The organism is Sorangium sp. So ce124 (assembly GCF_051525235.1).
Classification (GTDB): domain Bacteria; phylum Myxococcota_A; class Polyangia; order Polyangiales; family Polyangiaceae; genus Sorangium; species Sorangium atrum.
The window spans coordinates 13,026,732-13,084,402 of sequence record NZ_CP150312.1 but is presented as its reverse complement, the minus strand read 5'-3'; the positions used below and the strand labels follow the sequence as shown (position 1 = coordinate 13,084,402).

The window sequence follows — 57,671 nt, the reverse complement described above, 5'->3', positions numbered from 1 at the left end:
AGATCCTGGGCGCGACGTGGGTGGCTGCACCTGCCCACCACCATGGCACCGACGGTGGACACGGCCAGCGCGGGACCGGAACAGCCGGGCCGGACGACGCCCCGGCGAATGCGCCGGCCAATGACGAAGTCCGAGCGCCACGCGCGCTGGCGCGACGACCATCTCCTTTCCGATTGCACGCGTGAGTTGGCGACGCAGCGCCTCCGGCGCTCGACGTTCGGCAGTGGACATCGAACGCTCCAAAACGGTACGCTGCGCCTCCAGGGAGAGGCAGGGGAGATGGAGTCAACCGGCAATTGGGAGCTCTTCGACGGGCAAGAACAGCACGGACCGTTCACCGAGGAGGCGGTGATCGAGGCGATCGGGCGCGGGATGAAACCCACGACGAAGGTGCGACCAGTGGGTAAAGAGCAATGGAAGCTGATCGGGTCCCATGGGCCGTTCGCGGAGGCGCTCGCGCGCGTGCCCGCGAACGCCGGCCAGGTAGCTGCAACGGGGGTCGCGTCCGGCGCACCTCGCACCAGCGCGATCGCGATCGTGGGCGTCATTCTGCTAGCTGTCTTGACGATCGAGATTCCAGTGATCTTCGCGGTGTTGAGCAAGCGGGACTCGGAGCGAGAACTGGCCCGACTCGCCCAGCAAGAACGCCGAGATAAGGCGGAAGCAGACCGAAGGGCAGAAGATCTAGCTCGCGCAGAACCACGGCGAGTGTCGCTGAAAAAAACCAGGCATGAGTGCAACGCCACGAACAGCGAGACGACCTGCTACGTCACGAACTTCGAGGACTCCACGATCGTCGCGTGCATGCAAGGGCTGCTGCTCAATAAGGAGGCGGCCGGCATCCGTCTGTACTCGATGCCAATGTGCACCGGTCCAGTGAAGTCGAATGAGACTCGAGTCGTGACGGCGCCGTGGGACGGGGGTCGTGCGGTCAACATATGCAAGTCTTCGGCTGGATACCTGGATTTTGAGAAATGCGACTTCACGGTCATCGATTATGCGCACAAGCCTTAATCGAGCCGTGGCAGCCCCCTTCTTGACGGCGCTCTTTCTGATCTCTGGATGCGGGGCAGCAGACCATGCGCCAAGACATACTTGGAATTCGTCCGAGTACACATTCGTCTTAGACGTCAACACGGACGCCTGTGCACCGGAAGCGGCGGGGACGGCCGAGATGGCCAAGCGGCTCGCCATCGACATCCTCAAGGAATCTGGCTACAGGATTGTCGACGAAACAGGCGATGCTTCGATAAATTTAACGCTGGCCATCAATAAGTGGTCTGGGGTGTTTCAGTGGGTGAGGAACGGGAAAGTCCTAGGGGGCTACACCGTGAGAGCGAGGCTGGACGTCAGCCTAGACGAGCAGCTTGTTGACAGCGTGCGGGACGAGTTTCGGGTAACTCTGGATGAAATCCAGCGAGACCAGTTGGTCCCGCTGATAGAGTCACTGAACGGTTCGCAGAAGATGAAGCCGTTTGGTCAGCTGGTATCCAGGCACAGAGCCAAACTTGCCAGCATTGCCGCAGCAAAACAGAAGGCCGAAGAGAAGGCCGCCTTCGAGAAATGGCACTCAACGTACGCCAGTCCTTGCCGCAAGGCGACAAGCGCGTCGGACTGCGACCGTTTGGTCGAATGGCTTTCGGACGAAACGAATGACAAAGATCCGCTAATAGCGGAGGGGAAGCGCATCTTAGCCGACGCCGAACCTCGCTTGGCAGAGTTGCGCGACGACGATGCATGGCGTCGCGCGTCAAGCGAATCGTGTCTAGAACTGGCTATCGAGCGCGAGTGCGACCGGGTGCGTAGCTACATTAGCAACTTTCCCGATGGACGTCATCGACACGAAGCATTAGCTGCAATCAAAAATCTTGACGACAAGATTGCGCAGCGCGTGGCAGAGCGTGAAGCTGAAGAGAGGCGAGCTGAAATAGAGGAATCGCGCCGCCAGCGAGAAGACGCGGTCAGGGCTCGTGAGGCGATGGATCGAGCGGCGGCGGAACAGGAGCGACAGCGGAAGGATGCCGCACGCAGGCAATGCCGTGTGGCATGCTCCAGCAAGTGCGGAGCCGTGTTGGAGCAAAATGCGTTCAAGGGGTGCATGTCTTCGTGCGTCGGTGGATGCCAATGAATGAGACTCGTTGACGCTAGATGTCAGACGTGTCGATGGTGCACCAGCCGGCCACAACGCTACCGACACGCGCACACGCCGTGATGATGCGAGTGCGTCAGTAAACAAACGACAGGCGCTTCCCACGGCGTCGCCTGCGGGAAGCTGACAAGCTCCGATAGGGTTCACGCATCGATCTGGGCCTTGGCGACGTCGCTCGTCGGATGGGCAGCGGCGATGGCCTGCCTTAGGATCGCGACGAGCACCTTGCGCGGGCTGCTCGCGGGAGGTTTGGTCGGGTTTGCTTCGGGTCGGGGAGGGGCGGCCAGCGTTGTCTCACATCTTTGCGCCGAGGGCACCGCCAGAAGTGTCACGGAATCGTCCGGCTGACCAAAGTATCGCGGGGGCGGCGCCCACAATCGCGACATCGACATCGGCCTCGACCCGCTCGAAAACCGTTGAAACCCGCCCACTCGCATCATCCGATCAACACATCATCCCTGCATCGAAGGGCCCGCCTCCACTCCACGACCTGCGGCGCTCCCCTCCCCCCGCGGTTCATCCCCTGATGGTCGCGCCGTGGATATGCGCCGCGAGATCGGCATACTTCATCCGAAACCGCCCACACCCCTCCGGCAGCGGCGCTCGGGGCGGGACGCCCTGGCAGCTGTCCGCCCCCGCAGGATTGCGCAGAATGACCGATGCAGGCGACCCGTCCGCCCCACGCTCGATCTTCTCGCCCGCGACCCAGTGGTAGCCACCTTCCCATTTCAGCAGAACCGGCACCTTCTCCCCGCGCCCCAGCGCCCCGGCGACATCTTCAGCGACAGACGCCCCGCTGCGCAGCAGCGCCGAGACGCTCGTGTAGCTGCCGCCCATGATGTCCTGGAACAGGCTCGTGAAATTGCCGAGCGGGACGCGCGAGTCGCCCCCCAGAGCAGCCCAGAACGAGTCGTTGTCCTCGGGGTTGTCGTAATCGAAGATCCAGCTCATCAAGGTCGCGTGGTTCATCAGCGCCGACTGGAACATCCGGTCGATGTCGATGCGGCCCGAGGCGTCGCGCGAGATCGCGTTGCGCGGCATCCTGAGCACGCGGCCGGAGCGGAGCGTCACTTCGCCCGCCTCCCGCGTGATCCCGTCGAGGATCCGCGTGAACTCGGCCGGATCGGCGCGCAGCAGGACGTACTCCATCGTTCCCGCGCCGCAGGTGCCGTGGCGCGCCCCCTGCTTGACGCGCAGCGGGTTGTCCACGTGCCGGATCGCCTGCGCGAGCACGAGGTGCGGATCGATGCCGCCCTCGAGCACGAGCCTGCCATCGCGCCGGACGCCCGCCATGGTCGCGAGGTTCGGCAGCAGCGCCCCCGCGTGCAGCCGGCCCGCGGCGAGCAGCCTGTCGAGCGCGGCCAGCGCGCGCGCGTCGCCCCGTAACGCGCGCCGGACCTCGTCGAGGCGCGCGCTCCGATCGGCGGCGAGCGCGCCGGCAGCGGCGGTCGCGGGCCTTTCGTCGACCGAGTCCACGGCGGGCGGCGGCGTGTCCGGGTCCGGCTCGGCCCCGGGCACGACGCGCGGGAGCCTGCTCGCGTCCGTGAAATAGCCCTGATCGGTACGCGAGGCCGCGGCGACCGCCTGGACCGCGGACGGCTTGCGGCCGAGCGCCGCCGCCTCCTCCGGGCTGAGCCCCGCGGCCCTGGCCATGGCCTCTTCGAGCGACGGCGCACGCCGGGCCGCCATGCGCCTGTCGAGGGCGGCGATCGTCGCGGCGTCCACGATGCCCGTCTGCGGCAAACCCTCCGCGGCTTGCAGCGCGACGATGGCGGCGTGCGTCTTCGGCCCGAACGAGCCGTCGGCCTTCATCGCGTCGCCGAGCGCGCCGAGCGCCTCCTGCAGGGCGCGCACGCCGTCGCCGTGCGCCCCCTGCGCGAGCGTCGCGGCGCCCGCCGCGACCGCTCTCAACACCTCGTTCGACGCGAGCTCGGGGGCGCCGAGCCCTGTGTTCCCGCTGTCCCCCATGGGTCCCCTCCTGCAATCACCAGGCGCGCTGGGTTCGTCCCAGGATACAGCAGCGCCTGACCGCCCCGGTGCTCATGCCGGCGACGCGAGCCAGCCCGACGGCTGTCGGGCTGGCGCCGCGAGGTGCGACGCGGACGTTGGCACCAGGGAACCGAGACGTCCTGGCCAAAACAAGACAAACCCCGACGAAATCTAGAAAAACATCTCAGATTTCCGAGTAAGCGCAAGCCACATCCAGAGAATCAGCTCTCGTACCTGGACTGTCGAAAGCCACATCCAGAGAATCTGCTTTGGCAACCAGACCATCCGAAGCCACATCCAGAGAATCAGCTCAAAGAACCAGATAAAATCACCCGGAATCCAGAGAAACCGCTCAGGAATCCAGCAAACAGGACCGGCCCGCCTGTGCTCGCTCGGCGAAGACACGCCCCGGCTCCCCTTCCGAGAGCCGGCGTAGCTGGTTGCCCGTTCCAGGCGGCCGATGGAAACGAGCAGAACGCCTCACGCCCAGCCTTGGGCCGGCCGCGCGTCCGCTGGCAGCCGCATCGTGAACGTCGTGCCGCGACCGGGAGCGCTGTCCACATGGACGCTGCCGCCGTGGGCTTCGGCGCAGGCGCGTACCAGCATCAGACCGAGGCCCCATCCGTGCGCGCGGTGCTCGCCTGCGGCGCGCATGAACGGATCGAACAGCGTCGCTTGCGCCTCCGGCGGGATCGGCGCGCCCTCGTTGTGCACGCTCACCTCGACGCCGTCCCGCTGCTTCGCGACGGCGACGGTGATCGGCGCGTCCTTCGCGCCGTACTTCAGCGCGTTCGAAATCAGGTTCCAGAGCGCGCGGCGCAGCTCCGAGGCACCCCAGATCCCTCGGACGCCCTCGTCCGCATGCAGCACGATGCGGCCAGGGTGATCGGCCGCGATTTCATCGACGAGCTCGCGGCCGATCTCGCTCAGGTTGCACTCCTCGAGCGTGACCGAGAGACGCCGGCCGGCGTGAATCCGATCGGCGTCGAGCAGATCGGTCACCATGCGGTCCGCCCGATCCAGGTTGCGGACGACGACCTCGACCCGCTTCGCGATGCCCGGCCCGGTCGCGTCCGGCTGCGCGGCGAGCAGCGTCGCAGCCATCCTCGCGGCCGACAGCGGACCGCGGAGATCGTGCGCCAGGACCGAGACGAACTGGTTTCGTACCTCGCGCGCGACGCGCAGGGCACCGAGCTGATCGAGCAGCTCCGTGTAGAGTCTGGCGTTATCGAGGTGGAGCGCGAGCCGCTCGCCGACCGCCGCGATACGCCGCGTCTCACGGGCGGTGAACGTCCGCTTTTCACGGAGGCCGATGTACAGGACACCCATGAGAGAACGCTGCGGCGGGAGACGGATGCCGAGCAGCGAGTGGATGCCGCTGTGCCGGAGTCTATCCGGCACGTCGAGCAACGTGGTCTCCACGTCGCGCATCGACATCGCATAGTCCTGCAAGGCGACGGCGCCTGCGAAGGACGAAGCGTCGACGGCTCGCACGTACTCGACGAACGGCTCATCGGCCAGGCCCACCGAGGCGACCATCTCCAGCTTCCCGGTCCTGACGTCGTGCAACAGCAGCGCAGCCGTATCGGCGTCCATCGACTCCATGACGACCTCGAGGACCTTCCTCAAACGCCCCGACGACAGGGGCGCCTCTCCGCCGAAAGGCTGCAAGAACGGGTCATGGAGCAGCCGCAGGTAGCGCTTCTCGGCTTGCTCGTCCTCCTGGAGGTGTTGCCGGAACGCTTGCGCTATGAACACGGAACGGGCGTGGATCTCGGCGAAGAGGCGATCGATCTCCTCCAGGCTCGGCTGCTCTTCGGCGCCTACGATCGCCCAGGTGCGCACGATCGCACGCCCGAGGATGGCGAACTCTTCCAGCGCCTCCTCGAGGCTGAAGCCAGCACGCAAGCGTGAGGACAGATGGCTCTCGATGAGCTCGTCTCGCTCGCGGCGCACTTCCTCCCCGTCCCATCCGCGCGCGAGCGTCCGCACGTACTTGGGCATCATGTTCGTCAGCTCGGGGCTCGCCAGCCCCCGCGCCGCCGCTGCCCTGTTCGCTTCGCTGGCCCACGTTTCGACGATCTCTGATGCGTGCGCCGCGATGATCTGTTTGATCGCCTGCATCGACACCCTCACATCCTTGTCGAGATGATTCTTAAGAGGCTCGACGGGGCGCGTGCCAGTGCGCGTCACCGAGGCTCTGGATCGTACCACCTGAGCGCTTGGACGCATTCCCAGATCTCCCGGTCAGCGAAGCCCGCACGCACTCGGGCTCGCCTTGGTGATCGCGGTCGTGGCCCTGCCCCGGTCACCGCCCCGACCGGCAGGCTGGCGCATCCTTGTCGAACCCGAGCTCCACTTCCCCGATCCGGACGCGCCGGGGGAGGTCGACGTGCTCGTGCCCGACCTCGCCGGCATGGCGCGCCGAGCGCATGCCCGAGCTACACAAGAATGTTGACGGCGTCCTGACGAATCCCCTCATTCCATTGGCATTTTTAGCAAAAAGAAAAGAACAGGGAGACGGGGCGATTGGTGGGATTGCACTCCCCGTCTCCCTGTGAATTTTCGCGAAGATTCGAAAGGATGCTTCAGGTCGGCGTCGCGAGAGGCAGCGCTCGCGCCTCGCCCTGCACGAGCGGCGCTCCCTGGACGGATCGGCGAGTCCTCCGGCCACTCACGGACGGCGCCGTCCGGGGCGCCTTGACGGCGCCTGCCTCGGTAGGTACGTGTGATCACGTAGGCTGACCATGAAAACCCGCCTCGTCCGCATCGGCAACTCCACGGGAGTCCGGCTCCCGAAGCCCCTCATCGAGCAAGCAGGCTTGACAGAGGAGGTCGAGCTCCGGGTGCGTGGCAATACCATCATCATCGCCGCACAAAAGTCCCGTCGAAGCGGCTGGGCCGAAGCCGCTCAGCGGTTGCGCACCGAGGATGTCGACCCGACGCTCAACGCGCCGACGCCGACGCGCTTCGACGAGACCGAATGGCAGTAGCAGGCATGAAGCGACCCTCACGCGCACCCTGGCCGTCCTTCAGGAAATGTTCCTCCCGTGCGAGGGGAAACGCGCACCGCCGAACAGCATGAAGTTATTCTTAATTCGAAGTTTCAGCACAGGATGAGCCCGGCACCGCGCACGCCCATGAGCACCCCCTCGACCCCCGCCTCCGACGAGGCCGTCCTCCGCGTCCGCAACCTCCACAAGTCCCACGCGCTCGGCGCGACGCCCATCGAGGTGCTCCGCGGCGTCGACCTCGACATCCACGCCGGAGAGATGTGCGCGATCATGGGCCCCTCCGGCGTCGGCAAGAGCACGCTGCTCTCGTGCGTCGCGGGCCTCGAGTCGCCCGACAGCGGCGAGATCCGCGTGCTCGGCGAGGACATGGCCGCCCTCGACGAGCACGGGCGGACCCTCCTGCGCCGCCGCCGCGTCGGGATCGTCTACCAGTTCTTCAACCTCGTCCCGACCCTCACCGGCTACGAGAACATCATCCTCCCCTACCTCATCGACGGCGCCGCGCCCGACCACGACGCCGCGTCGCGCATGCTCGATCGCGTCGGCATGCGCGCCCGCGCCGAGCACCTGCCCTCGCAGATGTCCGGCGGCGAGATGCAGCTCATCTCCATCGCCCGCGCCCTCGTCCGCCGCCCCGCGCTCGTGCTCGCCGACGAGCCGACAGGCAACGTCAACGTCGCGACAGGCCGCCGCATCATGGCGCTGCTCGCCGACGCCCTCCGCGACGCCGGCAGCGCCATGCTCCTCGTCACGCACAACGCCGAGGACGCCGCCCGCGCCCACCGCGTCGTCTTCATGCGCGACGGCCTGCTCCTTCACGACGCCGCCCTCGCGGGCCCCGCCGTCACCTCGGCCGCCGTCCACGATCGGCTGAAAGAGCTCGGCATCTGAATGCTGCTCCTCCTCCGCGCCCTCTTCCAGCCGCTCGTCCGGATCCTCGCCCTGCGCAACCTGCGCGCCGATCGCTTCGGCGCCATGGCCGCCGTGCTCGGCGTCGCCCTCGGCACGGCCACCGTCAACGTCGTCCTCATCCTCGACGTCGGGACGCGCGCCGTCGAGGCGAGGAGCGCCGTCACCAACCCCGACCTCCCCGTCTTCACCGATCAGACCATCACCCTGCGCGGCTTCCGCCCGGACGGGCAGCCCATCGACGCCGAGGACGCCCAGGAGGAGACCCACGAGGACTACGAGATCATGCGGTCCGCGATCCGCCTCGGCTCGCTCTCCGCGTTCCTCGTCGGCGCCCTCATCGTCTTCTTCACCTTCAACGTCGCCGTCGAGCGCCGCCGCCGCGAGATCGCCCTCCTGCGCAGCGCCGGCGCGCTGCCGCCGCAGGTCGCGGCGGTCTTCGTCCTCGAGGCGCTGCTGCTCGGCGTGGGCGGCGCGGCGCTCGGCCTGCTCGGGTCGATCCCGCTCGCGTACCTCGCCGCGAAGGCGGGCATCACGACGACGGGCCGCGCGCGCATCCCGCTCGACGCCATCGTCCTGCCCTGGGGCGCGATGCTGCTCGTCTCCGGCACCGGCGCCCTGACCGCGCTGCTCGGCGTGCTGCGCCCGGTGCGCGACGCGCTCCGCCTCGACATCGCGCGCGCCCTGCGCCCGCGCTTCGTCGAGGGCGGGGCCGAGCAGCGGCGGCGCATGCGCGGCGTCACGCTGCTCGCGCTGCCGTTCATGGTGCTCGTCTACGGCCTGCTGCGCCCGTTCTTCCGGGAGTCCGTCCCGCTGTTCGCCTTCTTCGTGCTCGAGGCGGGCCTCGCGTGCGCGGCGTTCCTCGCCGCCATCGTCTTCGTCCCGGACCTCGTCGCGCGCCTCGGCGCGCTCGCCGTGCGCCTCGCGCCGCGCCGCTGGGCCGCCGAGCGGCTGCTCTTGCGGCGCCGGGTCGAGCACAGCGGCCACGAGCTCGCCTGGAGCGTCGGCGGCGTGATGATGGTGTTCGCCCTCCTGCTCGCGCTGCACATCGCCACGTCGGCGCTCAAGCAGGAGGTCTCGGCCTGGGCCGGCCGCGCCCTCGCGCCCTACGCGTTCCTCTACCCGGACGAGCCGCTCGGCCACGCCGAGCGCCTGCTCCGACGCCTGCCGAAGCGCCTCGTCGCGGCGCGCTTCTCGAGCCGCACCCCGTGGCCGAACGTCGCCTACGCCGTCCCCGCCGACGAGCTCCTCGCGCTCGCCGAGGCCACGGGCCGCGCCGAGTCGATCGCGCTCGCCCGCCGCTTCGGCCCGGGCAAGGCGCTCGTCTCCACGATGATGGCCCGCCGCTTCGGCGTCGGCCCCGGCGACCTGCTCGAGGTGGGCGGCCGCGCCGGCACGCGCCGCCTCGAGATCGTCGGCATCACGGACGAGCTCGGCTACGTCCACGCGGCCGGCGCGTACCGCAACCTGCGCACGTACGCGGTCATCGACGCGTCCGACTTCCCGGTCATCTCCCCGTACGCGACCGCGATCGGCCACACGGTGGCGATCGCCGATCCGGTGACGGGCGCCGCTGCGGCGCGGGGCGGGCCTGCGACGCCGCCCTGGGCCGAGCTCCTCGCCGACGTGCCGCGCGCGCGCGACGTCCGGATGCAGACGGGGGCCGAGATCGAGGCCGTCCGCCGGAAAGCGACGGGCCGCGACTTCGTGATCTTCGACATGATCCTCGGCTTCACGACCGTGCTCGCGGCGATCGGCGTGGCGAACCAGATGGTCCTGGCGCTGCACGCGCGGCGCCGGGAGCTCGCGCTGCACCGCGTGCTCGGCATGACGGCGGGGCAGGTCCGCCGGATGGTCCTGATGGAGGGCGCGCTGGTGGGCGCGCTCGGCGGCGCGCTGGCCGTGCTGCTCGGGATCCCTCTCGGCTCCGCGGCGCTCGGCGCGCTGCGCACGGTGTCGACCTTCGAGGTCGAGCTCAGCATCCCGCCGGAGTACGGCCTGTTCACGGCGCTCGGCGCGACGGCGGTGGCGCTCTTCGCGTCGCTCTATCCCGCGCGGAGCGCGGGGCGGAACAACGCGGCGGAGTCGGTCCACTACGAGTGACAACGCGCAGGGGCGCGCGCCCGTCCTTCACGAAACTCGCCCGGCCGTCGCGGGCTCTCCTCCCCCGATCGCCCTCGGCGGGACGCCGCGAAGCGCTCGGACACGGCGCTTGCGCAGAGGCGTTCAGCACGACAAGTCACATGGCATATCGTGGGCGCGACCACATCCCCGCGGGCATGTGCGACGGTGCCTTCGGCGCGTTCAGCGCGACGGGCAATTCGCTCTCGAAAGTAACTGTCACGGACAGCCTCGCTAGAACACTGATCACGTTGATCGAGCGAGAAGTGAGCCGCCAAGGCGCCAAGGACGCCAAGAACAGAACACTCTCCTGGCGTCCTTGGCGCCTTGGCGGTTTGAAATCCTGCTCTTTGCTGGCGATTTCAACCCGTTTGCCGCTCTAGCCGTCGACCGCGAGCCAGCGCGCCCCGGCCCCGAGCGTCCCTGGCGTTGACGTGCCCTCTCCGCGCGCGCCAGGGCGGGCCGCTGCGCCGCGCGCGGCGCAGCGGCCCGCTCATCAAGATCGCTCAGGCCGGACGCGGAGGAACGTCTGTGTGCTCGCGTCGCGCCTACCCCGGAGAGGTGAGCCTCTCCCTGGCACAGCGGTGCTCCGCTCGACTTCTGCGCTCGCTCCTTGCTCCTGGTGGTGACTGACAGCGACGGATCGACCCTCGTCCGAGAGGAGGTATGTGTGGTATTGGATCAGCGGTTTGTGCAGATCTGGATCGGAGTCCTGCTCGCGCTCGCCTCCGCTCCAGCCGGAGCGGCGCCGCCCGCGGAAAGCACCGCCCGCTCCGAGGCGGGCTGGGGATATTACCCTCCTCCGGAGGAGCGCGCCGTGTCCTCCCAGGGGTTCTGCAGCCTCGATCTGCCCTACACCGAGCCGCCCTTCCTCGCAGACCAGACGACCGGCATCGCTTGCCCCGGTTACGCCACGCAATCGCCGCTCTGCACGGGGCCTTTCTGCCCCGAAAGCCGCGTTTGCCCGGGGACGAGGACGCTGCACGAGGACCTGAATGCTTGCGACGGGGCAGGCTGCTGCCTGCCAGGCTCCGTCGACCCGGACGGCGTGGTCGACGTCCTGCCCTACCTGGCGAGGCCGGCGGAATGGCCCTTCTCCGCCGACGCGTCCGTCGACCGCAGCACGAACGTCGACGACAGCCCGGGCATCGCGACGGCCATCGAGTGCGCGGCGTCGCTGAGCGCCAGCAGGCGCACCGTGGCCTCCGCTGCCGGCCGTTACGTGCTGCGCACCCCGCTGCGGCCCCACCATGACGCGCTCACCCTGGAGGGACCGGAGCTCTCTCCCGAGGCCCCCCCGGGCGATCCCAACACCGCGACCCTCGTGGCGATCCCCTGCAATCCGGAGCAGTACCCCGGGGCCATCCAGGTCACCAGGGTCGTCAAGCCGGACGGGACCATCATCAGCGCGGTCCAGGGGCTCTGGATCCGCAATCTGCAGATCGCGATCACGGAGGGGCCACGCACGAAGGCGAACAGCGGCATCCAGCTGAACACCTGCTCGGACTGCAAGGTGGAGAACGTCATCCTGCGGTACTCGCCCCTCGTTCCCCAGCTACCTTCCTGCAAGCCGAGCAACCTGGAGGGCATCGGCTTCACCTGGGGCTCCGGGGGCGTCATCCGCAACGTGCTCGTGGATGGCTTCTCGAAGAGCGGCATCTACCTGTCCTCCATCGCCGGGTACCACGACACGCCGCCCATCCTCGTGGAGAACTGCGAGATCAGGAACATCGACGGCCCGGTCAGCGCCAGCGGGATCAAGATCGTCACCGCCAACGTGACCGTGCGCAATTGCCACGTGCACCACAACATGATCCATCCCGGCGACGGCTCCACCACGGTCAGCGGCGGGCATGGCCTCTGGATCTCCACCCAGATCTCCCCTGGGCCCGGGATCCCGAGCCCGGTGCCGTACAACGTCGTGGTCAAGGACAGCTACTTTCATCACAATGGCGGCTCCGGCGTCGTGCTCGCGAGCCCCCTCGAGAACGAGCGTCCGAAGGGGATCCTGATCAAGAGGGTCAAGTTCGCTTACAACGGGGGCCATGGCGTCCACCTGCAGGCTGGCGCCGGCGTGGAGTTCTTGGACGTCTGGTCCTGGGGCAACGCGCTCTACGGCGTGCTCGTGAGCTCGCGGACGACGCTGCCCGCGACCTCGACGCGGGTAGAGGATGTGACCCTGGAGAACCTGCTCGTCTTCGACAATGCCCTGCGCTTCACGTCGGGCGCCTATCCCGGTATCAGGATAGAGGCCAGCGACGTCACGATCCACGGCGGTGCGGTGGCCCGCTGCGAGCCCTGGCGCGGGATGCAGTCGCGATCCATCCAGCAGCAATGCTGGCTGTCGGGTCCGGCCGGCGCCCAGGTGCTCTCCCATCCGGAAGAGAACGTCATCTCGGACGTGCGCACCGATGGCCTGAGCGCGCCGGAGGTGCTGGCGTGCCCCTATTGACGAGCGGCGAGGGCGCGCTGCGCCGGCTCAGGTCCCCCGCCTGCGCCGCCGGGGGGCCGGCCGGCGGCGCGTCGTCGCCTCGGCGGCGAACGGCCTGTCGCCGAGGCGCAGCGCGTTCCGCTGCTCCGGGTCGAGCCGCTTCACCGCCGCCCGGAAGTCCTCCCGGGCCAGCCGTAGCCGGTTCTGCCCCGTGTTCTCGTTGATCTGGAGCTCCCGGGCGATGTCCACGACCGGGATCTCCAGCATGTCGTGCATCACCAGCATGACCCGCCGCTGCGGGTCGAGGCTGGCGAGCAGCGCGTCGATCACCTCGGCCCGCTCCATCGCCTCCAGCCGCTGCTCCAGAGGGGACCGGCGGTCGACGCCGGCAGAGATGATGGCGATGAGCCGCAGGCCGTCCGGGATCTCGCGGCGCCGATACGCCCGGTCGCGGTAGTGGCTGACCTGCCGCCACGCGATCCCGTAGAGCCACCGGTAGAGCGAGTCCCAGACCCGCCGCGGCTGCGGCTGCCCCTCCCCGATCCACGGGAGCACCTCGCTGAGCGGCACCGGCTCATGGTCCTCGTCCTCGAAGTCGTCCTCGAAGAAGTCGTCCTCGTCGCGCCGCCCCTGCAACGCGCGCAGCAGGCGGCTCGCGTCGAAGGTCTCCAGGTTGCGGTAAGCGGCGAGGAGGACGTCGTGCACCACGTCCTCGCGATCGTTCGCCCCCACGCCGAAGCCCTGGAGCAGCCCCCGAAGGAAGGGAACGCCCACCTCGTGCACCACAGCGAAGCTGAGATGTTTGGCGCGGAGGGCATCATCTGATCGTGATTCCACATATTATTTTTACGAACCCTCTTTCCGGGTCGTTTTGGAACCCTCCCCCGCGCGCCAAAACCCCTTGTTTTGAAGCGTTTTTTGACGACCTCGCCAGCGGCTGACGCCGAGTGGAGCGCGCGGCTCCCCGCGGGGGTGCGCGCAGCCCTCATGTCGCGTCCGGAGATCCGGTGCGCCGGTGAGCAGAAGCCGTGACCTGCTGGCCGGGTATCGTGCAATTTGTGCGTTTCTCCGGGGAAAACGCGGGCTGCGCCCTCCCGCCGGCCCCCCGCGCGCCGGCCTCGGCCGCGGCCCCGCGGGGCTTCCCGGCGCCGTCACGCCGTCACGCCGTCCCCCTCGCCCCCCTCGCCCCCCGCCGGGGCCGCCCCCTTGCCGCCCGCTCTTCCGGCCCGTAGGGTGACGGCGCCGTGCCCCTCACCCAGCTCCGCCGAAGCGCCGGCGCCGCCCCCCGGGACCTGACCGCCTTCCTGCCGACGACCCGGGAGGAGATGCGCGCCCGGGGCTGGGACGCGCTCGACATCCTGCTCGTCAACGGCGACGCCTACGTCGACCACCCGGCGTTCGGCGCCGCGATCATCGGCCGCTTCCTCGAGGGGCGCGGCTTCCGGGTCGGCATCGTCTCGCAGCCCGGCTACCAGGACACGAGCGACCTCCTGCGGATGGGGGTGCCCCGGCTCATGGTCGGGGTCACCGCCGGCAACCTCGACTCGATGCTGAACAAGCTCACCGCGCAGAAGAAGGTGCGCAGCGAGGACCAGTACTCGCCGGGCGGGCAGGTGGGCCTCCGCCCCAACCGGGCCTCGATCGTCTACGCGAACCTCTGCCGGCAGGCGTTCCCCGGCGTCCCCATCGTCCTCGGCGGCATCGAGGCGTCGCTCCGGCGCATCGCCCACTACGACTACTGGTCCGACCAGGTCCGCCGCTCGGTCCTGCTCGACGCCAAGGCCGACATGCTCATCTTCGGCATGGGCGAGAAGGCCGTCTGGGAGGTCGCCGATCGCCTCCGGCGCGGCGAGCCCGTCCGGTCGATCCGCGACGTCAGGGGCACCGCCGTCCCCCTGCGCAAGGGCGAGTGGGAGCAGATCGAGGGCTCCCGCTACGTCGCCGACGGCAAGGCGGTGATCCTCCCGAGCTACGAGCAGGTCGCCGCGGACAAGGGCGCCTTCGCGGAGATGTCACGCGCCTTCCAGTTCGAGACGAACCCCGGCAACGCCCGCCCGCTGCTCCAGGCGCACGGCGCCGAGGCGGTGTACTTCAACCCGCCCGCGTTCCCGCTGGAGACGGGCCAGATGGACGCGCTCTACGACCTGCCGTTCACGCGGGTGCCGCACTGGTCGTACGACGCGCCCATCCCCGCGTACGAGACGGTGAAGCACTCGGTCGTCACGATGCGCGGCTGCTTCGGCGGCTGCACGTTCTGCTCGATCACCGAGCACGAGGGCCGGGTGATCCAGTCGCGCTCGGCCGACAGCATCCTGCGCGAGGTGCGGGCGCTGCGGCGCATGGACGGCTTCCGCGGCGTGCTCAGCGACCTCGGCGGGCCGACGGCGAACATGTACCAGATGCGGTGCAAGGACGAGGCGATCGAGAACGCCTGCCGGCGGCTCTCGTGCGTCTTCCCGGAGGTCTGCGAGAACCTGAACACCGACCACGGCCCGCTGCTCAAGCTGATGAAGGCGGTGCGCGAGGAGCAGGGGATCAAGAAGGTCTTCATCGCCTCGGGCGTGCGCTACGACCTCGCGGAGCGGTCGCCCGAGTTCATCGAGGAGCTCGCCGCGCACCACACGGGCGGCCAGCTCTCGGTCGCCCCGGAGCACAACAAGAAGGACGTGCTCGACAAGATGAAGAAGCCGGGCATCGAGAGCTACGAGCGCTTCGCCGAGCAGTTCCGGTGCGCGAGCGAGGAGGCCGGCAAGAACCAGTTCCTCGTGCCCTACTTCATCTCGGGGCACCCCGGCTCGACGCTGCGGGACATGGTCGATCTCGCGATCTACCTGAAGAAGAGCGGCATGAGGCCGCGCCAGGTGCAGGACTTCATCCCGACGCCGATGTCGATGGCGGCCTGCATGTACCACACGGGGATCGACCCGCTCACGCGGGAGCCTGTGTACACGGCGAAGGACCTGCGCGAGAAGAAGCTCCAGAAGGCGCTGCTCCTCTACTGGGACCCGGCGCACCACGACGAGGCGCGGGAGGCCTTGATCAAGGCGGGCCGCGGGGATCTCATCGGCACGAAGCCGCACTGCCTCGTGCCGCCGGCGGCCGGGAAGGGGGCGCCGCCGCGCTACCTCGCCAAGGTCCGCGGGGAGCGCCGGGGGAAGCCAGCCGATGCGACACACCGCCGAAATCGATAGGGATCGGGCGTTCACCGCGAAGCTCGGCGATCGCGGGCTGTTCCCTCACCTCGCGCCGCTCGTCTACGTGAACCACGCGGGGATCTCGCCGCCGTCGCGGCCGGTGCGCCTCGCGATGACGGCGCTGCTCGACGACTACGCCGCGCAGGGGGCGGCCGCGTACCCCGCGTGGCACGCGCAGCGGCTCCGCCTGCGGGAGAAGCTCGGCCGGCTCATCGGCGCCGCGACGGCAGGTGACGACATCGCGCTGGTCCAGAGCACGACGCGCGGGCTCACGGACATCGCGCTGTGCTTCCCCTGGCAGCCGCGCGACCGGGTGATCCTCTTCGAGGGGGAGTTCCCGGCCAACGTGACGCCGTGGCAGCGCGCGGCCGAGATGTTCGGCCTGGAGGTCGTCTTCCTGCCGCTCGGCGGCTTCGCGGACGGCAGCGGCTCGGGCCTCGCGCGGCTGGAGGGCGAGCTCGAGCGCGGGGCGCGGCTCGTCGCGGTGAGCGCTGTGCAGTTCCAGACGGGGCTCAGGATGCCGCTCGCGGAGATCGGCGCGCTCTGCCGCGCGCGCGGCGCCGAGCTCTGCGTGGACGCCGTGCAGGCGATCGGCGCGACGCCGGTGGACGTCGAGGCGGCCGGGGTCGATTACCTCGCGTGCGGCGGCCACAAGTGGCTGATGGGGCTGGAGGGCACGGGCTTCCTGTACATCCGCCGCGAGCGCCTGCCGTCGCTGCGGCCCGCTGTGGCGGGCTGGCTGAGCCACGAGGACGCCGTGAGCTTCCTGCTCCAGGGCCCGGGCAAGCTCCGGTACGACCGGCCGATCCGGCAGCGCGCCGACTTCGTCGAGGGCGGCAACCTCAACGCCGCGGGCTTCGCGGGGCTGGAGGCGGCGGTGGACCTGATCCTGCAGATCGGGGTCGAGCGGATCCACGAGCACGCGAACCGGTTCCTCGACCCGCTCGAGGAGGCGCTCCGGGAGCGCGGTTGGGAGAGCCTCCGGCCGGCAGATCCGGCGCTGCGGGGCTGCTCGCTCGGGGTGAGGCCGCCGGGCGGCGCCTCGGTGGTCGAGCTGTACCGCGAGCTCACCCGCCTCGGGATCGCCTGCGCGATCCCGGACGGCGTGCTGCGCTTCTCGCCGCACTGGCCCAACGCGCTGGACGAGTGGGAGCAGGTGCTGCTGTCGGCCGACGAGGCGCTCGGGCGGATCGCGACCGGGTGAGCCGGCGTCGCGCGCGGCGCGTCGCCCAATGCCGTCGGGATGAAACCTGAGAGAGCCGCGCGCGGAGGCGCCGCAGCGCATGGCCTTCTGCGGCTCCACTGCGATGAGCGCGATCAAGACATCCTCGACCGCATTCCGTGCCGCAGCTGTCTGACATCCACGCATTGAAGGACCCACCTTCACACCACGACCTATCGATACAGCGCCCCGACTCAACGTCATCGAGGCTCGCCCTCCTTGACACGCGCGAAACCGAAGAGGACGATGACAACGGCGAATAAGGACGAGACCGTCCTTCGCGTGACCTAACGATCCGCGTGTGCTCGTGCGCTGGCGCGCTCCGCAAGGCGCTCGACGGCAGCGAGCCGCTGTGGACCGCCTTCCAATCCAATTTCGGGTCATTGGCTCCGGCGCCGCACACGCCGCCGGTCCGTCAGGGTCTATCACCGACAGGGAGAGCCACATGCCGCGTCATCGAACATCCATTCATGCACTCTTGTTTTGCATCACCGCCGTCACGTCGTGCAGCGCGGAGGTCGATCCAGCGAGCACGGACAGCGCCGAGGAAGCAGGGCCTCACGAGCAGCAGGGACCGGACGCCGCGTCCGCAGAGCACCGCGCGGCGTTCATCGCGAGCATTCAGAGACAGGCGCCTTCTGACTACAATGTAAACCTCGACGCGTCGGCCGTGCGCGCTGGGGTGAGCGCTCTGAATCCGGCGCACGGCTTCATCTCCGAGTTCACCTCGGCCGGCGTCGCCGTGACCCGGGAGAGCTCGGAGAGGGCGGGGCGACTCACGATGAAGCTCGCGCGTTATGGCTGCGAGGGGGCGCTCGTCCCCCTGGACGTCGCGGCCGAACCACGCGGGACGAACAACCGCGTCGAGCTACGGCATCGAGCCCGGTCCGCGGGCCTGAGCGTCACGGAGTGGTACCTGAACGGCCCCCTCGGGCTGGAGCAGGGCTTCTCCCTGGACTCGGCGCCTCCATGCCGCCGCGAGGGCGAGGGCAAGGTGGAGCTCGAGATCGCGCTCGGGGGCGATCTCTCGCCGGAACTATCGGCGGACGGCCAGTCGGTGGCGCTGGTGGACGAGTCCGGCGCGGCCGTGCTGCGGTACGCCGATCTCGTCGTCCAGGACGCGCGCGGGAGCGTGCTTCCGGCAGAGATCAAGCTGAGCGACGCGAAGCTCTCGATCGTGGTGGACGACACAGGCGCGACCTATCCGCTGGAGGTCGACCCGCTCATCGCCACGGAGCAACAAGCGCTCTACGCCAGCGACGCCTCGAGCGACGACTATTTCGGGTCGTCCGTGGCCATCTCGGGGAACACGGCGGTGGTCGGCGCCATGGGCGCGGAAGCAGCTTACGTGTTCGTGCGCGACGGCGCGTCGTGGTCCCAGGCGGCCGTGCTCACACCCAGCGACGGCCAGCAGGGAGATTTCTTCGGCGTTTCCGTGGCCATCGATGGAGATACGATCGTCGTCGGAAACAGCACTCGTTCAATGGATCGCCGCGCCGTGTACGTGTTCGCGCGCAGCGGCGGCGCCTGGCACGAGCAGCAAAAGCTCGCCTCACAGGACGACGGAGGCGGCGACGTTCGGTTCGGATATGCCGTCGCCATATCGGGCAACACGATCATGGTCGGGGCCCCCGACCGTTATGGTCCAGGCGGCGCGTCCATCTTCGTCCGGAGCGGCGCCGCGTGGGCACAGCAGGCCAAGCTCGCGCCCAGCCACAACACCCGGAACCAAGGCTACGCCGTCGCCCTGCACGGCGACACCGCGGTCATGGGCAGCGACTGCGACGACGGTCCAGCGAGACCATCGTGTCGAGTCTACGTGTTTACCCGCGCCGGCGACACCTGGTCCGAACAGGCCGTTCTCTACCCGCCGGTCGGAGCGACACCGCACTACAGGTTCGGCGGCTCGCTCTCGTTGAGCTCGGAGACGCTGGCGGTGGGCACCATCGTCTACAATGAGTATGGCCCTGACAGGCTGGCCGCCGTGGTCTTCGCGCGCAGCGAGGGCGCGTGGACCCAGCAAGCCATGCTGTACTCCAGCGATGTCGATGCTCCTGGCTGGGGGGGCTGGTTTCGCAACACCAGCGTCGCCGTGTCCGGGGACAGGTTGATCCTCGGAAGTGACGACGGCGAACAGGGACCGAGGGTCTTCGCCAGGATCGGCGGCGCATGGACGCCGCAGGCCACGGTCGATAGTTCCACATGGAGCAGGTGGGAGGTTCGTGTGGCGCTCTCGGGAGACACGCTGATTGCCGGCACGTGGGCCGACGGCGTTCGCGGCAACAGCGCCGGCGCTGCGCATGTCATCAAGCTGCAAGAGGGTCCGCCTGCTCACCTCGTGGGAGCCCGCGCTTTCGTCGAACATGCCGCCGACGTGCCGTTCGTGCTCGACAGCGTCGACACCAACAGGTTCGGGACGCCGAGCAGCATCGATTGGGCGAGCTTCACGGGGACCACGCAGGGCGCGTCGCTGTTCACCCTGTCCCTCTTGCATGAGGATCCCACGCTGACGACCTCGATCCTCCGCGGCTGGTGGGGCTCCACGAGCCCGACCTCCACGAACCTGTACGGTCAGGTCGTGGCCGGGAACCACTTCAAGCGGATCTCGAAGATCAGCGACATCCTGCCTGGCGATCTGCTGGTCATCAACTACACGGACGGCGGCTCGGGGCACACGGCGATCGTCGACGCGTCCCCGACCGCCATCGCGGCCGTCGAGCCCGTCGTCCCCGGCACGACCCAGTATTCGCTCCGGGTCATCGACTCGACGAGCACCGCCCACGGGTGCACCACGGACACGAGCACGGGAGACACGCGATGGGTGCCGGCCGATCCGACAAGGCCCTGCCGCGGCGGGAGCACGGACGGCGGGGCGGGCAGGGGCACCATGCGTCTTTACGCCGTCTCCCCGGGCCGGGCGAACGCCGGGGACCTCACCGGGTACAGCTGGAGCCTCACGTCGGGCTCCGCGTACTTCCCGCAATCCGGCGCGCGGCCCCACGCGATCGGCCGGCTCGTCCGCTGACCCCCTCACCGCCCGCGCTCGTAATCGAGCGCTGCCTTCTCCACGACGTCCCAGTCCCGCGCGGCCCGCTCGGCCTCGGCCACGAGGTCCGCGGTGAACAGCGTGAGCCCCCAGATGCCGTTGTCGCGCCGCCGGAACGGGTACCGCGTGCCGCGCGCCGTCTCGACGGTGGCCCGCTCGCCCGTCACCTCCACCTTCCCGATGCCGGACAGGTCGCGACGGAGGCGCGCGATGAAGCCCTGCTTCGTGGCCATGTCGACCCACACGTCCGCCCCGTCCTCGGCCATCGCGTGCGCGCGGTACTGCTCCAGCAGGCGCGCGCGCTCCGGCTCCGGGTAGCTCGCCTCGATCCGCTCGCTCGCCTTCCGCCGGTAGTCGCGGATGGTGTACGCCGCGTGCTGCGCCCGGTCCTCGAGGTACGGGAAGCACGCGCGCGTATCGCTGACGCCGATGTTGTACGCGATGCGGAGGTAGGCGCCCTCGGGCGTCGTGTCCGGCGGGAACTGGTTGAGCTTGCGCCAGACGAGCACGAGGGCCAGCAGGGCGACGGCGGCGGCGCCCCAGGCGATGGCGCGGCGACGGGTCATGTCCGGCTCATCTCTCGCTCTCTCGAACCGCGCGGCGCACTAGTCGATGTGCCCGCCGAACTGCAGATAGAGGGACGCGACCCGGTCCCTGTCGAACGCGGGCCCGAGCGGCTCGTCCAGCGCGAGGAGCAGGCCGGCCCGCATGAAGAAGGTCTTCTGGCTGTCGTACACGAAGTACGGCAGCAGCGAGACCTGCCCCCGGTCGTTGTAGATCGACGACGGCACCCACACCGTCTGGAGCGCGACGCCGCCGCCGAAGCCGGAGCGGCTCTGGAGCTCGGGCTCGACCTTCGCCTGGAACACCGCCTCGAGATCGTCGGAGTCGTCGATGAAGCCGCGCCGGACGCCGTCCCCCACCGGGACGAAGAACGTGAGATCCCCGCCCGCCCGGAGCACGAACGACCTTCCGAAGCGGTACTCGATGCCGCCCAGGCCGCCGATCGGGAGCGAGTTCGCCGACCAGAGGTGCAGGTCGTACCAGGCCATCGCCATCGCGCTGTAGCCCCTGGCCACATGCCAGTCGAGGCCGTCGATCGCGCCGAGCGGCAGCCCGGCGCGGCCGCCCGCGTACCAGGTGAGCTTGCGGCCCGCGTCCGAATAGTAGAGCGTGAACGTCGGGTTGCCGAGCGCGGCGCGCGACTGGCGGTCGAGATCTTCGGCGTCCCCCGGGCCGTCGAACGAGAGCGCCAGCGGGAACTTCAGGTTGATGAACAGGTTCGGCGTCGGCTCGAACTGCACGAAGGGGACGGCGGCGAGCGACGTGCCGTAGAAGCGGGCGCTCCACAGGTAGAGATCCACGCCGGCGTCCGAGCGGTGCACCACCGGATCCCAGGCGTGCGCCGCCGTGGGGGCGGCGAGGAGCGGAGCAGCGGCGGAGACCGCCAGGGCGAATGCGCGAAGCCATCGGTGCGTGCTCATCTCGAGAACTGCCTACCGAGATCCGCGCCGCGCCGTCAACCGCGTCGCGCCCCCCCTTCCTGAGAAGCCGGAGCGCCCCTACGATGCGACCCATGTCCCGCACGAGACCAGAGGCCCCGTTCCTCGACGCTCTCCGGCGTTCGACCCTCGTGTTCGACGGCGCCATGGGCTCGCTGCTCTACGAGCGCGGGGTGTTCGTCACCCAGAACTTCGAGCAGCTCAACGTCGCGCGCCCCGATCTCGTGAAGAAGATCCACGCCGAGTACGTCGCGGCGGGCGCGAACGTCATCGAGACGAACACCTTCGGCGCGAACAGGTTCCGGCTCGAGCGGTACGGGCTCGTCAACGAGGTGCGCAACTTCAACCTCGCGGGCGCGCGCCTCGCGCGCGAGATCGCGGGCGGCGACGCGTACGTCGCCGGCTCGATCGGCCCGACGGGGCTCGTGCCCGGCGTCGCCACGCGCGACGACCTCGCCGCCGCGGCCGCCACGTTCGCCGAGCAGGCCGGCGCGCTCGCCGAGGGCGGCGCGGACCTCCTGATCCTTGAAACATTTCGCCACCTTGACGAGATCAAGCTCGCCATCGACGCGGCGCGGGCGGCGGCGCCGGGGCTCCCGGTCCTCGCGTCGATGACGTTCGACACGAGCGGCGTCGCGGCGGACGGCAGCGAGCCGGAGCGCGTCGCGCGGACGCTGCGGGACTGGGGGGTCGACCTGCTCGGCGTCAACTGCGGCGACGGCCCGCAGCTGTCGCTCGCGATGGCGGAGCGGATGGCGACCGCGGGGCTCCCGCTCTGCGTGCAGCCGAACGCGGGCCTGCCGCGCACGGTCGACGGCCGCCAGCTCTACATGGCGACGCCCGAGTACTTCGACGTCTTCGCCCGCCGCATGATCCAGGCCGGCGCGGCGATGATCGGCGGCTGCTGCGGGACCACGCCGGAGCACGTCCGGTGGATGGCCAAGTCGGCCCGCATGCTCCGGGGCGGCGCCGCGCCCGAGGCCGCCGCGCGCCCGCAGATCACGATGGACGCGCCCACGGGGCTCGAGCCCACGCCGCTCGGCGAGCGCAGCCCCCTCGCGGCGAAGATCGCCGCCGGCAAGTTCGTGGTCTCCGTCGAGGTGAACCCGGCGCCTGGCCTGAACCCCGAGAGCGCGCTGAGCGCCGCGAAGATGCTCATCGACAGCGGCGTCGACGTCGTGAACGTCGCCGACGGCCCGCGCGCCACGGCGCGGATGACGAACCTCGCATTCTGCTCGCTCCTGGTCCAGCGCTACGGCATCGAGCCGATCCTGCACGTCTGCGGCCGCGACCGGAACCTCATCGGCCAGATGGCGCACCTGCTCGGCGCCCACGCGATCGGCATCAAGAACCTCGTCATCATCACGGGCGATCCGCCGAAGGTCGGCGACTACCCGGAGGCGACCGCCGTCTACGATCTCGACTCCATCGGGCTGCTCCACATGGCGAGCACGATGAACCGCGGCCTCGACCCGGCCGGCAAGCCGATCCCGGGCGGCAAGACGTCGTTCCTGCTCGCCACGGGGCTCGAGCCCGGCGCCCAGGACCTCGACAAGGAGATCGCGCGTCTGGAACGAAAGCGCGCGGCGGGGGCCGACATCATCATGACCCAGCCGATCTTCCACCAGGATCTGCTCGAGAAGGTGCTGCGGCGCATCGAGCACCTGGGGATGCCGGTGCTCGTCGGCGTGCTGCCGCTGGTCAGCCACAAGAACGCCGAGTTCCTCCACAACGAGGTGCCCGGCATGCAGATCCCGGAGGAGATCCGCGAGCGCATGCGCAAGGTGCCGGCCGGCCCCGAGGCGCGCAAGGAGGGGGTGAAGATCGCCCGCGAGATGCTCTTCTCGGTGCGCGACCGGGTGCAGGGGGCCTACCTGATGCCGCCCCTCGGCAAGTACGAGCTGGCGCTCGAGGTGCTCGACGGCCTCAAGACGGGCTGATCCGGCCGGCGGCCCGCCCCCGCGCACGAGTTCTTGCTTGCAGCGCCGGGCGCCGCGCGGGGAAACTCCGCGGAGATGTCCCTAGAGTACCGGCTCCACTCGCGCTGCGCCTGCGGCTCCGTGCTGTCGTCGTCCGAGTTCGCGGCCGCGTCCCGCCCCTTCACGCTGGCCGGGACGAGGCGCGTCTACGAGCGCTCGCGCCCCTTCACGATCCGGCACATCGCCCTCGATCTCGCGCTCGACGTCGAGTCGCGCTCGATCCGCGGCACGGCGCGGCTCGACGCGGTCCGCGTCGACCCCGGCGCGCGCGAGATCGCGCTCGACGCCATCGGCTTCGACCTCGAGGCGGTCGAGATCAGCGCCGGGGCCGGGCGCGCCGCGAAGCCCAGGCGCGGCGCGGGCAAGGCGGCGGGCGGCGCGTTCCACCCGGCCGAGCACACGTACGACGGCGAGACGCTCCGCGTCGTCGTGCCGCTCGACGAGGCCGAGGCGTCGATCCTGGTCCGGTACCGGGCGACGCCGCGGCGGGGGATCTACTTCCTCCAGCCGGACGAGCACGTCCCCGATCGCCCGCGCCAGGTCTGGACGCAGTGTCAGGACGAGGACGCGCGCCACATCTTCCCGTGCATCGACAAGCCCCACATCAAGCAGACGACCGAGCTCCGCGCGCAGGTGCCGCCGGGCTGGTACTGCCTGTCGAACGGCGAGCTCGAGGGCGACGCGAGATCGCAGAAGGAGGGCGTCTATCACTACCGGCTGGACGAGCCTCACCCGAGCTACCTGTTCACGCTCGTGGCGGGCGAGTTCGCCCGCATCGACGGCGCGGCGCTCGACGTCCCGCTCGCGTACTTCGTGCCGAAGGGGCGCGAGGAGGACGGCCGCCGCACGTTCGCGCGCACGCCGGACATGATCCGCCACTTCAGCGAGAAGCTCGGCGTCAAATATCCTTTCCGCCGCTACGCGCAGGTGGTGGTGAGCGACTTCATCTTCGGAGGGATGGAGAACACGACCGCCACCACGATGTACGAGCACATCCTGCTCGACGAGCGGGCGGCGCTCGACATCTCGTCGGACGATCTCATCGCCCACGAGCTCGCGCACCAGTGGTTCGGCGATCTCGTGACCTGCCGCGACTGGTCGCACGGCTGGCTCAACGAGGGATTCGCGACGTTCATGGAGCACGTCTATCGGGAGCACCACCTCGGCGCCGACGAGTACGATCACGGCCTGAAGGCCGATCTCGACTCGTACCTTGGCGAGGCGCGCGGGCGGTACCGGCGGCCCATCGTCTGTCAGGACTACGACGCGCCGCTCGACGTCTTCGATCGACACCTCTACGAGAAGGGCGGGCTCGTGCTCCACCTGCTCCGCCGGGAGCTCGGGGACGAGCTCTTCTGGCGCGGGGTGAGCACCTACCTGACGCGCCACGCGCGGGGGGTCGTGGAGACACGGGATCTCGCCCGCGCGCTCGAGGACGTGAGCGGCAAATCGCTGGAGCGCTTCTTCGAGCAGTGGGTCTTCCGCGCCGGGCACCCCGAGCTCGACGTGAAGATCGAGATCGAGGGCGACCAGTGCACCGTGACGGTGAAGCAGGCGCAGGCGGCCGGGCAGCCCAGCCGGGAGCACGCGCTCCAGCCGGACGCCTCGACGCCGCCCGCCTTCGCGTTCGACCTGGTGCTCGATTTCGGCTTCACGGAGGGCAAGGGCTCGATCACGCGGCGCGAGGTACGGCGCGTGGATCAGGCGGCGCACACGTTCGTCATCCCGCTCCCGCGGCGGCCTCGCTTCGTGGTGGTGGATCCGGACCTCAGGATCCTGGGCGAGGTCAGGGTCGACGCGCCCGGCGATCTCCTGCGGGCGCAGCTCGCCCACGCGCCCACGGCGCGCGGCCGCATGCTCGCCGCGAAGCCGCTCTCGCGGCGCGACGACCCACCGACGGCGCGGGCGCTCGGGCAGTCGCTCTCCGACGCAAACGAGTTCTGGGGGGTGCGCGCCGCCGCCGCGGCCGCGCTCGGCGCGCTCCAGTCGAGCGCGGCGTTCGCGCTGCTCGAGGGCAGCGCGGGCGTGGAGCACCCGAAGGTGCGCCGGGCGGTCGCGAGCGCGCTCGGCAACTTCAGGTCGGCGAAGGCGGCCGAGGTCCTCGGCAAGCTCGCTTTGCGCGACGCGAGCTACCTGGTGCAGGCCGAGGCGGCGCGGGCGCTCGGGGCCACGCGGCAGAGCTCGGGGTTCGAGACGCTCGTCGATCTCCTGGATCGTCCCTCGTGGGGCGAGGTCATCCGCTGCGGCGTGATCGACGGGCTGGCCAACCTGCGGGACGAGCGCGCGGTGCCGCACCTGACGGCCCGCACGCGCTACGGCGTCCCGACGCGGGGGCGGCGGGCTGCGATCATGGCGTTGCCGAAGCTCTCCAGCGATCGGCGGACGCGCGAGCTCCTCGAGGAGCTCCTCGATCAGCCGGATCCGTACCTCCGGGTCGACGTCGCGCGCGCGCTGGGCGATCTCGGCGACGGCCGGTCGCGGGGCGCGCTCCAGCGGCAGCTCGACCGCGATCTCGACGGCCGGGTGCGGCGCCGGATCCGCGAGGTCCTGCGCGATCTCGGCGGGGCGGGCAAGCGCGAGCTGGATCGGCTGCGGGACGAGCTCGAGACGCTGCGGCGCGACAACGCGGAGATCAGGGCGCGGCTGGGCAAGCTCGAGGCGGCGAGCACCAAGGCCAAAAAGGCGGCCGACGCCAAGTGAGCGAGCCCCTTTGCCGCGCCGCCGCGGTCGGCTAGGCAAGCTCCATGTCGGAAGCCCCTCCCGTGAAGCTCGACCGGCGCGGCGCGGTCGCGGTGCTCACCATCGATCGGGCGGATCGCCGCAACGCGCTCTCCCGGGACGCGCTGCTCACCTTCGGCCGCCTCGGGCGCGAGCTCGTGGACGACCCGGAGGTGCGCGCGATCGTGATCACGGGCGCCGGGGACAAGGCGTTCTGCGCCGGCGCCGACCTCAAGGAGCGGCAGGGCATGCGCCCCGACGACGTCCGGCGCCAGGTGGGCCTGTACCGGACGGAGCTCGGGGTGCTCGCGCGGAGCCCCAAGCCGGTGATCGCGGCCATCAACGGCGTCGCCTTCGGCGGCGGGCTGGAGCTCGCGTTGATCTGCGATCTCCGGGTGGCGGCGCCGCACGCCGAGCTCGCGCTGCCGGAGACGTCGCTCGGCATCATCCCGGGCGCGGGCGGCACGCAGCGGCTGCCGCGGGTCGTCGGCGAGGCGCGGGCGAAGGAGATGATCCTGCTCGGCAGGAAGCTCACCGCGCCCGAGGCGCTCGCCTGGGGCCTCGTGAACCGGGTGTCGCCCGGAGGGACGCCGGTGGTCGACGACGCGATCGCGTGGATCGAGCCGATCGCGAGCGGCGCGCCCATCGCGCAGGCCGCGGCGCTCGGGGCGATCGACGACGGCTATGACGTGCCGCTCTCGCTCGGGCTCGAGATCGAGCGGGTCCACTACGACGAGACGCTGCGCAGCGAGGATCGGCTGGAGGCGCTGCGCGCGTTCGCCGAGAAGCGGAAGCCGGTCTACAAGGGGCGGTGAGGGCAGCGAGCGGCGGTGACGGCGCGCCGCTGGGAGCGGCCCTGCGGCGCGCGCTGGCCCGGGGGCGAAGCTCGTGTGACAGCCTTCGTGCTAGCCTTGTCCGCATGGATCCCAAGCCGACCGGTGCCGCGCTCCTGCTCGCCCCGGCCGACCGGGGCGGCGCGGCGGTGAGGCTCCCGCCTGCGGAGCCGCGGCGGGCGCATTTCCCGTCCGTCGATGAGCACCTCGTGGCGCCCGAGGTGACGCGCGACGAGTTGATCCGCGGGCGCAAGGTCGTCGCGGCGCCGGCGCTCGAGCCGCACGCGGAGCAGCAGGTGCGGCTGGATTTCCTGATCGCGCCGCACCTTCGCCCCGGCTACATCGGCGCGGCCGATCTCATCACCCGCGTCGCCGAGGGCTCGGATTTCGCCACCGACCTCTCCATCCGCAGGGCGGGGCTCGATCCGGCGACGGGACGCCGGTATCTGGAGGAGCTCTCGTTCGAGATCGTCAACGAGCAGTCGATGCAGGACGCGCGCGAGAAGGCCGAGGATCTCGTCGCCCGAGGCGTGCGCCGCGTCTTCGTCATCTTCGTCAAGCGTGACGAGGTCGCCGAGTGGTCGGCGGCTGAGGGGCGGTTCGTTCTGCTCGCGCCTGACGCGACCATCGAGGATCCGTGCTTGGTCCGTCCGGTCCCCGTCCGCGCGTTGCTCGACGGCGCGGCGGCCGAGCGCGAGGTCGTCCGCGCGCTGGAGCGCAAGGGCAACCCTGAAATCGAGGCCATCAAGGCCCGCGAGCGAAAGGCGGCGCTCGACGAGGGGCGGCGCGCGGGGCTCGACGAGGGCCAGCGAGCCGTGCTGCTGCGTCAGCTCCGGGCGCGGTTCGGAGAAGTGCCCGAGGCGAGGCGGGAGCAGGTCCTCGCTGCGTCCGGGGAGCGGCTCGCGGTATGGGCCGAGCGGATCCTCGCTGCCAGGACGCTGGAAGAGCTCTTCGAAGGCTGAAACGCCGCACATCGCGGGCGGCGCCTGCGCCTGAGCCCGCGCGCGTGGATCAACCGAGCGCGTCGATCTTGCGGGCGAGCAGCGGGAGGCGCAGCCCGAGCCCGTGCCGCTCGAGGCGCGCGCGGGCGGCGACGTAGCGCCGCTTCGCCTCGGGGCCGCGACCGCGTGCGAGGAGGATGTCGCCCATGGCCTCGAGGCAGCGCGACTCCTCGGCGGGCATGGGCATGGCGACGAAGAGGGCGTGGGCCTCCTCGGCGAGGGCGAGCGGGTCGGGGGTGGCGCTGTGCGGGGGGAGGTGAATCGCGAGATCGCGCAGGGTCTCCGCGGTGATGCGGGGGGAGCCGGTGGCGGCGAGGCTCTCGCGGAGCGCGGCGAGGTGTGGCTCGATGACGGCGGGAGCTTGGCCCTGGAGGACGAGGGCGCGGACGCGGGCGGAGCGGAGCCGCGCGAGTTCCACGAGAAAGCCGCGCGCCTCGGCCTCCTTCTCCGTCTCGGCGAGGGTGGTCAGGGCCCCGTCAAGCTTGCCGGATTGGACGAGGTGCTCGCCAAGGCGGCGGCCGCATTCTGCGATGAGATCCGGGTAGACAGCGCGGGCCTTATCGAGGGCCTGTGCACTGGCGTCAGCTGCCTGGTCCAACGTGCCGGGCGTGGCGGCCAGGAGCCGCGGGCGGAGGGTCAGAAATTGAATCGGGTACCAGGACGGACCGTCGGCACCAGCGATCGCCTGGACGGCGTCTCGTACCTCATCGAGCTCGACCCGGGCAGCTTCTAGTTCTCTCTCGCCAAGCCGCTCCGCCTCACGCATAGAGACGAGGGCGTCGATCGACGCCTCGTACATGTCGATCAGCCGTCCATCCTGCTTCCGAGCCGTCGCTGCAGCGATCGCTTGTCGAAGGGTTCGGAAACACGCTTCGACGTCCCCCCGGGCCATGGCAAGCTGAGCTCGCGCATAGAGTGAGACGGTAACATCCGCGGCTGCGCGTACCAACCCTGTCGCTATCTCCCTCTCAGCCGCCTCCAACTCTCCAGTCAAGATCGCACAATTCACCAAGCTCAGACAATCGGATTCCAGATCTCCACCATCACTGGACACGAGGGCCATCGCTTCGCGGTACCTGGCCTCTGCAAGAACAAAGTTCCCAGCAGCTTCCGCGATGTCTCCCTGATGAGAAATTTTCAATGCGGAATTGAAGCTGCTCTGTTCCTTGATAGTTCGGCACTCTTCAGAAAGAGTGCGTGCACGCGTCAAGTCACCGAGCGCAAGAGCGACACTGCATGCGGAGCGCAACGCCTGAGATCTATTTTTAGGAGCGAGGCCGTAAGTACGCACTAAGCGTAGCGACTCGGTGGTGGCCGAACAATCGTGCCCCGCGAAGGGACCCGGAAATGCAGACATGAACTGCGCTCGCCACGGCAGGCCTCTTGCGAGCGAGATCGGGTCAAGCTCCGCCAACCCACGCCGGACCCAATAGAGCTCCTGAGACTTCTCCCCTCCGGCGCTCGCAATGGCCGCAAGCGCCCAGCACAATCTCACACGGTTCTCCTGCGAGTCCTCGTTTCCTGTCGGAGGGAGCGCCAGTAGTGCCCTCTTCGCCACCTCCTCAGCCTCGATTGGCCGCCCGCTCATTCTGAGCGCCTCCGCGAGGGTGTATCCCGCGCCCGCCCGCTCCAGCGGCGTCCGTGCGCGCCGGAGCTGCCGTCTGGCCCGCGCCACCCGCTCCGGCTCCTCACCTCCCGGGAGCGGCAACGGCCCGCCGTCCCCGCGCACCAGCACCACGCTCTCGCGGAACGCGTACGCGTCCGGCGCGAGCTCCCGCAACTTGCGCAGCCCCTCGGCATCCTCCAGCCACAGCACCACCGGCGAGCCCGAGAGCAGCTTCTCCCGGTGCCAGTTCAACGCCTCGAGTACCCCGTCTAGGTTGCCCGCGACCGAAAGCGCGCGCACGCACACGCGATCGACTGGCCTCTCCAGCGCGGCGAGCACCTCCTCCGGCTGGCGCACCTCCTCCGGGTCCGGCACCTCGATGCCGCCCGCGCTCCTCCGCAGAACCTCCGTCGCCTGCGCGTGCAGCGCCGTCTCGCAGACGACGATGACGAACGCTTCCCCGGCGCTCCCGAGCGCCTTCCCCGCGCGCTCGAGCTGCTGCTCGTCCGCGCGGAGGAGCCGCGGCCCGTCGCTAGGCGTGGTGGGCATCCGTCTTCTGATGCTCCTCGAGGAGCTTCCAGAGGAGCGGGTGCGCGTCGAACCACGCCGAGCCGTTGAACGACTCGATGATGCGCGACAGGTCGAGGTAGCGCCGGTCCTCCGCCGAGCGGAGCTCGTTCGTGCGGTGCGCGTGCGCGAGCGCCTCGTAGTCGGGGCCGTACAGCCCGACCGACTCCTTCAGCCGCGCGTCGTTCAACGCGTAGGTCATGGCGATCGTGTCGAGCACCGGCTGCTCGTTGTACGTCGCCATCTGCACGCCCTCGCGCAGCATGCGGAAGAAGTCGCGCAGCACGCCGCCCGAGTACATCGCGGCGAGCCGCACCACGTCGGGCTCGATGAGGCTCGGGTCGACCCGGTGCCGTACCAGCTCATGGAAGAAGCCCAGGCGGTCATCGAGGAAGGCATCCTCGGGCCTGAACGTGCCCGGAGCCCTGCCGAGGACGCGGATCGGGCAGAGGTGCTCGACGTTGTGGCGGATGTCGGACCGGCTCTCGCCGAACGGAACGCCCGTGGGGAGCGTGTAGACGACACGCAGCGGCGGCGCGAGCAGGGCGTTCAGGTTGGTGTCGAAGATCTCCTTCTGCGCCTCGGCGCCGCGCACCTTGTCGAGGTCGTCGACCATGACGAGCAGCTCGTTGGGCCCGTCCTCCGCGCTGAGCGCGTTCTCGATGTCGTCGACCAGCGCGGCGAGGAAGTCCTGGAGCAGGCTCTGCTGCGTCTCGCCGAAGGCCCGGAACTGCCGGCGAGCTTTCTCGCTGAGCTTGAGCTCCTGCTTGAGCTTCACCACCACGAGATCGAACTCGAGCGAGAGAGAGCCCTCCTTCCCCTGGATGCCCATGGGCTGGAAGATGCGCTCGTTGAGGTCCGCGGCGACCTTCTTCCAGCGCTTCTGCGCGGACAGCCGGTCCTTGTGGCTCTGGAACAGCGCGCCGGCGAGGCGGAAGAGGACCTGGGAGGAGTCGAGCGTGGCCCACTCCTGCTCCTCGAAGCGGAGCATGAGCACGCTGAACCGCTCCTGGATCTGCGGGTCCACCGCGAGACGACTGAGCTCTGTGCTCTTGCCGCTACCGACGTGCCCCGAGAGGAAGAGCTTCGTGTCCCGCGTGCCGGAAAGGAGCCGCTGCCGGAGCTGCTCGATCGGGCCGGGCAGCTTGAAGTTGCCTTCTCCTCGCCGCGCGGGCGGCGGCGTATAGAAGTCCGGGTCGCTCGCCACCTTCGCGCCCTGCGGATTCGTCTCCCGGAAGTCGAGCGGCCTCGGGTCGAGGACCTTGCGGGCTTGTTCCAGCGTGGTTGCGCGCGGCATGCGCGGACCGTAATGCGACGCCCTGAGGCGGGCAACCAGCCCGGCATTCCGTCCAACGGTCTGCGTCCTCGACGCACTCGGTCCACGAGAACGAGCACAGCGCCCGCGTTCTCGCCCTCGGCCCCCCACCGGAAGCTTCCGTTGCGCTCCAGAAGCTTCCGTCGCGGTAGCGAAAGCTTCCGTCGCGCTCCGGGGCACGATCTTTCGCGGGGTTAGCGGTGTCCGCCGGACGCCCGGCGCCATCGGGCGCGTCTTGGAGGTCGAAATCCCGGCAAATTCGCGCTCCGCCTCCGCGACGGAAGCTTCCGGAGCGCGACGGAAGCCTTCGTCCCCGCGACGGAAGCTTCGCGCGCCTGTCGGAAGCCTCCCTCTCCGCGTTGGAAGCCTTCAGCCCCGTCGCGGAGCCCCTCGTTCCGCCACCCAAGCCTTCGCGGCGGCCGCCGTCCTCCCCCGCGCGCCCGCCCTCCCCCGCCCGCGCGCCCCCCGCGCCAGCGCCCTCTACAGCCCCTCCGCCGGCTGCCGCAGCACCTCGACCTTGCCCTCCAGCCGCTTCGACACCCACACCTTGTTGTTCCGGTCGACGATCACCGCGCCGCAGTCCTCGATCGCCTCGACGAGCGCGAGCCCCTTCTCGGCCCCCAGGATGAACACCGCATCATCGACGGCGTCCGCTGTCAGCGCGTCCTTTGCCCAGATGGTCACGCTCCGGCTCTCGGACGCGGGGAAGCCGGTCCGCGGATCGATGATGTGGTGATAGCGCCTGCCGTCCTTGATGAAGCTCCGCTCGTAGTCGCCCGCCGTGGAGAAGGCGTGGTCCTCCACCTCGATCATCGCGAAGTAGTCGTTCGCGTCTTTGCCGCGCGGATCCCGCACCCCCGCCCTCCACGGCGACCCGTCCGGCTTCTTTCCCGCGATGTACAGGTCCCCGCCGGCCTGCACGAAGAACGACGTCAGCCCCTCCCCCCGCAGCACCCGCGCCGCGGCATCGACGGCGTAGCCCTTCGCGATCCCGCCGAGGCTCATCCGCATCCCGGGCTTCCCGAGCATCACCGTGCGCCGCGCGCGATCGATCTTGATCTGCCTGTGATCGATGAGCGCGCGCGCCCGCTCGACGTCTTCCTTGCGCGGCACGTTGTCGTCGATGTCCTCGTCGAACTTCCAGAGCCCGTGCATCGCCTCGAAGGTGACGTCGAAGACGCCCTCCGAGCGCTCGCTGATCCAGAGGCTCTTCTCGATCACGGCGAGCGACTCCGGGCTCACCTCCACCGCGCTCTTCCCGGCCGCCGCGTTGACCCGCGACAGCTCGCTGTCCGGCCGCCAGGTCGTCATGAGCCCCTCGAGCCTGCGGATCTCGGCGATCGCCTTGTCCAGCCGGGCCCTGATCGCCGCCTCATCCATCGCGTCGCTCGTGTAGGCGGCGAGGAGCAGGCTCGTGCCCATCGCCCTCGCCTCGACCGCGACGCGGGCAGGCCCGGCCTGCGCCGGAGCGGACTGAGCCGGCAGCGGCGCCACGCTCGCGGTGGCCGGCCCGGCCTCCTGGCGCGCGCGTGGGGGCGCGTCGCAGGCGGCGAGCGCGAGCGCCGCCGCGAGGAAGGGGAAGCGGGGGAAGCAGAGGAAGACGAGGAGCGGAGAACAGCGCGGTCCGTGCATTCGAGGGTCCTGGGTCCGTGAGAAGTCCCGACAGCGTGGCGGCGCGCGGGGTGCCGATGTGCGAACGAGCGAACGCGCGAACGCGCGAACGTGACCACCGTGCGGCGGCGGAGCTCCTCCGCCAGCGCCACCATGGCCCGGGCGAGCCGCGCGGATCCAGAGTAGTATCGCTCGCCCCTATGAGCCTCGACCCGAGCCGCATCCAGCGTGACATCGACGACCTCTCCCCGGATCTCCGCGAGATCGCCGCGCGCATCCACGCGCACCCGGAGCTCCGGTTCGAGGAGCACAGGGCCGCGGCCTGGCTCGCCGAGGCCGTCGAGAAGCGCGGCATCCAGGTCGAGCGCGGGCTGGCCGGCATGCCCACCTCGCTGCGCGCGCGCATCGGGCGCGGCGGGGGCCCCCACCTCGCCATCCTGGCCGAGTACGACGCGCTCCCTGAGATCGGCCACGCCTGCGGGCACAACCTGATCGCGGCGGGGGCGCTCGGCGCGTTCCTCGCGCTGGCGCGGCAGCAGGACGCCGTGGCCGGCACCATCGATCTGGTCGGGACGCCCGCCGAGGAGGGGGGCGGCGGCAAGATCAGGCTGCTCGAGGCGGGCGCCTTCGAGGGCGTCGACGCCGCGATGATGTTCCACCCGTTCGACCGCGACCTGCTCGCGCACGACACGCTGGCCAGCGTCTGGCTCGAGCTCCAGTTCCGCGGCAAGCCGTCGCACGCGGCGCTCGCGCCGTGGGACGGCCACAGCGCGCTCACGGCCTGCCTCGACACCTTCCGGCTGATCGACGGCCAGCGCGTCCACTTCCGCGATGGCGTCCGGGTGCACGGGTTCATCAAGAACGGCGGTCAGGCGGTCAACATCATCCCGGAGCTCGCCGTCGCCGAGTTCTCGGTCCGCGCCCTCGACACCGAGGAGCTCGCCCGCGTGCGGGCGATCGTGGAGCGCTGCGCCCGCGGCGCGGCCATGGCGAGCGGGGTCGAGCTCACGCTCGTCGATCAGGGCGGCTACAAGAACATGGTCAACAACCGGAAGATGGCGCGCCGCTTCGGCGAGCACCTGCGCGCCCTCGGCCGCTCGCCGATCGAGATGGACCCCGCCGTCGGCACCGGCTCGACCGACATGGGCGACGTGTCCCACGCGCTCCCCGCCATCCATCCGTGGATCGCGATCTGCGGCAAGGGAGAGACGACCTGCCACCAGCACGCGTTCGCCTCGCGCGCTGCGAGCCCCGCCGGCCAGGACTCGATGCTGATCGCCGCCAAGGCCATGGCGATGACGTGCGCGGATCTCCTGCTCGACCCCGAGCTGCGGCAGGGCGTGCGCGAGGAGTTCGCGCAGCGGAAGGCCGGGGCGAGCGCGCGCTAGGGCCTGCTCAGCCGTCGTCCTGAAGGGGGTTCCCGAGGTCGTCCATCAGCCCGGTTCCCCCCTCGACCGGGATCGCCCGCGCCAGGGCGACCCGCTCCAGCATCACCGACAGCGCGATCTTGTCTCCGACGTCCGGCAGCCAGGTGCGGGACCCATCCCAGAGATCGAGCCGGATGTTGCTCGCCGGCACGCTCCCGCCGACCGCCGCCGCGCCCCCGGCGCGCGCCTGCGCGGAGGGCACCGCCATCCGGTCGATCTGCGACCAGGCGAAGCGCCGCACGCGCGGCACGCCGAAGGTGAGCAGCTCGCGCAGCTCGATCCCGTCCGGGTGCACGACGACCCCCCGCATCTGCTCGCGCAGCACCATCGCCACCGCGCTCACGCACAGGACGATGGCGCAAACGCTGGAGGAGACGAGCCGGTGGCGATCGCCCTCGACGACGTACTGGAAGAGCCGGGAGCTCGACGGAGCGTTCTGGCCATAGAAGATCACCCCCGAGACGCCGAGGGCGAAGGTCAGGTAAAGCAGCGCCGGGAGGCGCTCCTTCAGCGGCGGCCCGAACGCGATGCGCTTCTCGGGCCTGTACGTCATGTCAAAGCCGGGAGGTCTGGAGGGACGCGCCATAGGCCCCTAGTCTACACGGAGGGGGAGCCGACGCTTGGGTCCGCCCCCTCGACCGGGCCGCCTCGGGCGCGGCCGCGCCGCGCTCCCGGCGAGCCGCGCGCGAGCGATGGGCTGAAACCCATTGCCGGGCGATGGCTGAACGGACATGAAGGGGCGTCCCGTCGACCCCCTCCTGGAGCCTTCCATGCACGATCGCTTCCTGCGCGCCTGCCGGCGTGAGCCGACCGATGTCACGCCCGTGTGGTTCATGCGCCAGGCCGGCCGGTACATGGCCGAGTACCGGGAGCTCAGGAAGAAGTACACGCTCCTCGAGATCTGCAAGACGCCCGAGCTCGCGCTCGAGGTGACGCTCCAGCCGCTGCGGCTCGGGATGGACGCGGCGATCCTCTTCGCCGACATCCTCCTGCCGCTCGAGCCGATGGGCGCCCCCTTCGAGTTCGCGAAGGGCGAGGGCCCGGTGATCCACGAGCCCGTGCGCGATCGGGCCGGCATCGAGCGGCTGCGGGTGTTCGAGCCCGAGGAGGGCCTCGGCTACGTGCTCGACGCCGTGCGCCTCATCCGCAAGGAGCTCGACGGCAAGACGCCGCTCATCGGCTTCGCCGGCGCGCCGTTCACCATGGCGAGCTACCTCGTCGAGGGGGGCAAGTCGAGCGACTACCGGCTCACGAAGCAGCTGATGTGGAGCGACCCCGAGGCGTGGTCGGCGCTGATGGGCAAGATCTCGGAGGTCGTCCGCCGCCTGTTGCGCGCGCAGGTCGCCGCGGGCGCCCAGGCGGTGCAGCTGTTCGACTCGTGGGTCGGCTCGCTCTCGATCGACGACTACCGCGAGCACGTGCAGCCGCACGTGCGGCACATCCTCCGCGACCTCGAGGCGACGGGGGTCCCGGTCATCCACTTCGGCACGAACACAGGGGCGCTCCTGGAGGCGCAGCGCGACGCCGGCGGCACGGTGATCGGCGTCGACTGGCGCACGCCGCTCGACAAGGCGTGGCAGCGCATCGGGTACGATCGCGCGGTGCAGGGCAACCTCGACCCGCTGCTGCTCTGCGCGCCGCGCGCCGTCGCCGAGCGCCGCGCGCGCGCGGTGCTCGCGGAGGCCGGCGGGCGCGCCGGGCACATCTTCAACCTCGGCCACGGCATCATCCCCGAGACGCCGGTCGATACGGTCAAGGCGGTCATCGATCTCGTCCACTCCATCCCGCGCGCGTCGCTCCAGGGCGAGCCGGCGCGCTGACGCCGCGCATCGCGCCGCGGCATCGACCGGGATCGGATCTCAGATCCCCTCCGGGGGTGATATGGTCCAGCCGCGAGCATGTGCGAGCTCCTCGGGATGGAGTGCAACGTCCCCACAGACATCGTCTTTTCGTTCAACGGCCTCCGGCACCGGGGCGGCCGCACAGGTCCCCACGCTGACGGTTGGGGCCTCGCGTTCTTCGAGGGGCGCGCCGCGCGCGTGTTCCTCGATCCGAGCCCCGCCGCGGAGAGCCCGCTGGCGCGATTCCTCAGCGAGACGCCCATCAAGACGCTGCTCGCGATCGGCCACATCCGGCGCCGCACCCGCGGCGACGTGCTTCTCGCCAACACGCACCCGTTCATGCGCGAGCTCTGGGGACGCCACTGGGTCTTCGCGCACAACGGCACGCTCCCTCGCGTCCGGCGCCGCGCGCTGGGCCGCTTCAACCCCATCGGAACGACCGACAGCGAGCACGCCTTCTGTTACCTGCTGGAGGGGCTCCGCAGCTCGTTCCCCGGCTATCCTCGCCGGCCCAGCGAGCTCTGGGAGGCGATCGCGGCGCTCGGCGGCGAGCTAGGGCAGGACGGGACGTTCAACTTCCTGCTCGGCGACGGGCGCCACCTCTTCGCCCGCTGCGCAACCCGGCTCTGTCACATCATCCGCAAGGCCCCCTTCGGCATCGCGACGCTCCTGGACGACGATGTCCGCGTCGACTTCTCGGCCGTCACGACCCCGAAGGATCGGATCGCGGTGGTCGCGACGAGCCCGCTCACCGCGAACGAGACCTGGACCACGGGACGACCGGGCGAGCTCTGGGTATTCGATGGCGGCGAGCTGCGCGCGACGCTGTCGTCGCTCGCCTGATCGACACCAGCGCGGTGTCCACCCCTCACGCCCGCGCCTGCGCGTCAGGGCTCGATCCGTCGATCCCGTCCTCGTGATGGGGGTCGGCCTCTCGGCGGCTTTCTCCGCAGCGGGCGCAGTGACGCTTTCCCGCCGTGGCCGGTTCCAGCAATGACGGAGCGTTGCGGCTGGCGGAGGAACGAGCTGCTCCTGGAGGCCATCGAAGGCAGGAAGCGCGCTGCCGTGCCGCGGCCTGGAGATGGGCACGGCAGCCTGAAAAGAAAAACGCCGCGACGGACCTGGGGGGGGAAGGTCTCCGCCGCGACGCAGGTCTATCCTACGCACCCTGTGTGCCAAGTCAACTGACCGGCAACGCTCGCGGGAGGCCTCTGCGCTGCGGGGTCGCAGCACGCGCGGCGTGCAGCGCACGCGGTCCACGCGGCTCCGCTCCGTTCCGCGCCGTTCCGCACCGCTCGCGACGTTCTTCTCGGCTTCGCTCGGTTCCGCTCCGCTCCGGTTCCGCTCCGTTCCGTGCCGCTTCGCTCGGTTCCGGTCCGCTGCGTTCCGCTTCGCTCAGTTCAGCGTTGTGATGCGCCCTCGTTTTGAGGCAGAACTCACAGAGCCTCGTCCCCGCAGAACGCGGACATGCCAGGCGAACAAACACATCGTGTTCCAGCAAACCATTCTCTCCCTTGCCGGCTCAATCGCTCGCCGGACGGGTGGCGGCGCGCTCGGGAAACGCATAGAGAGACCCGCGTCCTCGGCAGCTCGGGCTGCACAAGAGGAAAGAGATGGGGCGTCAACTGCGATAACAGCGCACAGCGCCCCACAAGGTGCATCGGCGAGCACCGGCGGTGCGGCGCGGCGTGAGCGGCAGCGAACAGCGGCGAGGGGGCGGACGGCGTGCGGGGAACAAGCCGAGAACGTGGAAGGGCGCAACGGACGCAACCGACGCAACCGACACGACCGACGCGACCGAGCGCAGAAGGCGACGTAGGCCGTTGTCGGGTCGGGAAGGCGGAGGAAGCACTGAAGACGGCTCCGCCCGGATGGCCGTCTTGACGGGAGTCGGGGCATGTCAGTACGCTTTGACGTTGGGCGAGCTAGGGCATATCGAACCGTTGCATCGCGACCGAAGAGCCACGCCCGGGTAGGTTCCGTCTCGGGAAGAGCTCGAACGATGTCGAGGCTAGGTCGCACGACGGGTTGGGCTGAGCGCGCGTGAGTGACTTCGACGAAAAGACTCGTGTAACGCAGGTGGTCCAGCCCCCACCGGGCGGCGGCAGCAAGAACACGACCGACTGCCTGGTCGTGATCTACACGAAGGAGCCCACGCTGCTCGGCAAGCGGTTCGTGCTGGAGAACAACCCGACGCGGGTCGGTCGCGGCGCGGACAACCACATCGTGCTCGACGGCGACTCCGTGTCACGAAGGCACGCCCATTTCGAGCAGCGGCCGAGCGCCTGGATGGTCGTCGACGATGGGAGCACCAACGGGACGTACTGCAACGATGAGCAGATCTCCCGCGAGGTGGTGCTGAAGAACGGAGACCGGGTGAAGATCGGCCCCACGATCTTCAAGTTCCTGTCCGGCGCCGACGTGGAGGCGCAATACCACGAAGAGATCTACCGGATGACCATCATCGATGGTCTCACGCAGATCCACAACAAGCGCTACCTCTACGAGGCGCTCGAGCGCGAGATCATCCGCGGCCGCCGCCACGAGCGGGACCTCGCGATCCTCCTGTTCGACATCGACCACTTCAAGCGCATCAACGACGTCCACGGCCACCTGGCCGGCGACTTCGTGCTGAAGGAGGTCGCGCGCATCGTGCAGAGCCGCATTCGCCGCGACGAGGTCTTCGCGCGCTACGGCGGCGAGGAGTTCGCCATCATCCTGCCGGAGACGTCCATCGAGGGCGCGGCGGCCCTCGGCGAGACCCTTCGTCAAAAGGTCGCGGAGCACCTGTTCGTGTTCCAGGCCGACAGCATCCGGGTGACGATCAGCGTCGGCGTGGCGCTCCTCCAGGAGGGCGATCGCACAGCGAACGACCTCATCAAGCGCGCGGACGAGCGCCTCTACCACGCGAAGAACAGCGGGAGAAACCGGGTGTGCGCCTGAGCAGCCGCCCGCGGGCGCGCTAGGTTCCGGCGGAGGAAGGACGATGCCGAACAGCGATCTGCCGCTGCCGGCGGCGCCGGACGCGGGCAGCGGCTCTGAGCTGCCCGCGATCCTGTCGCCGCCGCCTGGTCCCCTGTCGCGGAGCGCCCTCGAGCGGCTCGAGCGCGTCGAGTGCCCGGCGTTCGGCCGGCGGCGCGAGGCGCGGGCGCAGAAGAGCGGCGCCGACATGCTGCCGATCGTGCTGTCGCACGGGCGCGGCGCGAACGTCTGCGACGTCGACGGGAACCGGTACGTCGACCTGTGCGCCGGCTTCGGCGCGCTGCTGCTCGGCCACGCGGCGGCGCCGGTGCGGCGCGCGGCGGAGGAGCAGCTGTCGCGGCTGACCCTCGCGCTCGGCGACGTGTACTCGGCCGACGTGAAGATCGCCCTGCTGGAGCGCCTCACGGCGCTGCACCCCGGGCCCTCGCCCATGGCGCTGCTCGGCCAGAGCGGCAGCGACGCGATCACCGCGGCCGTCAAGACGGCGGCGCTCTCGACCGGACGGCCTGGGCTCGTCGCGTTCGAGGGCGCGTACCACGGGCTCGGGTACGCGCCGCTCGCGGCGTGCGGGCTGCGGGAGAGCTACCGGGCGCCCTTCGCGGAGCAGCTCAACCGGCGCGTGACGTTCGCGCCCTACCCGCGCGACGAGGCGGGCGCCGCGCGCTCGGTCGACGCCGTCGAGCTCGCGCTGCGCGGGGGCGACGTCGGCGCGGTCCTCCTCGAGCCGATCCTCGGGCGGGGCGGCTGCGTCGTCCCGCCCGACGCGTTCCTGCACGCGGTCTGCGAAGCGGCGCACCGGCACGGGGCGCTCGTGATCGCGGACGAGATCTGGACCGGCCTCGGTCGATCAGGGGCGATGACGCGCACAGGAGAGCTCGGGGCGCCGGTCGATATCCTCTGCTTCGGCAAGGGGCTCGGCGGCGGGCTGCCCATCTCCGCGTGCGTGGCGCCCGAGCCGATCATGCGGGCGTGGGCGCGCGAGGGCGAGGTGGTCCACACCTCGACGCACTCCGGATCGCCCCTCGCGTCGAGCGCCGCGCTCGCGACGCTCGACGCCCTCGGCGAAGGCCGGCTGGCCGCGCGCTCGCGCGACGTGGGCGCTCGCTTCCAGGCGATGCTGCGGGAGGCGCTCCCGCGCAGGGCGGGCGTCGTCGACGTGCGGGGCGCGGGGCTCATGGTCGGCGTCGAGCTCGAGAGCGCCGAGCTCGGGCTCCGGGCCATGCGCGGGATGCTGGCCGAAGGGTACCTGGTCCTCACGGGCGGGGTGCGCGGCGAGACGCTGACGCTGACGCCGGCGCTCACCATCCCCGAAGCGCTGCTCTCGGCCACGGCCGGGGCGCTCGCCCGCGTGCTGCGCGCGTGTTGACGGCCTAGCGCGCGAGCGGAGCAGGACGCGCGTGCTATCCCGGTGCCCGTGGGATCGATAGACCAGAGCGAGGCGCTGCACCGCCGCGCGCGGGCGTTCATCGAGGCGTCGCTCCGCGTGGACGGGGCGGGCTCGACAGGCGCCGGCCGAGCGGCGGGTGCCTCTCCTCCGCAGGACCAGGGCGAGCGCGGGGCGCTTCCGGAGACCTTCGATGCGCTCGCGATCGCCCTGGCGAGGCACCAGGCCGCGCATTGCGCGCCGGTCGCCCGCCTCTTCGAGGCGCGCGGCGCGGACGTCGCCGCGATGGATCTCGCGGCGCAGATCCCCGCTGTGCCGTGCGACGTGTTCCGGTTCGCGCGCGTCGCGGCCCACCCGCCGGAGGCGGACGAGCGCGTCTTCCGCACGAGCGGGACCTCCCTCGGCGCGGCGTCCCGCGGCGAGCACCCGTTCCGCACGACCGCCACGTACGAGCTGGCCGCGCTCGCGTGGGGGGAGCGCCTGCTGTGGCCCGACGGCGCGCGGCTCCGGGCGATCGTCCTCGCGCCGCCGCTCCACGAGGCGCCGGACTCGTCGCTCGGGTTCATGATCGACCGCTTCGCGGCGCGCCTCTCGGGGCCGGCGAGCTGGCACGTGCGCGGCGGCGAGCTCGACGCCGCAGGGTTCGCCCGCGCGTGCGCCGAGGCGCGCGCCTCCGGCGAGCCGGCGCTCGTGCTGGGAACGTCGTTCGCCTTCGTGCACCTGATCGAGCACCTGATCGAGGCGAAGCTGCCCGAGGGCGCGGCGCTGCTGCCCGAAGGGAGCCGGGTCATGCAGACCGGCGGCTACAAGGGCCGCTCGCGCGAGGTGCCCGCGGAGGAGCTGCGGGCGTCGATCGCGCGGGTGCTGGGGGTGCCCCTCTCGCACGTGGTGAGCGAGTACGGCATGACCGAGCTCTCCAGCCAGCTCTACGAGGGCACGCTCGCGGCGGCGCTCGCCGGCGCACCGCGCGCGGCGCCAGGATTGTACCTCGCGCCCCCCTGGACGCGCGTCACCGCGGTGGACCCCGAGACGCTCGCGCCGCTCCCTGCAGGCGCGATCGGGCTCGCGCGGATCGTCGATCTCGCGAACGTCGACTCGGCGGTCGCCATCCAGACCGCCGACCGCGTGCGCGTCACAGCGGAGGGCGTCGAGCTCCTGGGCCGCGCGTCCGGGGCGCCGCCGCGCGGCTGCTCGATCGCGATGGACCAGATGCTCGGCGGCGGCCCTTGATGATGGACGACGGCGCGGCGCGGCGCCGCCGGGTCGAGCGCGCCGTCGCCGCGGCGGCGCGGATCGCGGACGCGCGCGATCCGCTGGGCGAGGAGGCGCGCCAGCGGCTGCCTTCCACGAGCGGCCTCTCGCAGGAGGGCGTGGAGCTCGCGCTCGGCCGCCACCTCGAGATCGCGCCGAGCGATCGCGAGCTCGACGCGCTCGTGGCGGCCTCGGGTCGCGCGCGCCGCTGCCACGTGGTCCTGGCGGCCAACGTCTGCACGGCGCCGCTGCGGGCCATCGCCGTCGCGGCGGCGACAGCGCAGGAGGTCTTCGTGCGCCCGTCCCGCCGCGATCCCGTCGTCGCGGAGCTCCTCGTGCGCGCGCTGCGGGCCGACGAAGGCTTCCGCCGCGCAGGCGGGACGATCGCGCTGGTCGCGGACATCGCGCTCGGGGACGCCGGGGCGCCGGCGGCCGGCGAGGGCGTCCCCGGGGATCTGCCGCGCGCCGAGCTGCACGTCTACGGCTCGGACCAGACCGTGGCCACGCTGCGGGCCCAGGCCGGCCCGGGCGTGCTCGTGCGCGGGCACGGCGCCGGCCTGGGGCTCGCCGTCGTCGGCCTGAGCGCGAACCTCGCCGAGGCGGCGCGGGACATCGCGGCGGACGTCGTGCCGTTCGATCAGCGCGGCTGCCTGTCGCCGCGCTTCGTGCTGGTGGAAGGCCCGGCCGAGCGCGCGGAGGCGCTCGCGCGCGCCCTGCACGAGGCGCTCGAAGAGCTGGGCGCGCGCGTCCCGCGCGGGCCGCTCGACGGCGCCGCCCGCGCGGAGGTGACCATGTACCGGGCCACGCTCGAGGCCGTGGGCTCGTTCCGGGAAGGTCGAGGGCACGGGGTCGGCCTGGATCCGGCGCCGCGATCGCTGCTGCTGCCGCCCGCGGCGCGCGTGGTCCACGTGGCGGCGAGCAGCGCCGAGGCCGCGCCGGCGCTGCTCGCGCCGATCCGCGGCGCGATCACCGCGATCGGCGCGGGCGGAGCCGGGCCGCTCACGCGCGCGGCGGCCGCGGCAGCCCCGCGCGCGCGGCTCTCTGCGCTCGGGTGGATGCAGCGCCCGCCCCTCGACGGACCCGTCGACCTGCGGACGCCCTGACCTCCGGCTGCCCACCCGCGCTCTCGCCGCGCGGGCGGCTCGCAGCGAGCGCGCACATCGCGCGGCCGCGCCGTCCAGACCGCGCCGCGGTCCGGGGGCGGCGGGAGCAAGGTGCGCTCGAGCGACGGTGTGTGATAGCGATCATGGCATGTCGTCGCGCACCGATCCGAAGGCGACCCATCCGCCCACGGAGCTCGAAGCGATCGCGAGCCCGTCCGCGACGCCGTCCGACGTGGAGGGCTCACGGGACAGCTTCCCGGACCGCGCGCTGGACGAGCCCGGCCCCGACGAGGAGGACGCGTCCGTCTCGAGCGACCCGGCCCGCAGCTCGGCCCGCGCCGCGGATACCGACGACGAGGGCGCGCCGCCGTCGGTCGCCTCCGCGAGGATCCAGGTGCGCCGCGATGAGCGCCTGGATCTCGTGATCGAGTACCTCGCCTTCGTGGCGAAGCCGATGCCGCTCTCGCTCCTCCTCGACGAGGCGCCGCAGCGGATCGCCGCGATCCTCGGCGCCGACGTGGCCTCGCTGTACCTCCTCGAGGGCGACGGCGACGAGCTGGTGCTGCGCGGCAACGTCGGCTTTCCGCGCGAGGCGCGCGGCACGGTGCGGCTCTCGGTGGGACAGGGCATCACGGGCATGGCGGTCGAGTGCCTGCGGCCTATCTCGGTCGTCCAGGCGACCGAGCACGAGCGCTACCGGGCGTTCCCCGAGCTCCGAGAAGAGCGCTTCCCGGTCTTCCTCGCGGCGCCCATCCTCGGCAGCGGCCGCCCGCTCGGCGCCCTGGTCGTGCAGCGGGCGGGCGATCGTGCCTTCACGGCGCGCGACGTCGAGCTCGTCATGGCGCTGACGGCGCCGATCGCGGCCGGCGCGCGCCACGCGCAGGTGCTCGACGAGCTGCGCGAGCGGCGGCGGCGCACGGGCGGCGGCACGCGCAAGGTCACGCTGCCGGGGTTGCCCGTCGTCGCGGGGCGCGCGCTCGGCGCCATCGCTGCCCTGCGGCGGCCGGCGACCTCATCGCTCGGCGCGCGGCAGGGCAGCGGCGATCCGAAGCTCCTGCGGTTCGCTTTCGACATCGCGGAGAAGGCGCTCCTCGACCTCAACGCCCGCGCGGCGAAGCGAGGGCTCGCGCAGGAGGCGGCGTTCCTCTCGACCTACCTCCTGATGATCGGCGACGGCCGCCTGCGCGCGCGCGCCTTCGAGCTCGCGGCCAGCGGGCGCAACGTCGCGCAGGCGCTCGGGACGGTCGCTCGCGAGGTGGCGCGGGCCGCCAACGGGATCGTCGGCGACCCGTTCTTGCAGGATCGCGCCCGCGACATCGAGGATCTCTGCGATGCGATCCTGATGCTGGCGACCCCGGACGCCCGGGCCGAGCTCCCGTCGAAGGCGGTCCTCGTGGGAGACCAGCTGACGGTCTTCGACCTCCTGATCTCCGCCCGGGCCCACCCGGTGGGCGTCGCGCTCAGCGACCGGTCCGGGCCGCGCTCGCTCGTGCTCCTCCAGCTGCTGGGCGTGCCGTCGATCGTGGATGTGGCGGGTGCGTTCCGCTGGGCGTCGCCGGGAGACGTCGCGCTCCTCGACGCGGACCATGGCTTCCTCGTGATCAACCCGTCCAGGGCCGAGGTCGCGACCGTTCGTGCGGCGCGACGCAAGGGACCGGCGTCGCCGGGGCCGGACGACGACGGAGAGGACGAGCCGGCGATCTGAGCACCGGCCGCGGCCGGTGCTCGCGGCTCAGCTGCCGGATCGCGCGGCGGCGGCCGGCTCGGCCGGCGTTCCCTGGGCGCTCTGCAGCTCCTTCTTGGCGCGCCAGTTCGCCAGGCGCTTCGTGTCGCGACGCTTCTTCTTGGCTCTCACTGCGGGCTTCTGCGGCATGGCCGGCGGTATAGTCGCTCGAGCGCCTCGAGGGAACCCCGTACCTCACGTCGCCCCTCGCGAGGCCGCGGGGCGTTGACGCCCCACGGCGGCCGCCCCATGACCGCTGCTCCGATGAACGTCCGTCTCGTACACGAGTTCCGCTTCGAGGCCGCCCACCGCCTTCCCAAGGTTCCGCAGGGGCACAAGTGCGCGCGCCTCCACGGTCACAGCTTCAAGGTCGAGGTCGCGATCCGCGGCCCGGTGAACGAGGAGACGGGGTGGTTCATCGATTACAGCCACCTCTACGAGGCCTGGGCTCCCCTCCACGACCTGCTCGATCACCACTACCTGAACGAGGTCCCCGGGCTGGAGAACCCGACGAGCGAGGTGCTCGCCCGGTGGATCTGGAGCCGCCTCGCGCCGTCGCTGCCGTCCTTGAACCGGGTCACCATCTTCGAGACCTGCGACGCCCGCTGCGAGTACGAGGGCGACTAGGTCGATGAAGACGCTCGTCTGCCGCTGCGAGGACGTCACGCTGCACGAGCTCGAGGCCGCGATGGATCGCGGCTACAAGGACATCGAGTCCGTCAAGCGCTACACGGGCCTCGGCACCGGCTGGTGCCAGGGCAAGTGGTGCCTCGCGCTCTGCGCGCGGCTCATCGAGGAGCGCGGGGGCGACGCCCGGAAGCCGATCACCCCGCGGCCGCCGTACCACCCGGTCTCGCTTGCGGCGCTCGCCGGGCTCGACGAGCTCGGCCTCCGCGGCGGCGGGCGCGAGCGCTAGCGCAGGCCGCGCTCTGCGCGACCAGCGCCCTCGCGCGATCGTCAGCCGTCGTCAGGCGATCGTCAGCCCAGCGGGCGCCGAGCGCTCGCGCACCCGACGTTCACGGTCAGCTCGAAGACCCCTTCGGACCAGTACTTCGAGACCGCGTGGTGCAGGTACTTGAGCATCGAGTCGATGATCTGCGGCTCGACGTCGAGCATCGCCGTCGACTCGGGGATCACCATCAACCTCGAGATGGGATCCTCGAGGAACTCACGCCCGCTCTCGAACGACACGGCGATGAGCTGGACGTCGACCTCGACCTCGTCGAGCCCCGCGCCCTCGATCTCCTCGGCGATCGTCTCGATCGTGGGTCGGCTGACGGCGGCGGCGTCCACCGCGGCGCCGAGCTCCGAGAGGTCTTGCTTGAGCGCGCACTCCCGAGCGATGTCGGCGATCTCCGGGAACGAGCCGCGCAGCGGCAGCGCGATGAGCGCCTGGCCGCCGGGGACCAGGACCCGGCGCAGCTCGGCGAGGAGCTGCGCCCGCTCGTCCGGACGGCAGACCGGGTGCAGCGTGAACGCGTGGGAGAAGCTCGCGTCCGGCAGCGGCGTCGGCAGGGCGTCGGCGAGCATGTAGCTCGCGTTCATCCCGGAGAACAGCGCGGCCTTGTCGCGCGCGAGCTCGAGCGCGGCGGCGGAGCCGTCGACGCCCACGAGGGTCGCGCCGGGCAGCTTGTCCGCCACGATCGCGTCGGGGAAGCCGCTCCTGCAGCCGAGGTGGACGATGCGCGCCGCCTCGGAGGGCAGCAGCATCTCGACCGCCAGCGAGGCGAAGAACGAGAGGTAGCGCGGGACGACCGCGTGCTCGAACAACACGGCGTCCGCCGCGCTCAGCGGCGGGCCGATCATCAGGCGACCCCGTCCTCCTCGTCGTCGTAGGGCGCGAGGAGGCTGAGCGCCTCTTCGGCGAGCTCGCCGATCGTGACCTCCGACGTCGCGTCGTCGCCGCCGTCGTCCGCGAGCTCGACCGTGCGCTTGTCGTCGAGCAGCGGCTGGATGAGCGGCGCATGCGCCGGGTCACCGATCTCGACGAGCGTCTCGATCGCCGCCGCGACCGCGTCCGGATCCTTGTGGCTCAGGAACTGGCTGAGCAGCTTCGGCACGCCCGGCTCCGGCACCTCGGCGATGAGGTACGGCAGCTCCGGGAGCGCCGACGAGCCCACCGGCAGCCGCTTCAGCGCGCGCTCGATCGCCTGCGCGACCTCCTTGAACCGATCGTAGGCCAGCGTTTCGATCTCCTCGCCCGCCGCCTGCCGCGCCTCGGGGTGCTCCGACGCGAGCACATCGATGAGCGCGTCGAGCGCGCGCGGACCCTCGTGCTCGCCGAGCAGCGACGCGATACGCACCAGCCGGAGCGCCGCCTCGTCCTCGTCGTTCTCGCGCGTCGCGGCCGCGATGGCGTCCGTGAGGACATCCAGCAGCCCGTCGCCGGGCGTGGCCGTCAGGTCTTCGTGGAGCCGGCGAGCCGTGCGCTCCGCGTCGAACAGCTTGTTCAGGGTCGTCTCGATGGCTTGACGATTTTGCACGAAGAGGAGCTATCAACAGCGCGTCGCCTCCGCAAGCCGGCAGGCAACAAGGGCCTGTTCCTCGCGAATTCCCGTCCACGGCGGGCGCGGCCGCGCGTGCCCGGCGCCGCCGACGCCGGGGCCGCCGCGCGCAAGCCGGGCGGGACGAGCGCGCCGCCGATGCACCGAGCTCGCCCGCCGCGCGCGATGCGGTAAACCGTTCGTGGCATGCGTGTGTCCGGCTCATTGCAAGCCCGCCCGACGAGGGCAGCGGTCTCCCCTTCCCCGCTGGTGCGCGGCGCCGCGGCGTCGGCGCTCGTCCTTGCGCTCGGCGGCATCGACGATCCCGAGCCGCCGCCGCCCGCGGTCGTCCCTCCGGCGGCCGCAGCGCGCGGCGCCGCGGGCGCGGCGGCGCTCTGCGGCCCGCGCACCGTGCCGGAGGGCGCCGCCTGCGTCCCGCTGCCTGCTCCGGGCGCGCCGCTCCCCGAAGGCGGCGCGGCGGCGCTCTCTGACCCTGCCGGCGCGCGTCCCGCCGGAGCCGGCACGCGCAGCCAGGCCCACGAGCACATCCCCCGCCGCCCGGAACGCCCGGCGAGCGCCGCCGCGTACACGTTCCCGATCGGCGCGCCGGACGGGCCGCCGGGGTTCCTCCTTGTCGAGGACGCTCCGGCCGGGGCGGGAACGCTGCCTGCGGCGGGCCTCGTCGCCGCGATCGGCGCCGCGCGGCCCGAGCCGCCGTCGTGGCTCGGCGGGATCGACATCGCCGCGACGCGCGGCGAGCGGGTGGCAGCGCTCAGGCTCGAGGGCCAGGAGGGGAAGGCCGAGGTCATCTTCGTCGGCGCGCTGTCCGGCATCACGGTGGCCACGGCGCACGACGTGCGCGAGGCGGGCGACGTGGATCGCGTGCGCAGGTACGTCCTTCTCCATGGCCACCTCGATCGCCCTGGCCCTGGCGTCGTGGCGGGCGCGCGCCTCGACGCGGGCGACGTGGTCGGGTACGCAGGCGAGACGGGCAGCCCGGGCCTCGTCCGGCTGCGCCTCGAGGCGCGGCAGATCCGCGAGGGGGCGCGCATCGAAGAGCTCGATCCCAAGCGCATCACCGACGCCGCGGTGACGGTGCCTTGCGACCTCCGCAACGTCCTGCCGCTCCGTCAGGGAGCGAGCTTGTAACCGAAGCCGTAGACCGTGAGGATGTGCTCCGGCTTGTCGGGCGAGCGCTCGATCTTCTTGCGCAGCTTGACGATGAAGTTGTCGACCGTGCGGTTCGACGGTCCGGCCTCGATCCCCCAGATCTTCTGGAGGATCTCCTCGCGCGAGACCGGCTGGCCCAGGCGCTCGTGCAGCAGGCGAAGGAGCTCGACCTCGTAGAACGACAGCTGATCCGAGCGAGAGCCCCGCGAGACCGTGTGGGCCGTCATGTTGATCTGCACGTTGCCGATGGTGAACACCTCGACGGGCGCCTCGGCCGGCCGGGCGGCGCGGCGGAAGAGGGCGCGCAGGCGGGCGATGAGCTCGCCCACGCTGAACGGCTTGGTCACGTAGTCGTCAGCGCCCGCGTCGAGGCCGCGGATCTTGTCGATCTCCTGGCCGCGGGCCGTGAGCATGATGATCGGCACGAACGCGTCCCAGCGCCGCAGGTCCTCGCAGACCTTGAAGCCGTTGGTGTCGGGGAGCATGAGGTCGAGCAGGATGGCGTCCGGCTTCTCCTGCCGCGCGAGCAGCACGCCGTCCTTCCCCTTCGAGGCCGACGCCACCGAGAAGCCCTCGAACTCGAGGGCGTCCGTCAACCCCAGCACGATGTGGGGCTCGTCCTCGATGATGAGAATCTTCTTGCGTGCCAGCACGAAGGAGTCCGGTCTTAGCACAAAACCGGGCAGGTCCCCCCGAGCGCTCCGCCGGCCGGCTCGCCGGCGCCGCTCTGGAGCCGCAAAGCGCCACAAAAGCGCCGCGGGGCGCGATCTCACGATCGCACCCCGCGCGCCGGGCTCAATCAGACGCTAGCTGACGCTAGCGGATGCCCGCTGATGCCGCCTACTCGCCGGAGCAGGTGATGAACAGCGTGGCCCCTTGCTGGGCCTCGCCCTTGCCCGTGAACCGGATCTTGCGCTGCTCGGTCGACGGGCAGTCGGCCACGATGGCGGCGTCGCCGAGCCGGATCGACGGATCGACGTAGCACCACCCGTGCACGTCCTGGATGTCGCCGACGTTGGTCCTGCACTCGTAGGCAGGCTCGCCCTCGTTCATGCCCTCGAGCTGCTGGATCTCGCACACGCAGTCCCAGCCGGAGGCCTTCGCGATGTCGAGGGAGAGCACCTCGTCCTTCGCGGGCTTATGCTTGCCCGTCACGTCGAGGCGCCCCGGCGTCCTCTCATCCGCGCAGTTGCACTGGCCCTGCGAGTTGCGCGCCTCGAGGATCAGGCAGGAGACCTGCTGGTTGTCGTGCGGCGTCAACGTGCGCGGCAGGCACTGGCCGCCGAGCACCGTCTTCAGGCGGTCGATGATGGCGCCGATCGCCGGCCGGTAGCCGTAGTCGGCCGCGCCGTCGTTGTTGAGCTGGCGCGGGCACACCGAGCCGACGATGCCCTGGGGGCCGAGCTCCCGGATCAGCTGCAGCTCGCGGAGGCCCGGGTAGGCCTTCGCCTTGATCTGCGTCGTCGACCTGGGCTCCGGATCCTCCTGATCGTTCCCCGCTTCGGGCCTGCACAGCGGGTTGTCGGTCGCCTGACCGCCCACCGCTCTGCAGTCGCAGCTCTGAGCCTGCCCGTCGCAGGTCTTCACCGCGTCCTGGGGGAGATCGAAGATGCAAGCGTACTGGAGGTCCCCCGTGCTCCCCTCCGGGATCGTGTACTCGCGGCCGTTGATGGTGTTCCAGCCCGCCTCCTGCGGCCCGACGATCGTGTCGTTGGTGATCGGGTTCGTGCCCGAGCGAGGCTTCATCGACTCGATCATGAAGGGATCCTTCGGCGCCTGGTACTTCGCGGGATCGCCGAGGATGAGCTCCCAGGCGCTGGCGGCGCCGCCCACGGGAGCGCTGAGCTCGTCGGAGTTCTTGAACCCACCGACCGGCTCGCCGTCCTGGTTGAGGCCGTTCAGCAGGTCGGGCTGGCCTTGCGCGTTCTGACGCGCGATGTCCTGCCACGGCACGCCGACGATACCGGCGAAGAAGACGAGCCCGGGATCGCGGACGTTGGAGTCGAGGTCGTCCGGGTTCGGATCGCTGAAGATCGGGTTCGGGACCAGCTCGCCCTTGCGGTTCGGGATCTGCGCCTCGGTGAAGGCGCGCCGGTAGCGGTCGATCGGATAGAGGAAGTCGAAGCCGAACCGGCGCTTCTGATCCCAGCAGCGAGAGTTGACCGGATCCTCCGCGGGGGTCAGCCTGGCGGCGTTGCCGTCCGGGCCCGTGCACGCCGGGTCGATCTCGCAGCCGTCCTGTTTCTGGCTGCACGACCTGCAGCACTTGTTGCCCGGATCGGTGGCGCACTCGGCGCGCGGCCGCCACAGGCGGAAGCCCGGCCCGGTCTCTGCCACGAGGTAGTTCTTGCCCTCCTCGCGGATCGAGCAGTCGTTCTCGTCGGTGAGCATGATGATCGCGAGGAGGGAGCTCGGCCGCATGAAGTCGGCGCGCTGCTTCTTGACGACGGCATCCTCGCCGGTGACGACGATGTTCTCTTGCGCGTCGATGCCGATCGTCTCGTAGGGCTCCGGGTCGACGAGGAAGCGGTACACGCTCTCGAGCTGCGCCTCGAAGCCGCAGCCGGTCTGCCCCGTGCCCTTGACCATATCGGTGAGCTGCTTGACCAGCGACGTGTCGTTGAGGTCGGCGTTCGAGTCGGCGGTGATGTCCGCCTCGCCGTCGTTCGGATCCGGCTGATTCGGCTCGCCGTCGAGCTTCTGATCCGGGTCCCAGGCCAGGAAGCCCAGGTTGAGATAGGTCGGGATGTCGTTCGTCGTGGAGGTCTCGCTCCGGCGCGCGAGGAGGTGCGCCATGTCCACGTTCGAGGCGCTCGTCGTCCCCTGGCAGGCGCCCGACCCGTGGCCGCCGAGGCTCGAGCTGATGATGCCGATGTGGATGTCCTTGACCGGCTCGAACTCACGCTTGTAGTCCTGCGGACAGGGCGTGTTGGGCGAGGCGACCGTTGTCGCCATCGTGCCGTCCTTGTGGATGCAGCGCGGGTTGACGAGACCCTGGACGAGGTCGGGGATCGCGGTGGCGAGGATGGCCTGCTTGTCGGCCATCGAGCCCGAGTTGTCGATCGCCAGGAGGAGGTCGATCTTGTCGACCGAGCTCTGCGTCAGCCGCTCGACGATCGTCGACGTCGACCGGGGCTTGTTCTCGGCGATGGGGCGGCTCAGGCATCCGAAGGCGCTGCCTGTGCCCGCGATCAGCAGGCCCGCCATGGCGAACCTCACCGCGCCCCTCCACGGGCGCCTGCTCTCACGCTCTATCCGCGTCATATTCGACTTTCCTTTCGACCACCGATCCAGTTGCGCGGCGGTCAAGCCACCGAAAAGGCCCGCCGTCCACGGGCCCATGACCGACTTCCGCAGGCGATCCACGGCTCGACGGGAGCCCGATGCTAGGGACCCGACCGGAAGGCTGTCAATTCGACCCGGCCGGCCCCGCTCGACCCCGCGAAGGGGTGCCATAGCAAACGAGATGCCGCTGCCGCAGCGCCGTACCCTCCATGCCCCGCGGGCCGCCGCGACGTCAACCTGATTGCGCGACAGCCAACGCAGTAGGCGACACGCTCCTCAACCTGGGTCGACCTGGCTCCCGACCTGGTCCTCGACCCGGGTCGGCCAATAGAGAAAGTTCACTTATCACTGTAGTGCAAATCACCCGTTCACGGTCCCGGGAGACCGGCCTCCATCGCTCGCGACCGGCGGTCGCGGGAGGCTCAACCTCGGTCGGCCGCGGCGCCGCAACCCAACCTCGGTCGATGCGGGGGAGGGTTGCTCGCGGGCCCGGCGCCGGTGGGGTTTGCCGCTTCCCAGCAGGGCCGAGTTGTGGTCAGTGCCCGGGCATGTTGCGCGTCGCCCTCGCCATGGTCCCGGAGGTACGGCAGCTGCTCACCGAGGATCCGGCGCAGCTGTCCGACCTGCTGGACGAGATCCACGACGAGGACCTCGCCGACCTCATCGGCCTGCTGGACGACGCCGAAGCGGCGAAGGTCCTGATGGCGCTCAAGGCCGAGGAGGCCGCGCCGATCTTCGAGCGCCTCGACGGCGAGACCCAGGAAGCGCTCGTCGAGCAGATGGGCATCGAGAGCATCGCGCCGATCGTCTCCGAGATGGCGGCCGACGACCGCACGGACCTCATCGAGGCCCTCCCGGACCAGGTCAGCGGCACGCTGCTCTCCACGCTGGAGAAGGTCGACCCCGAGGCCGCGGCCGAGGTCGAGGAGCTCGCCAAGTGGCCCGAGGACAGCGCCGGCGGCCTCATGACCACCGACTACGTGTCGGTGGGCATCCACCTCAAGGTCGCCGACGTGATCGAGCGCATCCGCGCCGTCGGCGAGGACGCCGAGACCATCTACTACGTGTACATCGTCTCCGATCGCGGGCACCTCATCGGCGTCGTGTCGCTGCGCGATCTGCTGCTCGCCTCCCCGTCCGAGAGGCTCGCGGACGTGATGACCGAGAACGTCTTCGCCGTCAGCCCCGAGACCGATCAGGAAGAGGTCGCGCGGACCATGGCCAAGTACGATTTCAACGCGCTGCCCGTGCTCTCCGCGGATCGCAAGCTGCTGGGCGTCATCACCGTCGACGACGTGATGGACGTCCTCACGGAGGAGCAGTCCGAGGACATGCAGCGGCTCGGCGCGGTCGGCCCCATCGAGGACAGCTACTTCAAGACGAGCTTCTGGACGTTCATCCAGAAGCGGGCCCCGTGGCTCGCCGTGCTGTTCGTCGGCGAGTTCATGACCGGCGAGGTGCTCCGGCGTTTCGAGCACGACCTCGAGGCCGTCGCGACGCTCGCCTATTACGTGCCGCTGCTCATCTCCACGGGCGGCAACTCCGGCTCGCAGTCGTCGTCGCTCATCATCCGCGGCCTCGCCGTCGGCGATCTGCGCGTCGGCGACTGGGCGAGCGTCCTCGTCCGCGAGCTCGGCCAGGCGGTCGTGCTCGGCCTCATCCTCTCCGCCATCGGCATGCTCCGCGTCTGGCTCTGGGGCGACGGCACCGGCTTCGTCCTGACGATCGGCGCGACGCTGATGGCGATCGTCCTCATGGGCTGCACCGTCGGCGCCATGCTCCCCCTCCTGCTCCGGCGCATCGGCCTCGATCCGGCGACCAGCTCCACGCCGTTCATCGCGAGCCTCGTGGACGTCCTGGGGATCCTCCTCTACTTCACGATCGCCCGGCTCTTCCTGTCCGACCTCCTGGCGCAAGCCGGAGCGGGCGGGTGAGCGGAATCACGCGGCATTGCGCGGAACCGGGCGAAATTGGACGGCGGTCGGACGGCGATCGAGCGACGCCGCGCCGCCCGTGCCGAGGCCCACGCCGGTCCCGCCGCGCGGGCGCGCCGCGTGCTTTTCGGCGCGCCACGACCCTTGACGCGTCGGCCCCCATGGGGGAGTGAAGCAGGCGACGTTCGTTCAGCGCAGCGTGCGCTGAGCGCCTCCTAGGGAAGGAGTGACGATGGCCGAAGGCTTGAATCGCGTAATGCTGCTCGGCAACCTGGGCGCCGACCCAGAGCTCCGGTTCACCCAGGGAGGCCAGGCCGTCTTGAACCTGCGGCTCGCGACGACCGAGTCGTACCTGGACCGCGACAAGGTCCGGAAAGAACGGACGGACTGGCACAATGTCGTGATCTGGGGCAAGCGCGCCGAGGCCTTGGGCAAGATCCTCAGCAAGGGTTCCTCGATCTTCATCGAGGGCTCGCTCCGCACGTCGAGCTACGACGACCGGGATGGCAACAAGCGCTACAAGACCGAGGTGATCGCGAACAACGTCCTGCTGACGGGCGGGGCCCGCGGTCGCGGCGCTGCCGGCGATGACGCAGGCGCGTTCGGCGCAGATCCCGGCGGTGGCTACAGCGGCGGTGGCGGTGGCGGTGGCTACAGCGGCGGTGGCGGCGGCGGCGGCGGCGGTGGTTACGGTGGCGGTGGTGGCGGAGGCCGCCCGGCGGGTGGCGGCTACAACCGCGGCGGCGGTGGTCGCCCCGCGCCGGCTGCTCAGGATCCCGGTCCTCCGCCCGACGATTTCGGCGGCGGCGGTTACGGCGGCGGCAACGACGACGACATCCCGTTCTGATCGCTCCCCCTGCCCGGCCGAGTGATCAACCCGGCGACGCCTCTCTCTTCAAACATCTCTAGTACCGTCAGGCCCTCGGAGAGGGTGCTCGTCGCGCGGCGCACGGAGGGCCGTTGTCTGAGCCCATTTGACGCTTTGTCTCCGGCGTGCGCAGCGCGCCGGAGACAAAGCGTCCCAGGGGAGTTCGGCCCTCCGTGCGCCGCGCGACGAGCACCCTCTCCGAGGGCCGGGCGGTTCTCCACGAGCCCCTCTTCCCCGTCCTAGGGCCCGTCCTAGGGCCGCGGCCGCGGCCGCCGCGCCAGCAGGACGGTCACCCCCGCCGCCGCGAGCACTCCGAGCGCTGCGGTCGTGGCGAGGGGTTGCTCCGCGGCGAGGAAGATCATCCGCACGACCAGCCCCGGCTCCGGTGGCGCCACGAACGTGCCCTCGAACGCGGTCGCCCCGAGCAGCGCGCCGCACCGGGCGCCCGCCCCCTGCGCAGGCTCCAGGCAGGCCAGGCTGCAGAGCGCCGCGTCGTGCTCGCTCCCGGCGAAGCCGAGCACGTGCTGCCCCCGGATCACCACCGCGCGCGCACCAGCCCTCCCGGCCCCCTCGAACGCCTGCTCGAACCGCTGCGACTGCGCGTGGATCGGCCCTGCTTCCCACCGTTCGATCGCCGCCCCGAGGCCCCCCCGCACGAGCCCCGAGGCCCGATCGAGCACGAGCTCCTCCAGGCCGGTCACCCATTGCCGCGACGGGGCCGTCACGCACACCGCGCGCAGCGAGAGCCCGTCCGCCTCGACGCCCCGCAGGAGCGTCACCTTCGCCCCCGGGATCGCGGAGACGTCGATCGCGGGCAGCGCCTCCTTCGGCGCGTCGCTCGCCCCGGCCGGCAACGCAAGGCGCAACCCGAGGCCCGGCGCCACGCCGTGGAGCTCAGACGCGCTCGAGCTCATCCATCAGCGCGAGCACCTCGGTCCGGATCTCGACGAGGGCCGTGCGCATCCGCTGCACCTCCTCGTGGCTCGCGCCCGCGTCCGGCGCCGGCGGCTCGATGCCGCCCTCGCGCAGCTTGCGCCGCGCGCCCGCGATCGTGAAGCGGTGCGAGTAGAGCAGCTCCTTGACCTTGAGGAGCGTCTCGACGTCGCGCCGGCTGTAGACCCGCTGCCCCTTCGCCGACTTCTGCGGGCGGATGGAGCGGAACTCCGTCTCCCAGTACCGGAGCACGTGCGGCTCGACCCCCACGATGCCGGCCACCTCGCCGATCCGGTAGTACAGCTTCGCCGGAAGCTGCGCGCGCACCGCCAAGCGGTCTACTCCTCGGCCGCCGAGGCCGTCTCACGCGGGTTGAGGGCCTGCTTCAAGATCTGGCTCGCCTTGAAGTTCAGGACCCGGCGCTCCGTGATGAGGATGGGGTCGCCGGTCTGCGGGTTGCGGCCCTGCCGCTGGCGCTTGTCGCGCAGCACGAAGTTGCCGAATCCAGAGATCTTGATCTTCTCCCCGCGCCCCAGGGTTTCCTTCATGGTCTCGAACACGAGGTCCACCAGATCGGCAGATTCCTTCTTCGAGAACCCCCCAAGGCGGGAGTAGACCGCCTGAACGATTTCGGCTTTCGTCATGACACCCCCATCGCCCTTGCAGAAGGGGGGACGCGCCGCAACCCCTGAAGACCGTTCAGGAAGCCGCGTGCGGTCCCCCGACCGGCCTGGAGGGCAGAATGCCAGCCTGCGTCGGTGAGGTCTAGGGGGTTACGCAGGCTTCGCCCGATGTACACCAGGCACGCTTCGTGGAGCCCCCCGGGCAGCGCGGCGCTCGGAGCGGACCCGCGACGACACGAGCAGGGCCCCACACCTCGCACCCTCGAGCCGGTGGCCAGGGATCCGGCAGGCCCACCGGCGCGACCGCGGGCGCTGGCTGGGCTCGGCGGCGACGATCCGCTCAGACGGCAAGATCGCCGAGGTGGCGTTCCTTCGTCGACTGCCGGGACCAGGCGCCCACGACGGCCGCCTCGCTCGGCCGCGCGTCGCTCCAGCCGACGACCGGCGCGCTCGAGGTCGCATCGCGGCGGCGCACGATCTGCTCCTGGACGACCAGGACCGCCACATAGAGGTAGCCGACGGCGAAGAGCACCGCGAACGGCGTGGCGAAGTAGTGCCCCGTCTCCACGGACGCGACCACCGCGCCGCACGACAGCACCGAGAGCATCGCCTCGGTGATCGGCAGGTCCGTGCGGACCTTGTACCGGCCCTTGTTGTCGCCCTGCTTCGGCGTCCGGACGAACTCGCCGGACATGCTGCGGAGCCCCTCGATCACGGCCTTCGACAGGTACGGCGCGAGCCCCGTCCCGAGCGCGATGAGCATCGGCAGGCGCCTGACCGCGCCCCAGCGCGAGCGGCCCTGCGCCGTCTCGGCCAGCATGTAGAACGCCGCGAGCGACCCCGTCGTCGCCGTGCAGAGCGGCAGATCGATGGCGACCATCGTCAGCGTGTCGGCCGCGGGGAACAGGACGAGCGCCGGCAGCAGGAGGACGCTCAGCAGCACCAGCAGCGGGTAGGCGAAGTGCGGCGTGAGGTGGAAGAACGCCTCGATCCGCTGCCCGACCGAGAGCTTCGCGCTCAGCACGGTCGCCATCAGCTTGCGCGACGTCTGCACCGTGCCCTTGGCCCAGCGGTACTGCTGCGCGCGCAGGGCCGAGATGTCCTCGGGGAGCTCCGCCGGCGAGACGACGTCCTCGCGGTAGATGAAGCGGTAGCCCGCGAGCTGCGCCCTGTACGACAGGTCGAGGTCCTCGGTCAGCGTGTCGTGCTGCCAGCCGCCGGCCTCGCGGATGGCGTCCTTGCGCCACATCCCGCCGGTGCCGGAGAAGTTGAACAGGAGGCCGGCGCCGAAGCGCGCGCGGTTCTCGACGAGGTGGTGGCCGTCGAGCATGAGCGCCTGCACCTGCGTGAGGATCGAGACGTCGCGGTTCAGGTGGCCCCACCGCGTCTGCACCATGCCGACCGTCGGGTCCTCGAAGTGGCCGACGATGGACCGGACGAAGTCCGGCTGCGGGATG

The 57,671-nt window shown here is 70.7% G+C and carries 45 protein-coding genes (1 of these 45 only partly in view); 27 read left to right on the top strand and 18 right to left on the bottom strand.

Going from position 1 to position 57,671, the window contains the following annotated elements; genetic code table 11:
* The first annotated feature begins 120 nt into the window (after positions 1-120).
* Both WMF19_RS49015 and WMF19_RS49010 read left to right on the top strand, forming a co-directional pair.
* Entirely contained in the window at positions 121-1,014 is an 894-nt protein-coding gene (locus WMF19_RS49015) for a hypothetical protein (protein WP_437896640.1), read from the top strand.
* A 160-nt stretch (positions 1,015-1,174) separates the two neighbouring features.
* Positions 1,175-2,128, top strand: coding sequence for a hypothetical protein (locus WMF19_RS49010; protein WP_437896639.1), 954 nt, complete (start codon positions 1,175-1,177; stop codon positions 2,126-2,128).
* Between the two features lie 537 nt (positions 2,129-2,665).
* Here WMF19_RS49010 and WMF19_RS49005 read toward each other — a convergent pair.
* Both WMF19_RS49005 and WMF19_RS49000 read right to left on the bottom strand, forming a co-directional pair.
* Positions 2,666-4,117 (bottom strand): peptidoglycan-binding domain-containing protein, encoded by a 1,452-nt coding sequence (locus tag WMF19_RS49005; RefSeq protein WP_437896638.1) that lies wholly within the window; start codon positions 4,115-4,117, stop codon positions 2,666-2,668.
* 501 nt (positions 4,118-4,618) lie between these two features.
* Positions 4,619-6,262: an ATP-binding protein gene (locus tag WMF19_RS49000; protein WP_437896637.1), complete on the bottom strand. Its 1,644-nt coding sequence runs from the start codon at positions 6,260-6,262 to the stop codon at positions 4,619-4,621.
* A 623-nt stretch (positions 6,263-6,885) separates the two neighbouring features.
* Here WMF19_RS49000 and WMF19_RS48995 point away from each other — a divergent pair.
* From WMF19_RS48995 to WMF19_RS48975, 5 genes are all read left to right on the top strand, one after another.
* Positions 6,886-7,131 (top strand): AbrB/MazE/SpoVT family DNA-binding domain-containing protein, encoded by a 246-nt coding sequence (locus WMF19_RS48995; RefSeq protein ID WP_437896636.1) that lies wholly within the window; start codon positions 6,886-6,888, stop codon positions 7,129-7,131.
* 147 nt (positions 7,132-7,278) lie between these two features.
* Complete coding sequence (locus WMF19_RS48990; RefSeq protein ID WP_437896635.1) at positions 7,279-8,043, top strand: ABC transporter ATP-binding protein; 765 nt, start codon at positions 7,279-7,281, stop codon at positions 8,041-8,043.
* On the top strand, positions 8,044-10,164 hold the full coding sequence (locus tag WMF19_RS48985) for an FtsX-like permease family protein (RefSeq protein WP_437896634.1): 2,121 nt from the start codon (positions 8,044-8,046) through the stop codon (positions 10,162-10,164).
* Between the two features lie 140 nt (positions 10,165-10,304).
* A complete protein-coding gene (locus WMF19_RS48980) occupies positions 10,305-10,565 on the top strand; it encodes a hypothetical protein (RefSeq protein WP_437896633.1) in 261 nt (86 codons plus the stop codon).
* Positions 10,566-10,852: 287 nt separating this feature from the next.
* A complete protein-coding gene (locus WMF19_RS48975) occupies positions 10,853-12,634 on the top strand; it encodes a right-handed parallel beta-helix repeat-containing protein (RefSeq protein ID WP_437896632.1) in 1,782 nt (593 codons plus the stop codon).
* Positions 12,635-12,661: 27 nt separating this feature from the next.
* Here WMF19_RS48975 and WMF19_RS48970 read toward each other — a convergent pair whose 3' ends face one another.
* Entirely contained in the window at positions 12,662-13,387 is a 726-nt protein-coding gene (locus tag WMF19_RS48970) for an RNA polymerase sigma factor (protein ID WP_437896631.1), read from the bottom strand.
* A gap of 470 nt (positions 13,388-13,857) precedes the next feature.
* On the opposite strand from WMF19_RS48970, the gene WMF19_RS48965 reads away from it, so the two are divergent.
* The 3 genes from WMF19_RS48965 (at position 13,858) to WMF19_RS48955 (ending at position 20,054) form a co-directional block, all read left to right on the top strand.
* Positions 13,858-15,804 (top strand): YgiQ family radical SAM protein, encoded by a 1,947-nt coding sequence (locus WMF19_RS48965; protein ID WP_437896630.1) that lies wholly within the window; start codon positions 13,858-13,860, stop codon positions 15,802-15,804.
* Positions 15,779-17,011: an aminotransferase class V-fold PLP-dependent enzyme gene (locus tag WMF19_RS48960; RefSeq protein WP_437896629.1), complete on the top strand. Its 1,233-nt coding sequence runs from the start codon at positions 15,779-15,781 to the stop codon at positions 17,009-17,011. Before WMF19_RS48965 ends, WMF19_RS48960 begins: the two co-directional genes overlap by 26 nt.
* Before the next feature lie 463 nt (positions 17,012-17,474).
* Positions 17,475-20,054, top strand: a complete 2,580-nt coding sequence (locus WMF19_RS48955) for an FG-GAP repeat protein (protein ID WP_437896628.1) — start codon at positions 17,475-17,477, stop codon at positions 20,052-20,054.
* A 5-nt stretch (positions 20,055-20,059) separates the two neighbouring features.
* Here the strand turns inward: WMF19_RS48955 and WMF19_RS48950 are convergent, their stop codons facing one another.
* Together WMF19_RS48950 and WMF19_RS48945 are read right to left on the bottom strand one after the other, a co-directional pair.
* The gene (locus tag WMF19_RS48950; RefSeq protein WP_437896627.1) at positions 20,060-20,641 is read right to left on the bottom strand and encodes a hypothetical protein; all 582 of its coding nucleotides are present in this window, start codon (positions 20,639-20,641) and stop codon (positions 20,060-20,062) included.
* A gap of 39 nt (positions 20,642-20,680) precedes the next feature.
* Positions 20,681-21,559, bottom strand: coding sequence for a hypothetical protein (locus tag WMF19_RS48945; RefSeq protein ID WP_437896626.1), 879 nt, complete (start codon positions 21,557-21,559; stop codon positions 20,681-20,683).
* A 92-nt stretch (positions 21,560-21,651) separates the two neighbouring features.
* On the opposite strand from WMF19_RS48945, the gene WMF19_RS48940 reads away from it, so the two are divergent.
* The 4 genes from WMF19_RS48940 to WMF19_RS48925 all read left to right on the top strand — a co-directional run bounded on the left by WMF19_RS48940 (position 21,652) and on the right by WMF19_RS48925 (position 28,069).
* Complete coding sequence (locus WMF19_RS48940) at positions 21,652-23,517, top strand: bifunctional homocysteine S-methyltransferase/methylenetetrahydrofolate reductase (RefSeq protein ID WP_272096342.1); 1,866 nt, start codon at positions 21,652-21,654, stop codon at positions 23,515-23,517.
* 75 nt (positions 23,518-23,592) lie between these two features.
* Positions 23,593-26,256 carry a M1 family aminopeptidase gene (locus WMF19_RS48935; protein WP_437896625.1) on the top strand — a complete coding sequence of 888 codons (2,664 nt, stop codon included), beginning with the start codon at positions 23,593-23,595 and terminating at the stop codon, positions 26,254-26,256.
* Positions 26,257-26,300: 44 nt separating this feature from the next.
* Positions 26,301-27,089, top strand: coding sequence for an enoyl-CoA hydratase-related protein (locus tag WMF19_RS48930; protein WP_437896624.1), 789 nt, complete (start codon positions 26,301-26,303; stop codon positions 27,087-27,089).
* 104 nt (positions 27,090-27,193) lie between these two features.
* Positions 27,194-28,069: a hypothetical protein gene (locus WMF19_RS48925; protein WP_437896623.1), complete on the top strand. Its 876-nt coding sequence runs from the start codon at positions 27,194-27,196 to the stop codon at positions 28,067-28,069.
* Positions 28,070-28,118: 49 nt separating this feature from the next.
* Here the strand turns inward: WMF19_RS48925 and WMF19_RS48920 are convergent, their stop codons facing one another.
* The 3 genes from WMF19_RS48920 to WMF19_RS48910 all read right to left on the bottom strand — a co-directional run bounded on the left by WMF19_RS48920 (position 28,119) and on the right by WMF19_RS48910 (position 33,228).
* A complete protein-coding gene (locus tag WMF19_RS48920) occupies positions 28,119-30,263 on the bottom strand; it encodes a hypothetical protein (RefSeq protein WP_437896622.1) in 2,145 nt (714 codons plus the stop codon).
* The gene (locus WMF19_RS48915; protein ID WP_437896621.1) at positions 30,247-31,578 is read right to left on the bottom strand and encodes a hypothetical protein; all 1,332 of its coding nucleotides are present in this window, start codon (positions 31,576-31,578) and stop codon (positions 30,247-30,249) included. The genes WMF19_RS48920 and WMF19_RS48915 overlap by 17 nt, the downstream gene beginning before the upstream one ends.
* Positions 31,579-32,076: 498 nt before the next feature.
* The gene (locus WMF19_RS48910) at positions 32,077-33,228 is read right to left on the bottom strand and encodes an FAD:protein FMN transferase (protein ID WP_437896620.1); all 1,152 of its coding nucleotides are present in this window, start codon (positions 33,226-33,228) and stop codon (positions 32,077-32,079) included.
* Between the two features lie 179 nt (positions 33,229-33,407).
* Between WMF19_RS48910 and WMF19_RS48905 the strand changes: the two genes are divergently transcribed.
* Positions 33,408-34,595 (top strand): M20 family metallopeptidase, encoded by a 1,188-nt coding sequence (locus tag WMF19_RS48905; protein WP_437896619.1) that lies wholly within the window; start codon positions 33,408-33,410, stop codon positions 34,593-34,595.
* 7 nt (positions 34,596-34,602) lie between these two features.
* On the opposite strand, the gene WMF19_RS48900 is transcribed toward WMF19_RS48905, so the two are convergent.
* A complete protein-coding gene (locus WMF19_RS48900) occupies positions 34,603-35,187 on the bottom strand; it encodes a hypothetical protein (protein WP_272096334.1) in 585 nt (194 codons plus the stop codon).
* A gap of 217 nt (positions 35,188-35,404) precedes the next feature.
* On the opposite strand from WMF19_RS48900, the gene hemE reads away from it, so the two are divergent.
* From hemE to WMF19_RS48865, 7 genes are all read left to right on the top strand, one after another.
* On the top strand, positions 35,405-36,454 hold the full coding sequence (gene hemE, locus WMF19_RS48895) for a uroporphyrinogen decarboxylase (RefSeq protein ID WP_272097932.1): 1,050 nt from the start codon (positions 35,405-35,407) through the stop codon (positions 36,452-36,454).
* Between the two features lie 78 nt (positions 36,455-36,532).
* Positions 36,533-37,318 carry a class II glutamine amidotransferase gene (locus tag WMF19_RS48890; RefSeq protein ID WP_437896618.1) on the top strand — a complete coding sequence of 262 codons (786 nt, stop codon included), beginning with the start codon at positions 36,533-36,535 and terminating at the stop codon, positions 37,316-37,318.
* Positions 37,319-38,518: 1,200 nt separating this feature from the next.
* Complete coding sequence (locus WMF19_RS48885) at positions 38,519-39,418, top strand: GGDEF domain-containing protein (RefSeq protein ID WP_012241235.1); 900 nt, start codon at positions 38,519-38,521, stop codon at positions 39,416-39,418.
* A 43-nt stretch (positions 39,419-39,461) separates the two neighbouring features.
* Positions 39,462-40,823 (top strand): aspartate aminotransferase family protein, encoded by a 1,362-nt coding sequence (locus WMF19_RS48880; protein WP_437896617.1) that lies wholly within the window; start codon positions 39,462-39,464, stop codon positions 40,821-40,823.
* A gap of 48 nt (positions 40,824-40,871) precedes the next feature.
* Positions 40,872-42,071 (top strand): acyl-protein synthetase, encoded by a 1,200-nt coding sequence (locus WMF19_RS48875; RefSeq protein WP_437896616.1) that lies wholly within the window; start codon positions 40,872-40,874, stop codon positions 42,069-42,071.
* Positions 42,071-43,195: an acyl-CoA reductase gene (locus tag WMF19_RS48870; protein ID WP_437896615.1), complete on the top strand. Its 1,125-nt coding sequence runs from the start codon at positions 42,071-42,073 to the stop codon at positions 43,193-43,195. The genes WMF19_RS48875 and WMF19_RS48870 overlap by 1 nt, the downstream gene beginning before the upstream one ends.
* 148 nt (positions 43,196-43,343) lie before the next feature.
* Positions 43,344-44,900, top strand: a complete 1,557-nt coding sequence (locus WMF19_RS48865) for a GAF domain-containing protein (protein ID WP_437326277.1) — start codon at positions 43,344-43,346, stop codon at positions 44,898-44,900.
* Between the two features lie 27 nt (positions 44,901-44,927).
* On the opposite strand, the gene WMF19_RS48860 is transcribed toward WMF19_RS48865, so the two are convergent.
* Positions 44,928-45,050 carry a hypothetical protein gene (locus WMF19_RS48860; protein WP_272096326.1) on the bottom strand — a complete coding sequence of 41 codons (123 nt, stop codon included), beginning with the start codon at positions 45,048-45,050 and terminating at the stop codon, positions 44,928-44,930.
* A 132-nt stretch (positions 45,051-45,182) separates the two neighbouring features.
* Between WMF19_RS48860 and queD the strand changes: the two genes are divergently transcribed.
* Positions 45,183-45,545, top strand: a complete 363-nt coding sequence (queD, locus tag WMF19_RS48855) for a 6-carboxytetrahydropterin synthase QueD (protein WP_437278340.1) — start codon at positions 45,183-45,185, stop codon at positions 45,543-45,545.
* Between the two features lie 4 nt (positions 45,546-45,549).
* The gene (locus WMF19_RS48850) at positions 45,550-45,834 is read left to right on the top strand and encodes a (2Fe-2S)-binding protein (RefSeq protein ID WP_437896614.1); all 285 of its coding nucleotides are present in this window, start codon (positions 45,550-45,552) and stop codon (positions 45,832-45,834) included.
* A gap of 62 nt (positions 45,835-45,896) precedes the next feature.
* On the opposite strand, the gene WMF19_RS48845 is transcribed toward WMF19_RS48850, so the two are convergent.
* Positions 45,897-46,724: a class I SAM-dependent methyltransferase gene (locus WMF19_RS48845; protein WP_437326276.1), complete on the bottom strand. Its 828-nt coding sequence runs from the start codon at positions 46,722-46,724 to the stop codon at positions 45,897-45,899.
* Positions 46,724-47,401, bottom strand: coding sequence for a HEAT repeat domain-containing protein (locus WMF19_RS48840; protein WP_272096322.1), 678 nt, complete (start codon positions 47,399-47,401; stop codon positions 46,724-46,726). The genes WMF19_RS48845 and WMF19_RS48840 overlap by 1 nt, the downstream gene beginning before the upstream one ends.
* A 207-nt stretch (positions 47,402-47,608) precedes the next feature.
* Between WMF19_RS48840 and WMF19_RS48835 the strand changes: the two genes are divergently transcribed.
* Complete coding sequence (locus WMF19_RS48835; protein ID WP_437896613.1) at positions 47,609-48,550, top strand: hypothetical protein; 942 nt, start codon at positions 47,609-47,611, stop codon at positions 48,548-48,550.
* On the opposite strand, the gene WMF19_RS48830 is transcribed toward WMF19_RS48835, so the two are convergent.
* Both WMF19_RS48830 and WMF19_RS48825 read right to left on the bottom strand, forming a co-directional pair.
* Positions 48,532-49,224: a response regulator transcription factor gene (locus WMF19_RS48830; protein WP_437896612.1), complete on the bottom strand. Its 693-nt coding sequence runs from the start codon at positions 49,222-49,224 to the stop codon at positions 48,532-48,534. The genes WMF19_RS48835 and WMF19_RS48830 overlap by 19 nt on opposite strands.
* A 187-nt stretch (positions 49,225-49,411) precedes the next feature.
* A complete protein-coding gene (locus tag WMF19_RS48825) occupies positions 49,412-51,790 on the bottom strand; it encodes a hypothetical protein (protein WP_437896611.1) in 2,379 nt (792 codons plus the stop codon).
* A 614-nt stretch (positions 51,791-52,404) separates the two neighbouring features.
* Here WMF19_RS48825 and mgtE point away from each other — a divergent pair.
* Both mgtE and WMF19_RS48815 read left to right on the top strand, forming a co-directional pair.
* On the top strand, positions 52,405-53,790 hold the full coding sequence (mgtE, locus tag WMF19_RS48820) for a magnesium transporter (protein WP_272096317.1): 1,386 nt from the start codon (positions 52,405-52,407) through the stop codon (positions 53,788-53,790).
* A 232-nt stretch (positions 53,791-54,022) separates the two neighbouring features.
* Entirely contained in the window at positions 54,023-54,637 is a 615-nt protein-coding gene (locus WMF19_RS48815) for a single-stranded DNA-binding protein (RefSeq protein WP_437896610.1), read from the top strand.
* 272 nt (positions 54,638-54,909) lie between these two features.
* Here the strand turns inward: WMF19_RS48815 and WMF19_RS48810 are convergent, their stop codons facing one another.
* From WMF19_RS48810 to WMF19_RS48795, 4 genes are all read right to left on the bottom strand, one after another.
* Positions 54,910-55,572, bottom strand: coding sequence for a hypothetical protein (locus tag WMF19_RS48810; protein WP_437896609.1), 663 nt, complete (start codon positions 55,570-55,572; stop codon positions 54,910-54,912).
* The gene (locus WMF19_RS48805; protein ID WP_272097930.1) at positions 55,553-55,918 is read right to left on the bottom strand and encodes a MerR family transcriptional regulator; all 366 of its coding nucleotides are present in this window, start codon (positions 55,916-55,918) and stop codon (positions 55,553-55,555) included. Before WMF19_RS48805 ends, WMF19_RS48810 begins: the two co-directional genes overlap by 20 nt.
* 11 nt (positions 55,919-55,929) lie before the next feature.
* Entirely contained in the window at positions 55,930-56,235 is a 306-nt protein-coding gene (locus WMF19_RS48800) for an integration host factor subunit alpha (RefSeq protein WP_012241218.1), read from the bottom strand.
* 319 nt (positions 56,236-56,554) lie between these two features.
* A protein-coding gene (locus tag WMF19_RS48795) for a glycosyltransferase family 2 protein (protein ID WP_272096312.1) crosses the window boundary here: on the bottom strand, positions 56,555-57,671 show its 3' portion. 449 nt of this gene lie beyond the right edge of the window; only the last 1,117 of its 1,566 coding nucleotides appear in the window; the start codon falls outside the window, past its right edge; its stop codon occupies positions 56,555-56,557.

Coding starts and splice junctions, on each gene's coding strand:
- WMF19_RS49015 (WP_437896640.1), top strand. CDS start 121: ATGACGAAGTCCGAGCGCCACGCGCGCTGGCGCGACGACCATCTCCTT.
- WMF19_RS49010 (WP_437896639.1), top strand. CDS start 1,175: ATGGCCAAGCGGCTCGCCATCGACATCCTCAAGGAATCTGGCTACAGG.
- WMF19_RS49005 (WP_437896638.1), bottom strand. CDS start 4,117: ATGGGGGACAGCGGGAACACAGGGCTCGGCGCCCCCGAGCTCGCGTCG.
- WMF19_RS49000 (WP_437896637.1), bottom strand. CDS start 6,262: ATGCAGGCGATCAAACAGATCATCGCGGCGCACGCATCAGAGATCGTC.
- WMF19_RS48995 (WP_437896636.1), top strand. CDS start 6,886: ATGAAAACCCGCCTCGTCCGCATCGGCAACTCCACGGGAGTCCGGCTC.
- WMF19_RS48990 (WP_437896635.1), top strand. CDS start 7,279: ATGAGCACCCCCTCGACCCCCGCCTCCGACGAGGCCGTCCTCCGCGTC.
- WMF19_RS48985 (WP_437896634.1), top strand. CDS start 8,044: ATGCTGCTCCTCCTCCGCGCCCTCTTCCAGCCGCTCGTCCGGATCCTC.
- WMF19_RS48980 (WP_437896633.1), top strand. CDS start 10,305: ATGGCATATCGTGGGCGCGACCACATCCCCGCGGGCATGTGCGACGGT.
- WMF19_RS48960 (WP_437896629.1), top strand. CDS start 15,779: ATGCGACACACCGCCGAAATCGATAGGGATCGGGCGTTCACCGCGAAG.
- WMF19_RS48955 (WP_437896628.1), top strand. CDS start 17,475: ATGCCGCGTCATCGAACATCCATTCATGCACTCTTGTTTTGCATCACC.
- WMF19_RS48950 (WP_437896627.1), bottom strand. CDS start 20,641: ATGACCCGTCGCCGCGCCATCGCCTGGGGCGCCGCCGCCGTCGCCCTG.
- WMF19_RS48945 (WP_437896626.1), bottom strand. CDS start 21,559: ATGAGCACGCACCGATGGCTTCGCGCATTCGCCCTGGCGGTCTCCGCC.
- WMF19_RS48940 (WP_272096342.1), top strand. CDS start 21,652: ATGTCCCGCACGAGACCAGAGGCCCCGTTCCTCGACGCTCTCCGGCGT.
- WMF19_RS48935 (WP_437896625.1), top strand. CDS start 23,593: ATGTCCCTAGAGTACCGGCTCCACTCGCGCTGCGCCTGCGGCTCCGTG.
- WMF19_RS48930 (WP_437896624.1), top strand. CDS start 26,301: ATGTCGGAAGCCCCTCCCGTGAAGCTCGACCGGCGCGGCGCGGTCGCG.
- WMF19_RS48925 (WP_437896623.1), top strand. CDS start 27,194: ATGGATCCCAAGCCGACCGGTGCCGCGCTCCTGCTCGCCCCGGCCGAC.
- WMF19_RS48920 (WP_437896622.1), bottom strand. CDS start 30,263: ATGCCCACCACGCCTAGCGACGGGCCGCGGCTCCTCCGCGCGGACGAG.
- WMF19_RS48915 (WP_437896621.1), bottom strand. CDS start 31,578: ATGCCGCGCGCAACCACGCTGGAACAAGCCCGCAAGGTCCTCGACCCG.
- WMF19_RS48910 (WP_437896620.1), bottom strand. CDS start 33,228: ATGCACGGACCGCGCTGTTCTCCGCTCCTCGTCTTCCTCTGCTTCCCC.
- WMF19_RS48905 (WP_437896619.1), top strand. CDS start 33,408: ATGAGCCTCGACCCGAGCCGCATCCAGCGTGACATCGACGACCTCTCC.
- WMF19_RS48900 (WP_272096334.1), bottom strand. CDS start 35,187: ATGACGTACAGGCCCGAGAAGCGCATCGCGTTCGGGCCGCCGCTGAAG.
- hemE (WP_272097932.1), top strand. CDS start 35,405: ATGCACGATCGCTTCCTGCGCGCCTGCCGGCGTGAGCCGACCGATGTC.
- WMF19_RS48890 (WP_437896618.1), top strand. CDS start 36,533: ATGTGCGAGCTCCTCGGGATGGAGTGCAACGTCCCCACAGACATCGTC.
- WMF19_RS48880 (WP_437896617.1), top strand. CDS start 39,462: ATGCCGAACAGCGATCTGCCGCTGCCGGCGGCGCCGGACGCGGGCAGC.
- WMF19_RS48870 (WP_437896615.1), top strand. CDS start 42,071: ATGATGGACGACGGCGCGGCGCGGCGCCGCCGGGTCGAGCGCGCCGTC.
- WMF19_RS48865 (WP_437326277.1), top strand. CDS start 43,344: ATGTCGTCGCGCACCGATCCGAAGGCGACCCATCCGCCCACGGAGCTC.
- queD (WP_437278340.1), top strand. CDS start 45,183: ATGAACGTCCGTCTCGTACACGAGTTCCGCTTCGAGGCCGCCCACCGC.
- WMF19_RS48850 (WP_437896614.1), top strand. CDS start 45,550: ATGAAGACGCTCGTCTGCCGCTGCGAGGACGTCACGCTGCACGAGCTC.
- WMF19_RS48845 (WP_437326276.1), bottom strand. CDS start 46,724: ATGATCGGCCCGCCGCTGAGCGCGGCGGACGCCGTGTTGTTCGAGCAC.
- WMF19_RS48835 (WP_437896613.1), top strand. CDS start 47,609: ATGCGTGTGTCCGGCTCATTGCAAGCCCGCCCGACGAGGGCAGCGGTC.
- mgtE (WP_272096317.1), top strand. CDS start 52,405: ATGTTGCGCGTCGCCCTCGCCATGGTCCCGGAGGTACGGCAGCTGCTC.
- WMF19_RS48815 (WP_437896610.1), top strand. CDS start 54,023: ATGGCCGAAGGCTTGAATCGCGTAATGCTGCTCGGCAACCTGGGCGCC.
- WMF19_RS48810 (WP_437896609.1), bottom strand. CDS start 55,572: ATGAGCTCGAGCGCGTCTGAGCTCCACGGCGTGGCGCCGGGCCTCGGG.
- WMF19_RS48800 (WP_012241218.1), bottom strand. CDS start 56,235: ATGACGAAAGCCGAAATCGTTCAGGCGGTCTACTCCCGCCTTGGGGGG.